Genomic DNA, 53,667 nt, shown 5'->3' with positions numbered 1-53,667 from the left:
GAGTACGAGAAGTTGCGAATCGCCGCGTGAAATAGACGGTCAGACACCTGTCCGGAAAACGCGAGGCCCCTCAGTCATGGCCGCCATCGCGTCCCCGGTCGCGGTGGTCACCGCCATGGACGGCCGGCGCCCGCACGGCACCACGGTCAGCGCCTTCGCGTCCTTGTCCATGACGCCTCCCATGGTGCTGGTGTCGCTGGGCGAACGCTCACAACTGCTGACAATCATCCGCCGTACCGGCCGCTTCGGCCTCAACATCCTGGGCACGCAGCACCCCGGCCTGCCACACACAGCCGGCTCGTGGACGCTTCACAGGTGGCGGCCTTACTGTCACGCACAACCAGCAGGTGGCACAGACGAGCCAAAGGCGAGCAGTCATGAACGAAGAACTCCACGACCACGACAGAGGTCTCTCCTTCGACCTCCCCACGCTTCACCGCCGCAAGATGATCCGGCTGCTGGCCGGCGTGAGTCTGGTCCCGGTGGTGGGCTGCAGCAGTGAGGAGCCGGACACCGCCGGCTCCTCGCCCTCCTCGGCCTCGTCTTCCGCGGCCTCCTCGGGGACATCCGAGGGGAGTTGCGAGACCATCCCGGGTGAGACGGCCGGGCCGTACCCCGGCGACGGGTCCAACGGCGTGAACGTCCTCAAGGAAAGCGGCGTCGTCCGCTCGGACATCACCTCCAGCTTCGGCTCCGCGAGCGGCACCGCCGAGGGCGTGGCGCTGACCATCACCCTCACCGTCACCGAGGCCGCCTCCGGCTGCGGTACGCCGAAAGAAGGCGCGGCCGTCTACCTCTGGCAGTGCGACCGGGACGGCAACTACTCGCTGTACTCCGAGGGCGTCACCGAGGAGAACTACCTGCGCGGCGTGCAGGAGACCGACTCCCAGGGCCAGGTCACGTTCACCAGCGTCTTCCCGGGCTGCTATCCGGGCCGCTGGCCGCACATCCACTTCGAGGTGTACGGCAGCCTGGACGACGCCACCAACGCCACGTCCATCACGGCGACTTCACAGCTCGCCTTTCCGAAGGACGTCTGCGACACGGTGTACGCGAGCGACGGCTACGAGCAGAGTGTGCAGAACCTGGGCCAGCTCTCCCTGGAGAGCGACATGATCTTCAGCGACGGCTACGACCAGCAGATGGCCACGGTCGAAGGCAGCGTCGACAAGGGCTACACAGCCACGCTTACGGTGCCGGTCTGACCGCCACCGCGTGAGCCGAGCCCCCGACGTCACCCGACGTCGCAGGCCGGATGTGCCCCGCATCGCCCACGTACAAAAGCGGCGACCGGCCTGCCGATGCAGGTCCGGTCGCCGCCCGATGCCGTCCGACGAAAGGCGTCAGTACGAACTGCGCCTCATACGGCGCAACAGCACGAAGCCGGAGATCACGAGCACCGCTCCGGCCGCGGCCGGCCACAGCTGGGTACCCGTTTCGGCCAGAGAGCCGGAACCACCCTGCGGTTCGGTCTGTGCACCGGCCGCCTGATCGTTCCCGCCTGCGTCCGACGCCTGGTCCGAGTAGTCGCCTTCACCACCGCTGCCGCTGTCGTCCGAGCCCTCCGCCGGTGACACGTCCTGATCGCCCTGGGCGGGCGAGGGCGTCGTGTAGACCTCGGGGTCCGGGCGGTTGGTGGGCGCGGATCCGACCTCCGGTTCGGCGTCCGGCGCCTTCGTGGCTGGCTCCGGCGTGTCCTTGTCCCCGGCGTTGTCCCCGGCGTTGCCGGCATCCGCTCCGCCGTTGTCGCCATTGCCGGCGTCCGCCTCGTCGTTCCCGGCGTTGCCGCCGTTCTCACCGGACGCGTCGTCAGGATTCTCCGTCGGCTTGTCCTGCGGCTCCTCACCGGCGCCCGCACCCGCGTCACCGCCCACGCCGCACTTCTGGCCGGCGTTGATGCAGTCGACCATCTCCCCCATCAAGTCCTCGTCGAAAACGTTGATGAAGTCGCCGTGGTCCGTGACCGGCTTGTGCACCTGCTCGGGGAAGGAGTCCACCGCGAACAACGGAACCGTACGACCGCCGTCGTTCAGGCTCGGCGCGTCGACGTCGTAGACGATGCGCTGCACCAGCTGCGGGATCGCCTGGAAACCGTTGGCGCAGTTGCCGTTGGCGTCGGCGAACGCTACGTGGGTGCGGTGGTTCGCGCTGTCGATGTTCCGGCCGTCCCAGCAGCTCTGGAACTTGAAGGTGCGCACCACGTCACTGCCCTGGGGACAGAGCGGGTACTTGTCCTTCAGCTGCCGGTCCTCGAACCCGGTGCAGCTCCACGAGGCGTTGGCATTGGCGGTGCCGTTGACGAACGCCTTGGCGTCACCGGTGATGATGCGCAGCAGTCGCGGCATCTCCGTGACCTTGCTCTGCGGATTGCCCACAAAGGTCATCGTCACCTTCTTGGGCGTGACGATCTCACCGACGTTGCCCTCGATGCCGCCACCCGGCGCGTTCGCGTCCTGCTCCTGCACACCGTTCTGCAGACGCAACACCGGCCAGAAATACGAAGACTTGTCGCCCTGGTCCACGCACGTCGTGTCGCCGTTCGCCAAGTCCTCGTCGCTCGCGAAGGCGTCGTTGGCCTGGTTGCCGACGTAGTCGTGGAAGTGGTGGGCGCCGTTGGTGACGCCGGGGGCCACGATCACGTTGTCCGAGTTGAACAGGCCGTTGGCGTTCACGCCACAGCTGGTGGTGAAGGTGCCGCGGGAGGCATTGCCCTGCTGCTGCGGCTTTGCCACGTTGGGCTGCACGGTCTTGATGTCGGTGAAGTCCGCGGCCACGGGCCCGTTCCCGGCCTGACCGCCATTGTCTCCCTGCTGTTCGCCCTGGTCCTGGCCGTCCTGGCCCTCACCCTGTTCGTCCTGATTGGCGTCGCCCTCGTTCTGGCCGTCGCCCGCCTGGTCGCCGTTCTCGCCGTTGCCGGCCTCGTTACCGGTAGCGCGCAACGTACAGGCGGCAAGAGATTCAAGACCCTGCGGGCGCTCCCCCACACGCCCGATGGCGATCGCGATCCGCTCGATCGTCGCGGTCCGCTTGTCCTTCAGCGGATTCATGATCGCGTTGTCGGCGAAGCCTGCGTCCTGCTGCTGGGCCTGCGCCGAGTTCTGCAGTCGCTGGTAGGCCTCGGCGATCTGCTTGTCCAGGAGGGCGAGTTCCTTGTCGACCTCCGCCCTCGCCTGGTCCGGCACCGCCGTCAACTTGGTGCCGACGTCCGGGCAGTCGATCGTGGCGGCACCCGAAGCCAGAACCTGGTCGGCCTGGCTTTGACCCGGCTGCTGACCCGAGCCGCTCTCGGTGGCCGTGGCATAAACGTTCGCCGCTACCAGCGCACCTCCTCCCAGCATCAGCGCGACCGCCGCAAAGGTCGTGCGTCGTGCGCCTGTTGGGCGTCTTCGCGTGTTGCGTCTCACGGGAGTACTCCTACGGTTCGGCGGAGGCCGGGCATGGACAATCCCCTGCCCCCATACGGAGCCGAGCCCCGCTGCGTTCAAACGCCCCACAAATTCATAGAGACCTCTCACGAATCAGCCCGAGACGGCGTCGCAGCCATCGAGGTCGGTCCGCTCCTTGCTCCACCATGAAGGCATGACGGATTCGACGGACACCCCGGACAGCCCGCCCGCCCCCGACGACGTGGTGAACTCGCAGCAGGCCGCGGCCTGGAACGGTTACGAGGGTCGGCACTGGGCCGACCACCAGGACCGTTACGACGGCCTGAACGACGGGGCCAACACCCCGCTCCTCGACGCGGCGGCCCTCACGCCGACCGACCGCGTTCTCGACATCGGCTGCGGCAACGGCCGCGTCACCCGCCTGGCCGGCGACCGCGCCGCGTACGCCCTGGGCATCGATCTGTCGGCGCCCATGCTGGAGCAGGCCCGGGCGAGCGCCGCCGCCGAATCCCTCGGCCATGTGGAGTTCGTACGGGGCGACGCGCAGGTGTACGGCTTCGAGAAGGCCTCGTTCGACGTCGCCGTCAGCCGCTTCGGCATCATGTTCTTCGCCGATCCGGTCGCGGGGTTCGGCAACATCGGACGTGCCCTGCGCCCGGGCGGGCGGCTGGCCTTCGTCTGTCCGCAGGAGTTCGCGCGCATGGACCAGTCCACGGTCTTCGCGGCGATCGGAGAGCACGTACGGCTGCCGGATCTGTCCCAGTCCACCGGCCCGAGCCCGCTCGCCTTCGCCGACCCCGACAACACCCGACGGGTACTGGCCGGCGCCGGCTTCGACGACGTGGCCGTCGAGGACGTCGAAGCGCCGCAGTACTGGGGCAAGGACGCCGACGACGCGGCCGGGTTCCTCTTCGGTTTCGGGCCGCTGCGGCACTGGCTGCGCGAGGCGGACGCCGATTCCGCTACGGAGGAGCGTGCCCGGCGGGCCGCGGTGGAGGCCTTTGGCGCCTATCAGGACGACAGTGGCGTACGGCTGACGGGCCGTTACTGGCTGGTCACCGCCGTGAACCCGTGAGGCTCCGGGGTACCCGGTTTCACGCGCCGCGGTCGGTGAAGGGGCCGCCCGTGGTGAAGGCCCGCTCGGCGAAGCGTTCGCCGATGCGGCGGTGGGTGGCGGCGTCCGGGTGGAGTTCGTCGGGCAGGGGCAGTTCGGCGAAGTCGGTCTCGCCGTAGAGGTCGCGGCCGTCGAGGTAGTGCAGGTGGGGGTCGTCGGCCGACCGCTCGCGCACGATGCGGGACAGCTCCTCCCGGATGACGCCCAGCGTCAGTTTTCCGTTGGCTCGCTCGGCAGGGTCGCCGGTGGCCAGAAAGCGCAGCTCTCCGGCGGCGAGCGCGCTGAAGTCGAAGGCGCCGGGGCCGGGGGTGTCCTCGTGGATGGGGCACAGGATGGGCGAGACGACCAGCAGCGGTGCGGTGGGGTGGCCTTCGCGGATGGTGTCGAGGAAGCCGTGCACGGCGGGGGTGAAGGCGCGCAGGCGCATCAGGTCGAGGTTGACCAGGTTGATGCCGAGCTTGAGGCTGATCAGGTCGGCGGGGGTGTCCCGTATCGCGCGGGCGGTGAAGGGGTCGAGCAGGGCGCCGCCGCCCAGGCCGAGGTTGATCAGTTCCACGCCGCCGAGGGAGGCGGCGAGCGCGGGCCAGGTGGTGGTGGGGCTCGCGGCGTCGGAGCCGTGGCTGATCGAACTGCCGTGGTGCAGCCACACCTTGCGGCCCCGGTCCGCTATGGGCTCGACAGGAGCGTCGGTGCGCAGGACGACCAGTTCGGTGGTCTCGTTGTGCGGCAGCCAGATCTCGATGTCCTTGATGCCCTCGGGCAGGTCGGTGAAGCTCAGGGTGCCGGGCGGGCCGGGCTGGTGCTCGGCGGTTCCGATGGTCAGGTCGATCGTCACGGTGTTGCCGCCGGACACAGTGGCCTGGCTGGTCAGACGGCCGTCGACGAGCAGGTCGTACACACCGTCCGGGCGGGGCGGGGCACCTACGTAGGTCCGTTTGGTGGGCAGCGTGTCCAGTTCGACGGCGGTGGCGCGGGTGCGGAAGAGCAGTCGTACACCGGAGGGCTGGGACTCCACCATGGCGAGTTGTGCGTCGGTGCACTGGGCGCGGGCCCGGGCGGGCAGGCGGTGCGGCAGTACGCCGTGGGTGGTGGGCTCCAGGTCGAGGGCGCCGCGGAGGAGGTCCGAAGTGATGGGCGTGGTGGTCCAGTTGTGGTGGGTGTGCATGGCCTCCGCCTGTTGATCGGCATGGTCAGGTTGCTCGGATGTGCCGCGTGGCGTTCCGTCTCCGCCCGGTACTTCAGGGCCCGGGCCAGTTCCGCAGCAGCGCGTCGAGGGCGTCCAGGATCCGTGACCAGGATTCCTGTGAGTCGGGGGCGCTGTGGCTGAAGCCACCGCCCAGTTCCAGGCTGACGTAGCCGTGGAAGACGCTGCCCAACAGCCGGACCGCGTGGGTCTGGTCCGGCTCCGTCAGGTCGTAGCCGCGCAGGATCGCCCGCGTCATCTGCGCGTGTCTGCCGCCGGCGCTGGCAGCCGCCGCCTGAGGGTCGAGCCTGAACTGGGCCGCGGCGTAACGGCCGGGGTGCTCCCTGGCGTAGTCGCGGTAGACGTTCGCGAAGGCCGCGAGGGCGTCCTTGCCGGCCCGCCCGGCCAGGGCGTCGGCGGCCCGGTCGGCGAGTTCTTCCAAGGCGAGCAGGGCGATCCTGGTCTTGAGGTCCTGGGAGTTCTTCAGGTGCGAGTACAGGCTCGCGACCTTGACGTCGAACCGCCTGGCAAGCGCCGAGACGGTCACCTGGTCGAAGCCGACCTCGTCGGCCAGTTCGGCCCCCGCCCGGGTCAGGCGTTCCGCTGTCAGTCCTACGCGTGCCATGCCCCTCCTCCCGTTCGGCATAACCAATCATGCAGCTGCCTAATACCTTTAGGCAAATTACGCAGCTGCCGCGGCGCCGTCCGCTGAGGGCGGCCGGGCCGACCAGGCCCCCGGACGATGGCTGGTTGCGTACCCTCAGGGCCTGCGTGAAAGGCTCACCTACTTCCTTAGGTATCCGTAGTGATTCGTCGTCCGATGGCGTCGGGTATTCGATGCGGGTGTCGCATGGGGGTGCGAGGGTCGATTGCGTGACCTTTTGGTGGGGGTGTCGTTGATCGGATGACAGCACTGTGGGCGGGAGGGGGATGTCGGTGAGCCGGAAGCTGCCGCTCGGCGAGGGGGAGGCCGCCCGCACCGCCTGCGCCCGTGGTGTGCTGCGTACGGGGGTGGAGGAGAGGACCGGCGAGCTGCTGTCGGCCGGCGTGCTGGCCGAGCGGGTGGGCTGGGCTGCCGGTCTGGTGTCCGGCATGGTCGCCGATCTGCTGGCCGGGCACTGGAACACCCCCGACGTGGATGCGCTCGCCTCCGGCGTGGACGCGGGCGGGCAGAAGCTGCCGCCGAACGCCTGGATGGCGCTGCGCCGCCTGGGCTGGACCGTCACCCCGGGCGCCAAGGTCAACGACCGCATCCTGCGCATGGCACAGGAACAGGCCGGACGCACCCTGCGCTCCGCGAAGTGGCGGGCCGACCTGACCGCCGGCGTCCTCAAGACGTGGCCCGCGGATCCGAAGAAGCGCACCGCCGACGAGTGGGATGCCGTCCGCGAGGCGGTGCCCGGCGGGCAGCACCTGCCATCCAGCCTCATCACCTCCCGCACCCGGCAGGTCGCCGCTTTCCGGAAGAAGCACGACCGGATGCCGGTGGACGTGTTCGAGCTGGAGAGTGAGCCCCGGATTGCCCGGATGCTGTTGCTGTCCGCGTGTGACGGCCAGCAGGCCGGCATCGAGCGCGCCGATGAGCCGGGCCGGGCACTGCTACGCCTGCAGCTGCCCACCCGCCCCGACCCGCGCTCCTACGCGCACTGGACGTGGGTAGCCTGCCCCATCACTCTGCCCCCGACGATCCCCGCGAACGCGGTACTGCACCTGCCCGCCCTGCGCATCCACCAGGGCGCCGTACATGCCGATCTCGCCTACACGCACGCCGTCCCGAAGACGCAGCGCACCGGCCACACGGTCGCCCTCGGGGTGGACTGGGGCCTGAACACCCTGCTCAGTGCGGGCGCCGCCCGGCTGAACGGCGACGGCACGATCACCACGCTCGGCAGTGGCGGGATGTTCCGTGCGTCCGGCGTCCTGTCGAAGCAGCACCGCCTGCGCCGCCAGTCCGAATTCCTGCACGCCAGGGCCGACCGGTACGAACGCCTCATCGGCGAACGCGAGGGACATGCTCTCGCGGACAAGCGTCAGATTCTCACCGACGAGATCCGGCATGTGTCCGACCGCCGCTCGAACCTGAACGACGCCCTGGCGTGGGCCGCCGCCCGGTGGGCGGTGGACCAGGCGATCGCCGCCGGGGCCACGGCCATCTACGTCGAGGACCTCCGCTCGCTGGAGGCCCGGGGCATGGGCCGCAGCCACAACACCCGCCTGTCGCAGACGGTGCGCGGGCAGATCGTGGACCGGATGCGGCACCTGGCCGCCGAGGCCGGTATCGCCGTGGTGGGTGTCCCGGCCCGCAACACCTCCAGGCACTGCCCGCAGTGCCTGGTGCCGCTGCGGCACCGCAAGGCCCCCGACCGGCCGACCGTTGCGGGCTGGAAATGGGCCCTCTGCCCCTCCTGCGGCTGGCAGGGCGACCGGGACCAGGGCGCCTGGCGGCGTATTGCCGCACGCGGCCTCACCCACCAGACCAAGACGGTCACCGACCGCGCCAGCGGCACCATGGTGATCCGCTCGGTGATCGACAGGCTCGAAGCCAAGGCGGTCATCACACCGGCCGCCGCCCAGACCGGCCGGGACAGGTCCAAGACCGGACCGACCCCCCATCAAGCAGCATGTCCGACGCCCAGGCGACGCCGGACACCCTCCCCCACCAGGCCGCAAGACCTGGCGGGCCAGCGTCCGGAGGGACACGCTCACACGGTCCGGAGACTGCCTCGTGCGGCTCTCCGGAACCAGGGCGTGACGACGATCAGCACACCCACCACCGGCCGACACCGGCCACGCGGAGCAGCCTTGGGCGCGGGATTCCACCTCCATGCTCACGCTTCCCCGCCACGGTGGGCAGAACCCCCGTGCCGGACACTGCGTCTGACATGGGATACCTAAGCTGATCAGAGACGCTCAGCGCACACAGGCGGCCGGACGACAACCTGCACCGGTCGCCCCATGACATCGGCACGAGAAGAGGCGGCGGCATGCGCATCGGACTGCTCGGTACAGGACCGTGGGCCGAGATGGCCCATGCCCCCGCCTTGAGCGGGCACCGCGAACTGGACTTCGTTGGCGTGTGGGGCAGGCGCATGGACGCGGCCGAGGCGCTGGCCGAACGGCACGGGACACGCGCGTACGAGGACGTCGACGCCCTGCTCGCCGAGGTGGACGCCGTCGCGATCGCTCTGCCTCCCTCCGTTCAGGCCCCGCTCGCGGCGCGCGCGGCGCGGGCGAACTGCCATCTGCTGCTCGACAAGCCCCTCGCGGCAGGCGTCGAAGAGGGGCGGGCGGTCGTCGAGGCGGTCGGGGAGGCCGGTGTCGCCTCGGTCGTCTTCTTCACGGCCCGTTTCCAGACCACCACTGAGGCCTGGATCACCGAACAGGCCGCCCTGGACGGGTGGTTCACGGGACGCGCGGAGTGGCTCGGTTCGTTGTTCACCAGCGACAGCCCGTTCGCCGACTCGCCGTGGCGACGCGAGAAGGGCGGCCTGTGGGACGTCGGCCCGCATGCCCTGTCCGTACTGCTGCCGGTTCTCGGCGACGTCGAGCGGGTGGCGGCCGCCGCACGCGGCCCGAAGGACACCGTCCATCTGATCCTTCAGCACATCGGCGGGGCGTCGAGCACCCTGACTCTCAGCCTCACCGCTCCGCCTGCGGCCGCCGGCGCCACGGTCGAACTGCGCGGCAAGGCGGGAGCGACCGTCCTGCCCGCGTCCACCGAAGGGCCGGTCCCCGCTCTCGTCCGGGCCGCCGACGCCCTCCTCGCCGCTGCCCGCACCGGCAGTCCGCATGCGTGCGACGCCGCTTTCGGCCTGCGGGTGACGGAGATCCTGGTTGCGGCCGAGGCCCAGCTGACAGAGCCGCACTGACGGGATTCCCCGTTTCCCATAAGGCTGCCTTATGAGGTCATAGGCCGGACCCTCGTACCAAGTAAGGCTTGCCTTAGTTTAGGGTTGCCGACGAGTTGCCTGTTCACCACTCGAAGGGAACCTGATCATGCCCCGCCCCCTGCGGGTAGCCATTGTCGGAGCCGGCCCCGCCGGGATCTACGCCGCCGACGCGCTGCTGAAGTCCGAAGTGGCCGCCGAACCCGGCGTGTCCATCGATCTCTTCGAGCGGATGCCCGCCCCGTTCGGCCTGATCCGTTACGGCGTGGCCCCTGACCATCCCCGCATCAAGGGCATCGTCAAGGCCCTTCACCAGGTGCTCGACAAGCCGCAGGTCCGCCTGTTCGGCAACGTCGACTACCCGCGCGACATCAGCCTGGACGATCTGCGCACCTTCTACGACGCCGTGGTCTTCTCCACCGGCGCGACGGCCGACCGGGCGCTCGACATACCCGGCATCCACCTCGACGGCTCGTACGGCGCGGCGGACTTCGTCTCCTGGTACGACGGTCACCCGGACGTCCCGCGGACCTGGCCGCTCGAGGCGGAGAAGGTCGCCGTACTCGGCGTCGGCAATGTGGCGCTGGACGTGGCGCGCATCCTGGCCAAGACGGCCGAGGAACTGCTGCCGACCGAGATCCCGCCGAACGTCCACGAGGGTCTGAAGGCCAACCAGGCTCGCGAGATCCATGTCTTCGGCCGCCGTGGCCCGGCGCAGGCGAAGTTCAGCCCGATGGAGCTGCGGGAGCTGGACCACTCCCCCAACATCGAGGTGATCGTCGACCCCGAGGACATCGACTACGACGAGGGCTCGATCGAGACCCGGCGCGGCAACAAGCAGGCCGACATGGTCGCCAAGACGCTGGAGAACTGGGCGATCCGCGATGTCGGCGACCGGCCGCACAAGCTGTTCCTGCACTTCTTCGAGTCACCGACCGAGATCCTCGGCGAGGACGGCAGCGTGGTCGGCCTGCGCACCGAGCGCACCGTCCTCGACGGCACCGGCAACGTCAAGGGCACCGGCGAGTTCAAGGACTGGGACGTCACCGCGGTCTACCGCGCGGTGGGTTACCTCTCCGACAAGCTGCCCAAGCTGCCCTGGGACGTCGAGTCGGGCACGGTGCCGGACAACGGCGGCCGGGTGATCGAGGAAACCGGCGCGCACCTGCAGTCGACGTACGTCACGGGCTGGATCCGGCGCGGTCCCGTGGGCCTGATCGGTCACACCAAGGGCGATGCCAACGAGACGGTCGCCAACCTGCTGGACGACCACGCGAACGGCCGCCTGCACACGCCCACTTCGCCCGCCCCGGAGGCCGTGGACGCGTTCCTCGGCGAGCGGAACGTCCGCTTCACGACGTGGGAGGGCTGGTACCGGCTGGACGCCGCGGAGAAGGCGCTGGGTGAGCCCGAGAGCCGGGAGCGCGTGAAGATCGTCGAGCGTGAGGACATGCTCAGGGCGAGCGGCGCGTAGCGCTCAGGCCGCGCGGCCGGGCTGTGCCCCCTTTGGCGGGAGTATGGCCTGGCCGCGCGGTCGTTTGGGGTGCTCGGGGGTGGGTGCTGGGCGGTGGTGATGTCACGGGCACGGCCAAGCCCAAGTACGAGGTCACCAACTCCGTGCCCCCCATCGACTGTTCAACTGCCGCCTTCCGCGCCCGCGTTCACGTCACGTTGCGAGTGGGCGGGTGACGACGTTGATATTGAACGTGTGGGTCCCCAGGCCGCCTGCGATTCCCATGAACAGCAGGGCGAAGTGTTCCTGCCCGCGTGCGGTGGTGATGTCGCCGATGTCCAGCTGGGAGGCCGGAGGCCAGCCCAGGTCGTCGAGCAGTTGCGCGGTGGTCTTCTTGGCCGCGGCACTGTTGCCGGACAGGAAGACGGTGCTCGGGCCGTCCAGGCCACCGGGGTCGGTCATCGCGGACGCGTCCATGGTGCACAGCGTCTTGACCACCAAGGTGTCGGGGAACGCCTCTTGGATCTGCTCGCTCAGACTGCTGTTGGGGTGGGAAAGCTCAGTGAAGTCGTCGGAGAGCCCGACGCCGATGTCGACGAGTGTCTTCCCGGCCAGCGCCGGCGCTCCAATCGTGGCCAGTACGTCCAGGGATGCCGTCCCCGGAGTCGCGTTGACCACCACCTCCGCGTGTGTGGCCGCCTCGCCGAGACCGGCGACGGCGAAACCCAGATCCGTACGCTCCTTCGGTCGCCGCGACCCGAGTACGATCTCGTGCCCCGCCGCGGACCAGCCCGCTGCCAGTGCTCGGCCGACATTGCCCGTGCCCAAGATTCCGATACGCATGGTGTGACGCTAACCGCGCTCCTGGCCAAGCGGATCAGGCTGCGGGCCCAGGCGGGGTCGGTACCAAAGACGTAGGTCCGCAGCGCCCGATGTCACGCGAGGGGAACAACCGGCTCCGTCCGTACGTACCATCTCTACGCTGGGGCAACCCTAAGTTCCCTTAGCCCCGCTGCCAGGATCCGAGGAAGGTCGGCATCATGACGGAGAGCACGCCCACAACCACCGAACTGACTTCGCAGTACATGGCCCAGGTGGCCAACGACCTCGAAAACAACGCCAAGGAGCAGGAGCGCATCGGCGCAGAGATCAGCGCGCTGCAGGAGCAACTGCGCGCCCTCCAGCATGACCACACCGTGCTGGTGAACATGCAGCAGGCGCTCGGTGCGGGCGCAGCCACTCAGCCCGCGCCCGAAGACGCCGCCGCACCCTCCATTCCCCGGCAGAAGGGGCAGAAGACCACCACCGAGCCCGGCACCGGCAAGCAGTCCCAGGCGAAGAAGGCCGCCACCGCACAGGGAGGCAAGACGGCCAAGAAGTCAACGGCAAAGAAGCCCGCAGCCAAGGCTAAGACTGAGGCTGAGGCCACAAAGGTGGCCCAGCCCACCCTCGTCGAGCTCATCCGCCGCCATCTCACCGAGCAGAGCGAACCGCGCTCCGCAGCGGAGATCGCGACGGCGTTGGGCCAGGCCCACCCCGACCGCCGTATCAAGACCACCGTCGTGCGCACCACGCTCGAAGGACTCGTGGCCAAGAGCCAAGCCCACCGCACCAAGCAGGGCTCGTCCGTCTTCTACACCGCGCCGGAGGCGACGGCACCACCCCAGGCCGAACCGCAGCCCGAACACGCCGACCACTGAAGCCCGGGGCGCCGCACGTCAGGCGTTGGGGTCGAAGGCGATGCCAGCCGGCTTGGCTGCGGCGAGGTGGTTGTTGAAGTTGCCGTCCTTGAGGCCGAAGTTGGCGCTGCCGAAGTTGGCCTGGCTCAGCCTGTCGCGCACACCTGCGGGGTAGCCGTTCCAGCCGACCAGCGGGGGGTACTGCCAGCTGCCCTTGTGGTTCTCCGGCGGCTCGTCGTTCGCGGTCGCGGGGCGGAAGGCGTGGGTGCTGGCGCCGTCCTTGTGGTACACGATCTTGGGGTGGTTCCCGTCCCAGCGGATCTGGTCGCGGCCGTACACGCTGAAGCTGCCGTGGGCCGAAGTGGACACGTACATGGCCTGGTTGTTCTGCACCCACAGCACGGCGTGCTCCCAGTCGTGGCGGTGTCCGCCGAGACTGCTGCCGGCCACGGCCTGGTCCTTCTCGAAGTACAGGCCGTACATGATGGCGCACCAGCCGTTGTTGCACTTGTAGCGGGAGTACCCGTTGGTGTTGTCCAGGTCCGAGGCGTCGCGGCACTCGCCGTTGAGGGCTCCGGTCGGGTTGAGGCCGCCGTTGACGGTCCCGTCGGGGCCGATGGCGGGCGTGGAGTAGCAGCCGTCCGTGTCGTAGTCGTACGTCGGCTGGAACGTCTGCTCCAGTGCTTCCGCGTTGGCGGGCAAGGACCGCGGCGGGGCCGCGAGAGCACTGCCGGGGAAGGCGACGACCAGCGCAACGGCGCTGCCGAGTATGAGAGTTGCTCTGCGGATCCGTGAACTCGTCTTCAACGCGTCCTCCTGATCGACCACGGTGTGGGCCGCATGATGATGGCACGATTGACATGCCCGCAACAGACTCCCGGCACCTCGTTGACACCGTGATCTCTGAAAGGTGTTGAAACGATGAAGCGCCCACTAATACCTGGGAGTTGACGAGCTGAGTCGGCCGTCGCATCAGTTGCGTCGGTCAGGTCCGGCTGCCGGCCCCTTCCCGTACGTGCTCTGACGGATAGTCATGCCAAGGCAGGAGGAGGGGGGTTGTGAGAATGAGGAGGCCGGCGATCGCGATCGCGGTGCGGGGGCTCGTGATGCCTGCCAGTACGCCCCACAGGGCGGTCATGGCCGCGACGGTGGCGTTGTTGGTGACCGACCACGCGGCCAGGGTGCGGGCGACTCGGTCCGTCGGGGTGTGCTCGAGGCGGTAGGTGGCGTACACCGGGTTGAACACGCCCATGCAGGTGATCAGCCCCAGTTCGACGGCGATGACGAGCACCAGGCCGCCGGCGCCGGGGCCGATGAAGGCCAGCCCGAGCAACCAGCACGCGCGCAGCGTTCCGGCGGTGAGCATGACCTTGTGCCGTCCGAACCGCGCCACGAGTGGGCGGGCCAGTCGTGAGCCGATGAGGCCGCCCACGCAGGGCGCTCCGAACGCGAGGCCGTACTGCCAGGGCGCGAATCCCAGAGGACCCAGCATGAGAACGGCGAGCAGCGGCGAGGTTGCCATGATCAGGCTGCTGACCAGGATCGTGTTGAAGAACAGCGGGCGCAGCGCCGGGTGGGTCAGGATGTACCGCCACCCTTCGAGCAGGTCGCCGGCTCTCAGCCGCGGTGCATCGGTTCGTACAGGCCGCGGCTCCTTCCCGCCGATGGCGCGGATCCCGAGAGCCGAGAGCAGGTAGCTGACCGCGTCGGCCACCAGGGTCGTCACCGGGCCGAAGAGCCCGATCGCGGCCCCGCCCAGCGGCGGTCCGAGCGCCGTGGCGGTCCACATCGTGGACTCGAACCGCCCGTTCGCGACGAGCAGGTCCTCCGGCCGTACGAGCGCTTTGAGACATGCGCCGCTTGCCGCCCTGAAGGCGATGTCTGCTGCACCTACGACGACGGCCACGACCAGCAGTTGGGTGAAGCTGAGCAGGCCGAGCGCGAACGCGGCGGGGACGCTCATCAACGCCGCGAACCGGGTCAGGTCCATCGCGACCATCACCGGCCGCTTGCGGCGGAATTCCACCCACGGGCCGAGCGGCACCGCCACCGCCGCCCCCACCGCAAGCCCCGCTGCCGCCAGCGCCGACACCTCGGCCGGCCCGGCGTGCAGCACGAGGACCGCGATCAGGGGGAACGCGTCGAACGCGAGCCGCGTGCCGAACGTACTGGTCGCATACGCCGCCCAGAGCCACCCGAACTGCCGCCCCAGCGAGCGTCCCAGCCCCACCGCCATGTCCAGCGCACCCCCGCTGCCTCGCCGGAACAACCTCACCTTGATCAGCGAGATCCAAGCGAGCGGGAGGCCGGCCGGTCAAACAACCGCCCGACCGGGAAGCCACAACCGCACGTTGTGACCCGAGGTCCGTGCGCTACTGTCGATCGGCGTGGATCTCGATGCCGTACGCACCTTCGTCGCCGTCGCGGATGCGGGCCAGTTCCGGGAAGCCGCCGCCGGACTGTCTCTCACCCAGCAGGCCGTATCCAAGCGCGTCGCCGGGCTGGAGAAGGACCTCGGTGTGCGGCTGTTCACCCGTACCGCGCGCGGAGCCCAACTCACCGTCGACGGACGGGTGTTCCTGCCGCATGCCCGCGAGCTGCTGCGGGCCGAGGAGCGGGCGGCCGCATCCGTACGTCCTGGCCGTCGGGCGTTGCGCGTCGACGTGATCGGACGGGGGCTCGCGCCGGCAGGTCTGCTGCGCGACTTCCATCGTGCGCATCCGGAGGCCCAACTCGATGTCGTGACCCACTTCCTCGACGCCGACGCGGCCATCGACGCGGTCCGGGCGGGCACGATCGACGCATCGTTCCGCGCCGTCACGACGCCCGCGCGGCAACTCCCCGACGGCATCGTGGCCGTCCGCGTCCTCGACGAGCCGCTCCAACTCCTCACCGGACCGGCCCATGAGTTCGCCGACACCCGTGCGGTCACGCCCGCCGAGCTTGCCGGGCACCGGATCTGGATGCCCGGCATCGTCACCGGAACCGAATGGGCCGCCTACTACGACGAACTCGCCCTCGCTTTCGGGCTCACCATCGACGCGACCGGCCCCAACTTCGGCCTCGAGCCGCTCCTGGACATGATCGCCGACTCCCCGGCCCTGGCGACCTTCGTCGGCGAAGGCACCCGATTCGTCTGGCCCGCCGACTACGACCTGCGGCGCATACCGGTGCACGACCCGACACCGGTCTACCCGCACTCGCTGATCTGGCGCGGCGACAATCCGCATCCCCAACTGGCCGCTCTCCGCGCCTACTTGGAATCCGCACAGCCCGACCAACGCGACGCCGAGACGTGGACGCCGAAATGGGCCCAGCGCTGAACATCATCGCGTCAACCGAGCGGCAACAACGACGTGAGCCGCAACAGCCGGGCCAGGGCGGCAAGTTCAACAGTCGTCTCAGGAACCCAGACGTCTCCACGCCCGCTGCAGCAGGGTCCTGAGCAGAGCCGCCTCCTCGCCACCGAGAGCCGTCACGATGCTCTCCTGTTCCTGCTCCACCGCCGCCGTCCAGCGGCCAAGCGCCTCGTTGCCGCGCTCGGACGCGAAGACCAGTACGCGTCGCCGGTCCGCGTCGTCCACCCGGCGCAGGACGAGGTTGAGGGACACCATGCGGTCGACCACCTTGGTCAGGGTGGGGGCCGACAGCAGTGCGAACTCGGCGATCTCCGTCATCGCGTGGCCGGTGCCGTCGCCCAGGAACGACAGCACGCGCCACTCCTCGAGCGTCGCGCCCTCCGCCTTCAACGCCTCACCGAGCCTCGATACGACGCTCCGCTCCACAAGCGTGAGCGCCCGCGCGAAGTCGAGTTCGGATACGGCTGTCGCCGGGGTCGTCGTCATCGCCCTGCCAAAGCTTCGTCGGTGTCGTTGCGGTGCCATGGTGACCGATCGTCAGCGCACGGCGGACCGGCCGGTTCGCATGGAGTGATTCCACGATACAGTCATTTCCTTATCGCCGCGAAATATTCTCGTAGCAACCAATCGCTAGTGTGAGCGCCTATGATCGAGAAGGCGTCTGTCCGGCTCGGCACCCCGGCAGGCCCCCGGACCCGGGACACGCTGAATGTCGCCCTCGTGATCCCGCTCCAGGGCCCGGCCGGAATCTTCGGCCCGTCCTGCGAGTGCTGCGCCCGGCTCGCGGCCGAGGAGGTCAACGCCGAGTCGGGAGTGCTGGGCAAGGAGCTGCGGCTCGTACTCGTCGACGGCGGGGCGCCGCGCGAGCAGGTGGCCACCGAGATCGACGCACTGATCTCCGGCGGCGTCGTCGACGCGGTGGCCGGCTGGCACATCTCCGCCGTCCGGGAGGTCGTTGCCCCGCGCATCGACGGGCGGGTGCCGTACGTCTACACCGCGTTGTACGAGGGCGGCGAGCGGTCCCCCGGCGTATTCCTCACCGGTGAGACCCCGAACCGCCAACTGCGGCCCGCCTTGCGGTGGTTCGCCGGCGAACTCGGCATCCGGCGGTGGACGATCGTCGGCGACGACTACGTCTGGCCCCGTTCCTCCGCCCGCGCCGCCCACCGCTATCTGCGCGAACTCGGCGGCGAGGTCTGCGACGAGATGTACGTGCCGCTCGGCACCAAGGACTTCGGCCAGGTCCTGGCCAGGGTCGCGGCCAGCGACTGCGAGGCCGTCCTGATGCTGCTGATCGGTGACGACGCCGTGCTCTTCAACCGCGCGTTCACCGCCGCCGGGCTCGACCGTGATCACATCAGGTTCAGTTCGCTGATCGAGGAGAACGTGCTGCTGGCGACCGGACCGGAGAACACCCGGGGCCTGATGACTTCGGCCGGTTACTTCGAGGACCTGCCGACCGCGTACGGCCTTGACTTCGCCGCCGCGTACTTCCGCCGGTTCGGGCCCCGGGCGCCGGTGCTCAACAGCCTCGGCGAATCCTGCTACGAGGGCGTGCGCATGCTCACCGAACTGCTGCGCCGCGCGGGCACCATGGACATGGACCGCATCCAGGCGACCGCCGAGGGTCTCGAGTACGAGACTCCGCGCGGCACCGTGCAGATCCGGGACCGCCATCTGAAGCAGCGGGTGTTCCTCGCCGCGGCCGACGGGCTGCAGTGGGATGTGCTCCAGCAGCTGCCGTAGCTGCCCCCTCCCCGTGGCGGACCATTCTTTTACACGCACGTAACGCGCCGCCCCCTTGCTCAATTGCTTCGGTTGAAAATACTTTTTTCTCGAAGCTTTTGGAGGCTGGTCGTCCATGGCCACGTATCAATACCGCTGCCCGGGCTGCGGCACCTTCGACGTGATCCGTCCGATGGGCAGCGCCCTCTCCGAAGAACCCTGCGACGCGTGCGGAGACCAGGCCCGCAGGGTCTTCACCGCCCCGATGCTCACCCGCACCCCCGCTCCCCTGTCCCGCGCCCTGCACGCCCAGGAGGCCGGCGCCCACGAACCGCGCGTCGTCAGCGAGGTGCCCCCGGCCCGCCGCAGTCCGGCTGCGCCCGCCGACCCCCGGCACGCCCTGCTGCCCAAGCCCTGATTCCCCCTGTTCTGGAGGCCGTTCATGCCCGAAGTCGTCTTCAGCGTCGACCAAGCCATGTCCATGCGAGACCAGAAGGTCCCCGGCCACAATCGCTGGCACCCCGACATCCCGCCGGCCGTCACCGTGAAGCCGGGCTCGGATTTCCGCATCGAATGCCGGGACTGGACCGACAACCAGATCGGCAACAACGACTCGGCCAACGACGTCCGCGACGTCGACCTCACCCACGCCCACATGCTCAGCGGCCCCATCGCGGTGGAGGGCGCCGAGCCCGGTGACCTGCTCGTCGTCGACATCCTCGACCTGGGGCCCGTACCGCAGTCGGAAGGAGAAGGTTCCGGGCAAGGCTGGGGCTACACCGGCGTCTTCGCCAAGAACAACGGCGGCGGCTTCCTCACCGACCGCTTCCCCGACTCGTACAAGGCCGTCTGGGACTTCCACGGCCAGCAGGCCACCTCCCGGCACATCCCCGGCGTCCGCTACACCGGCATCACCCACCCCGGCCTCTTCGGCACCGCGCCCTCCGCCGAGTTGCTGGCCCGCTGGAACGCCCGCGAGCAGGCCCTCATCGACACCGACCCGCACCGGGTTCCGGCGCTCGCACTGCCTCCGCTCGCCGACAACGCGCTGGTCGGCACGGCGGAGGGCGAGACCGCCTCCCGTATCGCCGCCGAAGGCGCCCGTACGGTCCCGGCCCGGGAGAACGGCGGCAACCACGACATCAAGAACTTCACCCGCGGCTCACGGGTCTTCTACCCCGTCCTCGTGCCCGGCGCCCTGCTCTCCGGCGGCGACCTGCACTTCAGCCAGGGCGACGGCGAGATCACCTTCTGCGGCGCCATCGAGATGGGCGGCTTCATCGACCTGCACGTCGACCTGATCAAGGGTGGCATGGAGAAGTACGGGGTGACGACGAACCCGATCTTCATGCCCGGCAACGTCGCGCCGCAGTACACCGAGTTCATCTCGTTCGTCGGTATCTCCGTCGACCACGAAACCGACACCAACCACTACCTCGACGCGACGATGGCGTACCGCAACGCATGCCTCAACGCCGTCGAGTACCTCATGTCCTTCGGCTACAGCGGCGAGCAGGCCTACCTTCTGCTCGGCTCGGCCCCGATCGAGGGCCGGCTCAGCGGCGTCGTGGACATCCCGAACGCGTGCAGCACCCTCTACCTCCCCACGGCGATCTTCGACTTCGACATCCGGCCGACGGCCGAGGGCCCGAGAAAAGCCGACCGCGGCCAGTGCGCCGTCACCTCCTGAACGTCCCGAAAGGCAGCCCCATGAGTGACCATCTCACCTTCCAGCTGGGCGACTTCACCACCCAGGGCGGCGCCACATTGCGCGGCGCGCACCTCGCCTACACCACGTACGGCGAACTCAACGCGGACAAGTCCAACGTGATCGTCTACCCCACCTGGTACTCCGGCCGCCACTGGGACAACGAGTGGCTCATCGGCCCCGGCATGGCCCTCGACCCGGCCGAGTACTTCATCATCGTCCCGAACATGCTCGGCAACGGCCTGTCCACCTCGCCGAGCAACACACCGCCGCCGTACGACCGCGCCCGCTTCCCGGACATCACGGTGTACGACCAGATCGAGGCCCAACACAAGCTGGTCACCGAGGAGTTCGGCATCGAGAAGATCCAGCTCGTGACCGGCTGGTCGATGGGCGCCGGGCAGACCTTCCAGTGGGCCGTCAGCTACCCGGAGATGGTCGAGAGGATCGCCCCCTTCTGCGGCTCCCCGCGCACCAGCCTCCACAACAAGGTCTTCCTGGAAGGCGTCAAGGCCGCGCTGACCGCCGACGCGGTCTTCAACGGCGGCTGGTACGACGCGGACAAGTGGCCGACCACCGGACTGCGCGCGCTCGCCCGGGTGTACGCGGGATGGGGCTTCTCGCAGGCGTTCTACTGGGAGAAGGAGTACGAGAAGCTCGGCTACACCTCCCTGGAGGACTTCCTCGTCGGCTTCTGGGAGGGCTTCTTCCTCGACGGTCGCGACCCCAACAACCTCCTCACCATGCTCTGGACCTGGCAGAACGGCGACGTCGGACTCACCCCCGGCTTCGACGGGGACACGGAGGCGGCGCTCGGCTCCATCAAGGCGACCACGCTCGACATGCCCGCCGAGAAGGACCTCTACTTCCCGCCGGAGGACGAGGCCTGGGCCGTCAGCCACATCGCTGGCGCCGAACTCCGTGTGATCCCCGGCATCTGGGGCCACTTCGCCGGCGGCGGCAGCAGTCCCAAGGACACCGAGTTCATCGACACGGGTATCAAGGAACTGCTGGCCAAGCCGGGCGGATTGACGTAGCCATGAGCATCGGACCCATCAGACTGCCGCACGAGGTCAGCGCCTCGATCGTCGCCTCCGCCACCGTCTTCCTGCTGATGAGCCCGCTCAACATGCCGACCTGGGCGATCTTCATCACCTGGGCCGGAACGTTCCTGCAGGGCGGTCCGAGCATCGCCAACGCCCTCTCCATGATCACCGCCACCACGACAGGGGCGGGGTTCGCGGTGGTGGCCGTACTGCTCAACCGGGAGACGGGCACGATGTTCGGCACCGGGTCGTTCGCCCAGACTCTGGCGCTCGGCGTGGTGATCTTCTTCGTCAACGGCACCCTGCTGGCGACCGGTCGGCTGAAGCCGTTCGCTCTCATCCCGGCGATGTTCTTCGGCTTCGCGTCGACCTTCGCCACGTACTTCGGCGGATTCGGCTATGACGCGGGGAATCTGGGCGCCGCGTTCGTCAGCGCCGCCGCGATGTGCGCCCTCGGCCCGCTCGCGGCCACCCTCGGACTACGGCTGATGTTCGCCCCACCAGCCACGGCACCCGAGCCCGGGGTACGCGAGACCGGGGAGGTGACACCTTCGGCCAGCGAAGCGCGCGCCTGAGCACGGGGCCCGCCATGAGCCGCGCTGCGTGACTGACGGGCCCCTCCTCGGTCTCATCGGCGAGCCGACCGAGCCGAGCCCGAGGAGGAGGCGGGCGTCGCCCTCACGCCACGATCAGTGGCCGCAGCGTCCGGTGGGCGATCTCCAGACCGGTCTTGACCTTCAAGGTCAAGGGTCCGGCCAACGGAACGGCCGACGATTGCCGTGTCCCGGAAGTCGTCACAGCGGACCTGTGTACAAGCCGTCAGCCGGCCCCCGAGTCGTCGGCCAGCATCCGGGCGACGCCCTGAGCGCTGAAAACGTCCCGAATGGCCAGGGCGATGGCGCCGTGGATCCCGGAGTCGCCGCCGAGCTGGGTCGTCGTGATGGTCAGCTTGCGGGTGGCCAGAGGAAGGGCGCGTTGGTAGACCACGGCACGGACCCCGGACAGGAGGTCGTCGCGGAGCTCACTCAGCGGGCCACCCAGTACCAGAGTGCGCGGGTTGAACATGTACACCAGCATGGCCACCACCTCGCCGAGTTCGGTGGCGGCCTCACGCAGGGTGCGCACGGCGTGCGGGTCGTTGTTCGCGACGCGTTGCGCCAGCACGTGCGTGCCGTACAACGGATCCTCGTCGGTCGACTCGGGGATGCCGAGGCGCTGCAGCACGGCCCGGTGGGAGGCGAGCGCTCTGACGCAACCGATGTTGCCGCAGGTGCACAGGACGTCGCTGCCGCCGACGGCACGAAGGTGGCCGACATCGCCGGCGGCTCCGTCCGCGCCGCGGTACACCTCGCCGTCGGCGGTGACGATTCCGGCCCCGATGCCGGTTGCGATCTTGATACACAGCAGCGGGGTGTCCATCTCCTCCTGGCAGGCCTCGCCGAGAGCCATGAGGTTGGCGTCGTTGTCCACCACGGCGGGTGCGCGGAAGCGCTTGCGCAGATACTCCGCCACCGGATAGCCGTCCCAGCCGGGCATCCCCATCGGCCGCACCGCGCAGCCGCGCTGGAAGTCCACCGGGGCGGGCAGGCCCATCACCACTTCGCGGACTCGGTCCGGATTGCGCTCGAACCTCGCGTGCAGGCTCAGCAGCCGCTGGGTCACCGCCTCCAGCACCACCTCCGGCCCGGCGTCGAGCCGGACGTCCACGGTCTCCTGCGCGATCACGCGCCCCGTGAGATCGGCGATCGCGACCTGTGACGTCAGGAGGTCGACGTCCGCCACAGCGATGGTTCCCGCCCGCGGGCTGAGCGTCAGCACCTTCGGCGGGCGCCCGCGCACCGACTCTCTGGACTCGAGCTCCTGCAGAATGCCGAGCCCGACGAGATGGTCGACCTGCTGACCGACCGTCGACCGGGCCAGACCGCTGCGCCGCGCGATCTCCGCACGGCTGGTCGCCTCACCCGCCACCACGAGATCCAGCACTTTGCGCAACCCGACGGGCACCGCCGGGAGCAGGGCCGGATCGGCTATGTACCCGTCTCCTTTATGCACGCTCTTGATCCTAATGCCGTCGTGATGCGCTCTTCATCCGGCCATTCAGCCGTTTTTAGTCAATGAAGAAAATTAAAAGCGGCATCTTGCTCCGCCCGCACGAACTAAAAGATCGTGATGCGAGACGCGGTATCGCAGCCACTGATGACGACCCCGACGGCGAGGGCATATATCAGTAAGGCCACTCAGAGTCAATGAATTCCGGCCTCTCAACGAGACACACCCTATGCGCGCCGACGGAGTTTCGGCATGCCTCCACTCCGTTCGCGCCGATGACGTCCGGACCGAAGAGAGAGTCGAAAAGCAGGCACTGACCTGCTCCTTTCTTTGCGCGAGCAGCCGAATGCCCAAGGTACGCCCGCCGCACGCCCGGCCACCTGACGAACCATCAGACTTAGCTATCACGATTCGGTAACCGGATCGCTTCCGTTCTACTCAGCGGACCGCAGCCCTCGTCCGACGCCCCCGCACGGCCCTTGAATATCCGGCAACCAAGCGGCGAAATGTCGCGGCATTCGAGAGGAATCCTGGCCATGACCAAGCCGACGCATCGGATCGGCATCCTCGGCAGCGGCAACATCTTCGGCCGGTATGTCACCGGACTGGCCCGCTATCCGGAGCTGGAGATCGTGCGGGTGGCCGACATCGACGTCGCCCGCGCCAAGCAGGCCGCCGCCGATCACAACATCCCCGCCTGGGGCGACGACGCGGAGCTGTACGCCGACGAGTCGGTGGACATCGTCGTCAACCTCACACCGCCGGTGCACCACGCGCGCACCATCACCACCGCCCTGGAGGCCGGCAAGCACGTCTACGTCGAGAAGCCCCTGGCGACGACAGTCGAAGACGGCCGGGCTGTCCTCGACACAGCCGCCAGGAGCGGGCGCGTGCTCGGCTCGGCGCCGGACACCTTCCTCGGCAGCGCGAGCCAGACGGCCCGCAAGGCCGTCGACGCCGGGCTCATCGGCACACCGGTCGGCGCCTCCGCTTTCATCAGCCACAGCAAGGCCGAGACGTGGCACCCGGATCCGCGCTTCCTGTTCCAGCCGGGCGGTGGCCCGGTGATGGACATGGGACCGTACTACTTCGCCGTTCTCGTCAACTGCTTGGGCCCGATCCAGAGCATCACCGCCGCGAGCCGGATCGGTGCCCCGGTCAGAACGGTGACCGCACCCGGCCGCGCCGTCGACTCCATCGAGGTCACCGTCCCCACCCACGCCTCCGCGGTGCTCACCTTCGCCTCGGGAGCCATCGGCACGGCCCTGATGAGTTTCGACATCTGGGACACCGACCTGCCCCGCATGGAGATCTACGGCACCGAGGGCACGCTGTCGCTGCCCAACCCCAACAACTTCGACGGCGACGTGCGGCTGCGGCGGCACGGCGACACCGAGTGGACGGTGCTGGAGCCGGCGGTCGGCCTCTTCGGTGCCGTCGACACCCGCGAGCAGCACCGCCGCGGCCTCGGTGTCCGTGACCTGGCGGACGCGATCGAGGGCGGCCCGCACCGCGCCAACGCCTCCTTCGCCTTCCACGTGCTCGAAGCGCTGTGCGCCGTCGAGGACGCCTCCCAGCAGGGCCGACTCGTGCAGCTCCAGAGCACCTGCGAACGCCCCCAGCCCCGTTACTCCGCCTGACCCCCTCCTCAAGCCCCAGGGAAGGACGTACATGACCATCAACCCCGACAAGATCGCGATCAACCCCCTGCAGTGGATCGCCACCGACGACGGTTGGATCGACCCCGCGCTGGCGCCCTCCCTCACTCAGCGGCTCAAGGTCATCCACGAGGCAGGCATCCGCGCGGTGCACGCCGAAGTGCCCGCGGACATGACGGCCGCCGAGTACGGTCAACTCCTTTCCGATCACGGGCTGTTGCCCGCGCCGGGCTATATCTCCGGCCCGCTGCCCGAGGACGAGGAGAGCCTGCGAGAGCTGCTCGACAAGACGGACCGGATCAGCTCACAGATGGCCGAACTGGGCCTGCCCACGGTCTTCGTGGCCACCGGCATGAACAAGCAGGCGCCCCGCGTACACCGGCCGGCGGTCGGCACGGAGTCGACTCCCGAGCGGCTGGAGCGAGTTCGCGACGTGTTCGCGCGGATGGGCGAGACCACCCGGGCCAACGGTGTCACCGCCGCCTTCCACCCCCACATCGGCACCTGGGCCGAGACCGAGGCCGAGACCCGGTTCATCCTCGACACCGTCCCCGCGGACGTCCTCTCCTTCGGGCCGGACATCGGCCACCTCGGCTGGGCCGGCGCCGACGTCATCGGCCTCATCCGCGACTACGGGCCCCGCGTGGCGAGCATGCACGTCAAGGACTTCCACGCCGATATCGCCGAGCGCGGCAAGGCCGAGGGCTGGACCTACCAGCAGACGGTCCTGGCCGGCCTGTGGGCCGAGCCCGGTCACGCCTCGGTCGACATCCCGGGGATCCTGGCGGCGCTGCCCGACAGCTTCGACGGCTGGCTGGTCATCGAGGTCGACCGGGGCGCGCAGCCGACCCCCGAGGAGAGTGTCCGGCTCTGCGGCGAATGGGCCGCCCAGCAGCCGTACTGACGGTCCGGCACCGCCGAAGAGCACGAGAACACCTTCCAGCCGGAGCACCGGATGGCACACGAACAGCGTCAAGACATAAAGAGGTACGACATGCGCAGAATCGCGCTGACAGGGGCAGCTCTGACCCTGGTGTCCGTGACGGCGTGCAGCGGCGGCTCCGGCAACGTGCCCGCCGCTTCCGACGGGACACTCACGCTCGCGATCGGAAACGCGGCCACACCCTGGGACCTGGCGACAGCGGTTCTGGGCGACAACATCCAGTACTACGAGCCGGTGTTCGACTCGTTGGTCCGCCTGGACACGAACGCCGATCCGAAGCCGAACCTGGCGACGTCGTGGTCCTACGACAAGACCCGCACCGTTCTGACGATGAAGCTCAGGAGCGGTGTGAAGTTCACCGACGGCACCGCCCTGGACGCCGCCGCGGTGCAGGCCAACCTCCTGCACACCAAGGAGGGTTCCAATGAGGCGGCCGGCAAGCTGAAGGCGATCACCTCGGTCGATGTCGTGGACTCGTCCACGGTCGCCATCCGTCTGTCGGCTCCAGATCCACAGTTGCTGGCGAGCCTTGGCGATCCATCCGGGATGATCGCCAGTCCGAAGCACCTGGACGGGAAGGGCGGACCGGTCGGTTCGGGCCCGTACGTCCTGGACAAGTCGGCGACGACCAACGGCAGCACGTACACCTTCACCCGCAACGCCGACTACTGGAACAAGAAGGCCTACCCCTTCACCAAGATCGTCATCAAGAACATCAGCGATCCGACCGCGCGCCTCAACGCGCTGCTGGCGGGGCAGGTGGACTGGGCCCGGATCAATCCGCAGACGGCACGTCAGGTCAAGGGCCGGGGCCTTGAGGTGAAGGCACACCCGGACAGTGTCGAAGGCCTCTACATCTGGGACCGCGCCGGGAAGATCGTGCCGGCCCTGGGCAAGGTGAAGGTCCGGCAGGCTCTGAACTACGCCTTCGACCGCGAGTCGATCGTCAAGAAGGTCAACCTGGGCTATGCCACGGCGACTTCGCAGATGGCCACTGAGGGAAGCAGCTGGTACGACAAGTCGCTGGAGAAGAACTATCCGTACGACCCGGCGAAGGCGAGGAAGCTGCTCGCCGAGGCGGGATATCCGAACGGTTTCACCGTGACCATGCCCGACGTCTCGTCGGTCGCGCCCGGTCAACAGGCCGTCATGACGCAGTCGTTGCAGGACATCGGCATCAAGGTCAAGGTGGACAAGCTTCCGTTCACCGAGCTGTTCTCCGCGCTCCAGTCGGGGAAGTATGCGATGTCCTGGTTCAAGCTCGCCTCGGGGCAGCCGTGGGACTTCATCCAGAGCGAACTCACCAAGGACGCCGCCTGGAACCCCGCCAAGGACTTCGACCCCACCCTCAACTCGCTGATCGGCAAGGCCCAGAAGGCGACCGGCGGTGCCCAGACCGACGCGTTCCGCGAGATCAACGCGTATCTGCAGACGAACGCGTTCAACGCCCCGTGGGACGTCCTGGACGCCGTGCAGGGGAACTCGAAGAAGATCAAGGTGACGCCCCGGTCGTACGTGTCGGCCGTGCCGATCCGCAACATGGCCCCCGCGTCCTGACCAGGGAATGGCGATGCTGACATTTCTCGTTCGCCGCGTCCTGGCCGGCCTGGTGCTCCTCTATGTGCTCGCGACGGCGGCGTTCGCGATGATGAGCCTCACTGGGGCCGATGCCGCGCGCAATATCGCAGGCCAGATGGCCACGCAGGAGCAAGTGACGGCCAAATCCCAGGAGTTGGGTCTGGACCGGCCCTGGCTCTCGCAGTACAGCGACTGGCTCGGCCATGCCGTGCGCGGTGACTTCGGAGCGTCCTGGTTCAGTGGTGAGTCGGTCACCTCCAGCCTGATCCTGAAGGTGCCGGTGACCCTGTCGGTCGTGGCCACCGGCTTGATCCTGGCCACCGTGTTCAGCGTCGTGCTCGGCGTCGCCGCCGCCGTCCGCCGCGGGTGGCTCGACCGGCTGGTCCAGCTGACGGCGATCACGGGGTACGCGGTGCCCGGCTTCCTGATGGCGCTGCTCCTGTCCGCGACTGTCGCGGTCGAACTGGGCTGGCTGCCGGCGACCGGATACGTACCGCTGACGACGTCCCTGTCCGGCTGGTTCCGGTCGATCACCCTGCCGGCGGTCTCGCTCTCCATCGGTGCGATCGCGGCGACGGCCCAGCAGGTACGCGGCTCAGTGATCGACGTGCTGCGCCAGGACTTCGTACGGACACTGCGCAGCCGAGGGCTGAGCGAGCGCCGCGTGCTGTTCCGGCATGTGCTGCGCAACGCGGCGCCGCCCGCCCTGACGGTGCTGTCGCTGCAGTTCATCGGCCTGGTCGGCGGCGCCGTCATCATCGAGAAGGTCTTCGGGCTCCCGGGGGTCGGTTCGGCTGCGGTCGAGGCGACGGTCAACGGCGACACCCCGCTGGTCATGGGGGTCGTGGTCTACCTGGTGTTCATCGTCGTGGCGGTCAACCTCCTGGTCGACTTCGCCTACGGCTGGCTCAACCCGAAAGTGCGCGTGCGATGACTGTCCCTGGTACGGAAGACATGCCCGACAAGCCGACCACGGCAACTGCCACCGCCGGTCCGCTCCCCCGCCGCAGCCACCTCCTGCGTCGGCTGCTGCGCAACCCCGTGGCCGTCGGGTGCCTGGTGGTCCTGGCGCTCGTCGTCCTGGCGAGCGTCTGCGCCCCTCTGCTCACGTCGAACAGTCCCACCCGGTCGTCGCTGAACGACGCGTTCGCCCCGCCCGGCGGCAGCCATCCGCTCGGCGCCGACAGCGTCGGCCGGGACATCCTCGCCCAACTCCTTCACGGAGGCCGGGTCAGCCTCCTTGGCGGGTTCATCGCGGTCGCCGTCGCCCTGCTGATCGGCGTTCCGGCCGGGCTGCTGAGCGGCTACTACCGCGGGCGGCTCGACGCCGTCCTCAGTTGGCTGGCCAACCTGGTGATGGCCGCACCGGCGATCATGGTGCTGCTGGTCGCGATCGCGGCGATCGGCCCGAACGCCAACGCGGCGATGGCGGTGCTCGGCGTCATCCTCGCACCGGGCGTCTTCCGCCTCGTACGGGCCTCGGTGACGTCGGTGCGCGAGGAGCTCTACGTGGACGCGGCCCGGGTCTCGGGCCTCGGCGACCTGCGCATCGTGCGCCGGCACATCCTGCCGGTGGTGCAGGCGCCCACGATCATCCAGTCGGCGCAGATGTTCGGCGTCGCCGTCGTCATCCAGGCGGGCATCGAGTTCCTCGGCCTCGGCTCACCGAGTCAGGCCAGCTGGGGAGCGATGCTCAACGACGCGTTCGCCAACCTCTACACCAGGCCCACTCTCCTGCTGGCGCCCGGTCTCGCCATCGTCATCACGGTCGCCTCGCTCGGCCTGCTCGCCAACGCCCTGCGCGACGCGCTGCTGGAGAGCGGGAGCGCGGCGCCCGTACGACGAAGGAAGACACCGCGGGTGACCGCGCCCAGTCCCGAGGAAGAGACCGACACCGCCGAGGGCGACGACCTCCTGACCGTGCGGAACCTGCGGGTGACGTACCCCGGCCCCGCCGGCGAATCCACCGTGGTCGACGGCGTGTCGCTGAGCGTGCGCCGCGGCGAGGTCGTCGGACTGGTCGGCGAGTCCGGGTCGGGCAAGAGCCAGACGGCCTTCTCCGTCCTCGGTCTGCTGCCGCCGGAGGCCCGGCGCGAGGCCGACCGGATCTCCTTCGACGGCCAGGACCTGCGACGCCTCGGCCGCAAGGGCATGAACTCCCTGCGGGGCAGCCGGATCGCGTACGTCCCCCAGGAGCCGATGTCGAACCTCGACCCGTCATTCAGGATCGGTACACAGCTCGTCGACCCCATGCGTCTGCACCTGAAGATCTCCGCAGCGGAGGCACGCAAACGGGCCCTCGCTCTGCTGGAGCGCGTCGGCATCGCCGAGCCGGAGCGCGTGTACGACTCGTATCCGCATCAGATCTCCGGCGGCATGGCGCAGCGGGTGCTGATCGCGGGTGCGGTGTCGTGCGACCCCGATCTACTGATCGCGGACGAGCCGACCACCGCTCTGGATGTCACCGTGCAGGCCGAAGTGCTGGATCTGCTGCGGGAGTTGCAGCAGGAGCGGCGGATGAGCCTGGTCCTGGTGACCCACAACTTCGGTGTGGTCGCCGACATCTGCGACCGCGTCGTGGTGATGCAGACCGGCCGGGTCGTCGAGTCGGCTCCGGTACGGGAGCTGTTCGCCGACCCGCAACACCCGTACACCCGGATGCTGTTGGCGTCGACGCTGGAGGACGCCCCGCCGCGTACGCCTCTGCCGGATGTGCCGTCCGCCCCCGCGACCCTGCAGGAGAAGGTATGACCGCGCCACCCGCTTCCGAGTCACCCGTCGCCGCACCGAGTGGCAACATGCTGGAGATCGACGGCGTGGTCGTGGACTACCCGGCCAAGGGCTGGCGCAAGCCGCCGTTCCGAGCCCTGCGCCGCGTCTCCCTCGACATCAGGCCGGGCGAGACCGTCGGTCTGGTCGGCGAGTCCGGGTCCGGGAAGACGACGCTCGGGCGCGCGGTGCTGGGTCTGGCCCCCGTGACGGAGGGCGAGATCCGCTACGCGGGCCGGGCGATCTCGAACCTGGGCGGGCGGGAGCGGCGTGCGCTCAGCGACGAGATCCAGGTGGTCTTCCAGGATCCGTACACCTCGCTCAATCCCGCGATGACGGTCAACGACATCCTCACCGAGCCGCTGCTGGTCGCCGGCACCTCTCGCAAGGCCGCCGACGCCCGCGTCCGCGCACTGCTCGACGACGTCCGGCTGCCGGCCGACGCCGCCGGGCGGCTGCCCCGCGAGTTCTCGGGCGGGCAGCGCCAGCGCATCGCGATCGCGCGGGCGCTGTGCCGCAATCCCCGGCTGATCGTCTGCGACGAACCGGTCAGCGCGCTGGACCTGTCCACCCAGTCCCGGGTCCTTGACCTGTTCATCGAGATCCAACAGCGCACGGGGGTGGCGTACTTGTTCATCACCCATGACCTGTCGGTCGTACGGTGTGTCAGCCACCGGGTGGCGGTGATGTACCGCGGGGAGATCGTGGAGTCCGGCGACGCCGCCACGGTGACGGCGCAGCCGCGGAACCTCTACACGAAGCGGCTGATGCTCGCGGCCCCCGTCCCCGATCCGGACCGGCAGCGGGAACGCCGTGAGCAGCGGCGGAGTCTCACGTCGGCGCAGGGAGGCTGACGGTGCCCACCGCATACGGATTCACCCGGTACGGCGGTCCGGAGGTACAGCGGTTCCTCGGTCTGCCCAAGCCCGTCCCCGGACCGGGTGAGCTCCTCGTCGAGGTGTACGCGGCGGGGGTGAACCCGGTGGACTGGAAGGTCCGGGAGGGCATGCACCGCACCTTTCTCCCTCTCGAGATGCCCGCCGTGCTCGGCCGCGAGGTCGCGGGCGTAGTCGAGCAACTCGGCCAAGGCGTTGACGAGTTCGCCCTCGGGGACCCGGTCTTCGGCACCAGCGCCAGGGGCTGCGGCGGCTACGCACGGTTCGCGCTCCTGACCGCCGCCCAGACTGCGCCCAAGCCCGCCGCGCTCTCCTTCACCGACGCGGCGGCGCTGCCGGTGGCGGCCGGAACCGCATACGACGCCGTGGGCCAACTCGGCCTGGTCGCCGGCGAGTCACTGCTGATTCTGGGCGTCGGCGGCGGTGTCGGCGTCGCGGCGGCGCAGTTCGCGCGCGAGGCCGGGTTGTCGGTCGTCGGGAGCGCCCGTGCGGCCAAACGCGAGTTCGTCGAGTCGCTGGGCGCGACGGCGATCCCGTACGACAGCGACGACTTCGCCGGGCAGCGGGCGGCGGTCCTGCCGGACGGGGCCGACGCGGTACTCGATCTCGTGGGCGGCGACGCGCTGTACGACGTGGCCGACGTGCTCTCCCCCGGCTGCCGGGTGCTCACGGTCGCCGATCCCGGCACGGCCGCCCGGTTCGGCGCCCGTCCGCTGTCCCGGAAGAGCTCGGCGAAGACGCTCACCGAGCTGGCGTCACGCGCCACGGAAAGCCGCCTCGACCCTCACGTCCGCAGGGCGTTCCCCTTCGAGGAGGCGGAGGCCGCGCTGCGTGAGGTCGAGTCCGGGCACGCATGGGGCAAGGTCGTACTGGAGATGCGCCGCGCGTGAGGGCGTGGTCCGGCTCGGGGATCAACGGCCCGCGCGGATCAGCCCCGTCAGGTACCGCCAGAGCGATGAGCGCTGCCGGGCGGACGGGTCCGGCACCACCGCTCCGGCCGTCTCCGGTTCGGGAGTGGCCGCCGCCGGTTGCTCGGTCGGCGAGGCGAGTTCGTACCGTACGGGCAGGGAGCGCAGGCCGCGCATGAACGGGGAGGAGCGCCAAGGGAGTTGGTCGGCCGGGAGGGCCAGATCGAGGTCGGAGAACCGCTCGAACAGGCGGCTGACGCCCACCGCCGCCACGGTCGAGGCCAGCTCTCGGGCCGGGCACTGGCGCCGCCCTGCGCCCCATGACAGGTGGGCCCGGGTGCTGATGGTGGTGCTCCCCGCCACGTGCTCGGCGAAAAGAGGATCGGCGTGCGCGGCGGCCGAGGAGACCCACACGGGGTCGCCCGCGTGGATCGTGTAGTTCCCGATCGGGGTGTCCTTGGCGGCGAACCGCGGCACGAAGTTCACCAGTGGCGGCTTGCGCATGACCGCCCGGTTCATGGCCTCCCTGACCATCCCGGCGGACAGGCTGGCCCGTACACCGCCCTCGCCCGAGACGACTTCGACCACGGTGTTGGAGACGAGGATGCCGACGTGGTCGGACGTCATACCGAGCAGCATGAACAGCTCGCGGGCCAGTTCGTCGAGCGAGAGATCCGGGTGCGCGGCCAGCAGGTACGAGGGGAAGTCGTCGCCCGGTTCCTTGAGCTTCGCCGCCGCGAGTTCGGCCAGCGTCTCCAGCAGCCGCTCCAGGGCGGGTTCGGCGTCCGGGCCCGCGTCCAGTACGCGCCACATGTCCATCAGGGCGTCGTCGCCCTGCGAGCCGGGGAAGCCCAGCAGATGACTGGCCACCATCAGCGGCAGCGGTCGCGAGAACTGCGCGGACAGGTCCGCGACACCCGTGCTGCCGCCCTGGGCGATGAGGGTGATCAGTTCGTCGGCGTACGCGGTGACGGCCGTCCTGAGGCGCTTGGCCTGCGGGTGGCGCGGGTCCTGGAACGGCTTGAGCGCCGCGTCCCATGCGGTCCGCAGCGTCCGGTATCCCGAACCGCCCTGGATCAGTACGTGGTTGACCTCGAGGGAGGGCCCGAGCGGCCAGTCGGCGGGAACCCTGCCCTCGGAGCGGGCCCGCCAGTTCTCCAGGCCCTTCGGCCAGGCGTCGTCGTCCTGGAGCACCTGGAGGGACTCGCGGTATCCGAGCACCAGCCAGGCGGGCACACCGAGCAGGTCGACGGGTGCGACGGGGCCGTGCTGCTGTCTCAGCCGTTCGTAGACGAGGGCGGGGCGCGTCTCGTAGTCCCGGGTCAGCAGGGGCTGCGGGTTCAACGCCTCGAGCCGTGTGTCGTCCAGGTCCACTGATCCGCCGTCGCCGAATTGGGATTCCATCGTCTTGCGGCCCTCCGACACTCCCCGTAGCGGTACGCAACCGTTCGGTTTTGTTACTGACCGGTGGGGACCATACCTTAGGCCGGCCAGGGGGAGTTGTCCGGGTGCGGTATCTACGTGAGCATCGAAGCAGCCTCGCCGAGGAGGACGTATGACCACCCTTGCCGATCCCGTTCCCGGCGGGCGTCCGGGCGATGTCGAGCGGGCCACCGCCCTGAGCGCGGAGCTGACCGGGCGGGGCGTGCACGGCATCGTCCTGGCCTACGTCGACACCGCGGGCATCGGCCGGGTGAAGACGATTCCGACGGCCCGGCTCGCTTCTGCCGCGGAGTGGGGTGTCGGTATGTCGCCGGTGTTCGACACGTTCCTGGCGAACGACTCCATCGTCTCCACCGACGTACTCGGCTCACCGGACGGTGATCTTCGCCTCTACCCCGACCTCGATCACCTGGTCGTCCTGTCCGGGCAGCCCGGCTGGGCATGGGCCCCGGTCGACCGGGTCACCCAGGAAGGCGAGCGGCATCCGGGGTGCGGTCGCACTTTTCTGCGCCGGCTCGTCGCCGATGCCGCCGAGCGGCACGGGATCTCGTTCAAGACGAGCATCGAGATCGAGTGGGCGGTCGGACAGGGCTCGGCCCCCGGCGATGCCTTCGTGCCCGCGGTCCAGGGCCCGGCCTATGGCGCCACCCGGCAGGTCGAACTGAGCGACTGCACCGCCGAGTTGCTGGCCGCGCTGGCAGCACAGGGCGTGGATGTCGATCAGCTTCATCCCGAGTACGCGGCCGGTCAGTTCGAGATCTCAGTGGGTGCGCTCGACCCGGTGGCCGCGGCCGACCGGAGCATGCTGGTACGGCAGACCATCCGGGCGGTGTCACAGCGGCACGGCCTCAGGGTCTCGTTCGCGCCGGCCGTCTTCGCCGAGGGCGTCGGCAACGGCGGCCACGTCCATCTCTCCGCCTGGCGCGAGGGGAGGAACCTGCACTCCGGCGGCGAGGGCCGGTACGGCATGACGGCCGAGGCGGAGTCGTTCGCCGCCGGGCTGCTCGCGCACCTGCCGGCGCTGACGGCCGTGACCGCGCCGAGCCCGGCCAGCTATCTGCGGCTCAAGCCCTCGCAGTGGGCCGGGGTGTTCACCGCCTGGGGCCGCGAGACCCGCGAATCCGCGGTGCGCGTCATCACCGGCACGGCCGGCCATCGCGACCAGTCGGCGAACCTGGAGGTGAAGCCCGTCGACCTCGCAGCCAACCCGTATCTCGCGCTCGGTTGCCTGATCGCCGCCGGACTCGACGGCCTGGAGTCGTCCGCGTCCCTGCCCGACGAGATCACCGGAGATCCGGCGCGGTTCAGCGCCGAGGAAGCGGCGACCCGAGGCGTACGCCGACTGCCGGCGTCGTTGGACGAGGCCGTCGAGGAGTTCCGCAAGGACGAGCTGCTCCGCGCCGCACTCGGGCCAGTCCTCGCCGACGCCGTGATCGCCGTACGCCTCGGCGAGATCGCGGCCGTGGCCGGGCTGGACGCCGGGCAGGTGGCGGCGGCGTACCGCTGGAAGTACTGACATGCGGGTGGGACCCGTCCACGAGACGCTCGCCGCGCTGCGGTTGGTGGACCACCACTGCCATGGTGTCACCGCCGCCGACCTTGACCGCGAGGGCTTCGAGTCGCTGATCACCGAAGGCGGGGTGTGGCCCGGGATCTCACCGTTCGACAGCTCTGTGGGCGTGGCCGTCCGCCGCCACTGCGCTCCCCTGCTGGACCTGCCGCGCCACGCGCCGCCCGAGGAGTACCTAACCCGGCGGGCCGAACTGGGCGGGCGCGAGGTAAACCGGCGCTTTCTCGCCGCCGCGGGCACGGACGTCTTCTGTGTGGACACCGGGTACGCCCCCGATCGCCTCACCACGCCGCGGGAGCTGGCCGAACTCGTCGGCGGGGCCGCGTACGAGGTCGTTCGGCTGGAGAGCGTCGCCGAGGCAGTGGTGGCGAAGGGGGTCGAGCCGGACGCGTACGCGGACGTCTTCCGGGCGGCGGCGCGGGATGCCGTACGACGGCAGGGCGTCGTCGCGGTGAAGTCGGTGGCCGCCTACCGCACCGGCTTCGACCTGGACCCGGTTCGTCCCTCGGACCCGGAGGTCACCGAGGCGGCCCGGCGGTGGCTCGCCCGCGGCGGCCGACTCGACGACCCGGTTCTCGTACGGCACTTGCTGTGGACCGCCGTGGACCTCGGACTGCCGCTCCAACTGCACACCGGCTTCGGGGACAGCGACATCCGGATGCACCGGGTGGATCCGAGCCTGCTGACCGACTGGCTGCACCTGACCTCGGGCACCATTCCGGTGCTGCTCCTGCACTGCTGGCCCTATCAGCGCCAGGCCGCCTTTCTGGCGACGGTCTTCGAGCGGGTGTACCTCGATGTCGGCCTCACCCTGCACTACGTCGGCCCCGCACGGGCCCGGGCGATCCTGGAGGAAGCGCTCGAGATCACCCCGTTCCGCAAACTGCTCTACAGTTCTGACGCCTATGGAGTCGCGGAGTTCTACCAGCTCGGCGCGCTCGCCTTCCGGCACGGCCTGGCGGGGCTGCTCCAAAACCGGGTGAACGCCGACGAGTTGAGCCTGCCCGACGCGCTCCGGATCAGCAGGTGGATGGGGCGCGACAATGCCTGCCGCGTGTACGGGCTTCCGCTATCCCACGGAGAGGTCCGGGCCTGAGGCGGACGGCTCAGGCCCGTGCGGGTTCCGCAGCGGTACGACGCCCACGCAGCGGCCGTCGTGGTCCAGCAGCCTGGCGGGACTCACGTACGGCATCACGGTCAAGAAGGTCACCAGCGCCGAGGACGCGGTGACCGCCGTGACCGACTCGGTGAAGAACATGTCCGGCTACTACGCCGCCGCCACCCATCCCAGGACGACCTTCGACAGTTCCTCGGGCAGTTGCTCCAGAACCGGGACATGGCCGCCGGACAGGACGCGGGTCTCGCAGCCGAGGGCGGCGGCGAACTTCTCCAGGGAGAGCAGGGAGTAGTGGTCACCCGGGGCACAGACCGCAAGGGTCCGGGCGGTGATGTGGGGCAGACGTTCGTCCATCACATAGCGCCGCACCGCCTCATGACCCTCCTCCACCCGGTCGAGGACGGTCAGCGCGTCGACCATGAACCGGTTGAGCGCGGCCTCCTCTCCTTCCTGGTAGAAGCCTCGGCGCCGGTTCCACAGCTCCACCAGGTGCGAGCCGTCGGGTTTCGGGTCGACGTGGTCGACGGGCTTGCGCGTGGCTGCCGTACGCCGTTTCTCGTCGTCGACGAAGGAGGTCGCGGACAGCAGGAGGCTCGCGACCCGGTCCTGGTGCCGGGCCGCGAGCTCCACCGCGATCACCCCGCCCGTGTGATGGCCCACGAGATGGAAGCGGTCCAGCTCCAGCGCCTCGATCAGGGCGTCGGCGGCGTCCGCGAACCGTTCGATCGTGTGCGGCCCCTCGGGTTTCGCGGAGGCCCCGAAGCCCAGGGTGTCCATGGCGATCGCCCGGTGTTCGGCGCCCACCAAGGGCAGCACGTCGAGGTACTCGGTCCAGGAGCGCGGGGTCTGGTGGAGCATCAGTACGGGCTCGCCCGTGCCGCATTCGGCATAGTGCAACTGCCCGAAGGGGCTGGGCACATAGCCCTTGCGCAGGGTGGGCGTCATCGGTGACCTGCCTTCGCTGCCCGCTCCCCCGCCGCCGCCAGGTCGAGGGCGATGTCGGTGATCATGTCTTCCTGGCCGCCGACCATTCCCCGCCGTCCGACCTCCACGAGGATGGCGCGAGTGTCCAGGCCATAGCGGGCGGCGGCGGTCTCGGCGTGGCGCAGGAAGCTGGAGTACACCCCGGCGTAGCCCAGGCTGAGGGTTTCGCGGTCGACGCGAACGGGGCGGTCCTGGAGCGGGCGTACGAGGTCGTCGGCGGCGTCCATCAGCGGGAACAGGTCACAGCCGTGCTGCCAGCCCATCAGGTCGGCGACCGCGATGAACGCCTCCAGCGGACAGTTGCCGGCCCCGGCGCCCTGCCCGGCCAGCGAGGCGTCGACGCGGGTGCAGCCGTGCTCGACGGCGACCACGCTGTTCGCCACCCCCAGGGCCAGGTTGTGGTGGGCGTGGATGCCGAGTTCGGTGCCAGGGTCGAGGACGTCGCGGTAGGCGCGGAAGCGGTCGCGTACGCCGTCCATGGTGAGCCGACCGCCGGAGTCGGTGACGTACACGCAGTGCGCGCCGTAGGACTCCATCAGCTTGGCCTGGCGGGCGAGCTCGGCGGGCTCCGCCATGTGGGACATCATCAGGAACCCGGCGACATCCATGTCCAACTCCCGTGCGGCGGCGATGTGTTGGGCGGCGATGTCGGCCTCGGTGCAGTGCGTGGCGATGCGGACCGAGCGGATACCGAGGGCGTGGGCCTGTTTGAGGTCGTGGACGGTACCGATGCCGGGCAGCAGCAAGGTGGTGGGAGTCGCCTGCCGTACCGCGTCGGTGACCGCTTCGATCCATTCCCAGTCCGTGTGGGCGCCGACGCCGTAGGTGATGCTGGAGCCCGCGAGGCCGTCGCCGTGCGCGATCTCGATCGCGGCGACGCCTGCCACGTCCAGGGCGGCGGCGATGGTGCGGGCCTGCTCGACGGTGTAGCGGTGCCGGATGGCGTGCATGCCGTCCCGCAGGGTGACGTCCTGGAGGTACAGGGCCGGGGTCATCGTGCGGTCGCCTCTCGGGTGCGATGGGCGGCCAGGCGTTCCGCGGTGCGCAGCGCGGCCGAGGTCATGATGTCGAGGTTGCCGGCGTAGGCGGGCAGGTAGTGGGCGGCGCCCTCAACCTCCAGGAACACCGAGGCCTTCACCGGCGCGGGGCCGACGGGCACCAGCGCGCGCAGGGGGTCGTCGGCGGCGACCTGCTCGAACTGCACCTTCTGTTTGAGGCGGTAGCCGGGCACGTACGCCTGCACCCGTCCGACCATGGCTTCGATCGAGGCGGTGACGGCCTGCTCGTCGCACTCGGAGACGAGGCAGTGCACCGTGTCCCGCATGATCAGCGGTGGTTCGGCGGGGTTGAGGACGATGATCGCCTTGCCGCGGGCCGCGCCGCCCACTTTCTCGATGGCGGAGGCGGTGGTCTCGGTGAACTCGTCGATGTTGGCCCGCGTGCCCGGTCCCGCCGAGCGGGAGGCGATGGAGGCGACGATCTCCCCGTAGTGCACGGGGGTGACGGCCGAGACCGCGGCCACGATCGGGATGGTGGCCTGCCCGCCGCAGGTGACCATGTTGACGTTCGGGCTGTCCAGGTGGGCGTCCGCGTTGACCGGCGGCACCACGAACGGGCCGATAGCGGCCGGCGTGAGGTCGACCACCGTGCGCCCGAGACCGCGCAGCACCTCGTCATGGCGGCGGTGAGCGCCGGCCGAGGTGGCGTCGAAGACGATCCGCACGTCTGCGAACTCATCCATGGTGACCAGACCGTCCACGCCCTTGTGGGTTGTGGCGACCTTCAGGCGGCGGGCGCGCGCCAGGCCGTCTGAGTCCGGGTCGATCCCGGCCATCGCCGCCATCTCCAGGCTCTCCGACAGCCGCAGCACCTTGATCATGAGGTCGGTGCCGATGTTCCCGGAGCCGATCACGGCCACCTTGGTACGGATACTCACGACCTGTCTCCCTCCGTCGCGAACTCGACCGCCACCCGGCCCAGTTGACTGATACGTGCCTCAAAGCGGTCGCCCGGGGCCGCGACCGCCATCGGCCCCAGCGCCCCGGTCAGCACCACATCCCCGGCCCGCAGCGGATCACCCATGCCCGCCAGCGTCGAGGCCAGCCAGACCGCCGCGTTCAGCGGGCCGCCCAGGCAGTCGGCACCGGTCCCCTCGGAGACCGGCTCGCCGCCGCGGGTCATCGTCATCCGCACACCGCGCAGGTCCAGACCCGTCAGCGGCACCGGCGTACCGCCGAGCACGAACAGGCCGCTGGAGGCGTTGTCCGCGACGGTGTCCACGATGCTGATGTCCCAGCCGGCGATCCGGCTGTCCACGATCTCCAGCGCGGGCAGCGCGAAGTCGGTCGCCCGCAGCACATCGGCCACCGTGCACTCGCGGTGCGGCAGATCCGCGCCCAGGACCAGGGCCACCTCCGCCTCCACTTTCGGCTGCAGCAGCCGTCCAGCCGCCACCCGGCCGCCCTCCGGGACCGCCATGTCCGCGAACAGCGCGCCGAAGTCCGGCTGATCCACGCCCAGTTGGGCCTGCACGGCCGGTGACGTCAGCCCGATCTTCCGGCCCACGACCCGCCGCCCGGCGGCCACGCCACGCTCGACGTTCACCCGCTGCACGGCGTACGCGGTCTCGACATCGCCCTCGGTGAGAAGTGAACGCACGGGCGGGCAGGCGGTACCCGTGCGAACCGCTTCGACCAGAGTGTCCGCGGCCTTGATCACCTCGGGGGCGGTCATGAGCTCGCCCCGGACGCCCCGGACAGCAGAGGCGACTCGGCGTCGACGGGACCCACCCCGTTCGCACCGCCCGGTGTCCCCAGCGGTTCCGCCCGGCCGGGCAACAGCACCTCGAAGAACTGCTTGTTGTCCTCGCGGTGTTCGGGTTCGGCGCGCCGGTCGATGATGATCGCCTGCTCGGGGCAGGCGACCTCGCAGGCCCCGCAGTCGATGCACTCCGTGGGGTTGATGTAGAGCTTGCGGGCGCCTTCGTAGATGCAGTCGACGGGGCATTCCTCGACGCAGGACCGGTCCATGATGTCGACACAGGCCGACCCGATGACGTACGCCATCTCAACTCTCCTTCTCGGTGGAGTGCCCGGGGAACAGCTGGGCCTCCGGGTCGATGACGGTGGCGGCGTTGTTCACGGCGGTGGCGACCTCGCCGAAGCCGACGGCGATGAGGCGCACCTTGCCCGGGTAGTCGGTGATGTCGCCCGCGGCGAACACGCGGGGGACGTTGGTGGCCATCCGGGTGTCCACGGCGATGCGCCGGGCTTGGAGCGTCAGGCCCCAGTCCTTGAGCGGGCCGAGGTCGGCGGTGAAGCCCAGTGCGGCGACGACGGTCTGGGCCGGGAGGAGCCTAGTGGACTTGTCGACACGGTGCCGGATCTCCGCCTGCTCCAGGTGCGAGGAGCCGTGCAGCGCGCTCACCTCGGAGTCCACGATGATCTCGATGCCGAGGGCGCGGACCTTCTCCACAGTCGCGGCATGGGCCCGGAACCGGCTGGTGCGGTGGACGAGTGTGACGGACCGGGCGACCGGGGCGAGCAGCGCCGCCCAGTCGAAGGCGCTGTCGCCGCCGCCGACGACCACCACGTCCTGGTCGGCGTGGTCGGCCGGGCTGGGTACGAAGTAGACCTGGCCGCGGCCCAGGTAGGCGTCGCCGGCCGGCAGGGGCCTCGGGGTGAACGTGCCCACTCCCCCGGTGATCACGACGGCTCCGGCGTGGACCGTGGTCCCCTGGTCGCTGCGTACGACGGGATGTCCGTTCGCGTCGTGGGAGAGCTCGACCGCTCGATGACCGAGCAGGTAGACGGGCTCGTACGGTTCGGCCTGGGCGACCAGGTTGTCCACCAGGTCGCGGCCGCGCACGGACGGGAACCCGGCGATGTCGAAGATGGGCTTCTCCGGGTATATGGCGCTGATCTGGCCGCCGCACTGGGGCAGGACGTCCATGACCGCGACCCGCAGTCCACGGAAGCCCGCGTAGTAGGTGCCGTAGAGGCCCGCGGGCCCGGCGCCGATGATCAGGACGTCCGTCTCGATCCGGCGCGAGAAGTCCGTGCTCACCGGCACGTCGGAAAGAACGCTCATGGCCAGGGAGCGTATGGACGGCCGCGATCCCGCCCAATGAGTCCGTTCCGGTGAGCAGGACGCCTTGCTTATGCTCACCCGGGCGGCGCTGGGATGGTCGGCATCCGATGATGCCCCGCCAGCGGAGGATGCACATGCGTACGGACAGAGAACCACGGCTCGGAGTCAGACTCAGCACCATGACCGCCGCCTGTGCGGCACTGATCCTCACCACCACTGCCTGCACGGCAGGTTCGACGGACTCGACGGGGGTGTCGTCGGCGGGGAAGCCGACCGTACGGGTCGCCCTCGGCGTGGACGCCTCGTACGCGCCGTTCTATCTGGCCATGGAACGGGGCATGTTCGAGAAGGCGGGCGTCAACGTCGAGCTCGTGAAGACCGAGGGCGGTCCCGCGGCGGCCGAGGCCGTGTCCGCGGGCACCGCGCAGATCTCGGCCAACGCCGACTCCACCGCCCTGCCGCTGATGGCGTCCAATCCCGATCTGCGGTCCTTGGGCGTCTTCCAGTCCTCCGACCGCTACCTCAAGGTCGTCCTGCGCGACGGCATCGACTCCCCGAAACAGATCAAGACGATGGCGTCGATCGGCGGGCTCGGCCTGTACGCGACGCACCAGTATCTGCGCCACAACGGCATCGATCCGAAGTCGGTGAAGATCCCGCAGAGTTCGCCGCCGGAGATCCCCGGCATGCTGCAGCGGGGCTCGATCGACGCGTACATCCTGTTCGAGCCGTGGGCGGCGAAGGGCGACGCGGAGGGCGGTCATATCGCCGGGCGCATCGGCGACTTCGGGGTGAAGTACGTGCAGTGGCTGCTGGCCGACCAGAAGTGGCTCAAGGACAACGAGGAAGTCGCCGGCAAGATCTTCAAGGTGGTGGCCGCCGCGGACAAGCTCGTCACCGACGACCCGGCCGCAGCGGCGAAGGCCTCCAACCAGCAGGTCAAACTCCCGGCGGCGGAGACGGAGAAGGTGCTGCCGGAGATCACCTTCGCCGCCCGCGGCATCAACGACGCCGATGTCACCGAGTCGAAGAAGATCGTCGACTTTCTCCTCGACCAGAAACTGATCAAGAAGTCGCCGGACCTCGGGACTTCTCTGCTGAAGGGCTGGTACGAGCAGCACGCCGAGTGAGTCCGACCTGCCCTGTGACGCAGGGAGCGCCGTCGTCCTTGAGGACCGAGACGTCGAGCGTCACCCGCACTCCCTCGTCGCAGGGCTCGGTCGTGCGTACCGTCGCGGTCCAGGTGAGCTTCTCCCCGGCCACGGCGGTCGCCCGGTTGCGCCAGCTGACCGACTCCAGGCGGGCTCCGGGCCCGGCCCACTCCAGTGCGTACCGGCTGAGCGTCTCGCCGTGCAGCGTGGACTGGACGACCACGTCCGGGAAGCCCTCGGAGGCGGCGAACTCGGCGTCGTAGTGGATGCGGTGGGAGTTCCACGACACGGCGCTGAACCGGAACAGCTGCACCCTGCTGTGCGCGTACACGCGGGGCGGGCAGATCTGCCCGGCGACGAGGGCCGATGTCATGCGGCGGCCCCGCTCTGCTCGTCGTCCTTCTCGGCGCTCTTCTCTCCTGGGACGCCGTCCAGGACGACGATCGTCTCGTCCACGGTCATCAGGTCCTCTCCGTCCTCCGAGGTGAAACGGGTGGTGACGCCGAGCAGCACGAACTCGCCCGAACGGCCGCGCCGTTGGCCGGCCGAGATGACCGCGCGGGCGGCGGTGACGCGGGTGCCCGCGACCGGTGGGCGGCCCAGTCGGACCGACTGACCGCCGTGCACCTGGCGTACCGGCAGGCCCTGGGTGCAGGGCGATTCGCGCAGAGAGAGCCCGTCCGGGCGCAGTTCGTCCTCGACCGGGCCGTCCTCCCAGCTCAGTGTTCCGGCGAGGAACAGGGTGGGGGCGACGACCGGTTCCCCGGCCGCCTCCTGGGCGCGGGCCCGGCGGATGTAGTCCATATCGTTGAGTGCGGCGGCGTACCGGCAGAAGTCCTTCACGCCGAGCACACCGCAGTCCTCGCTCTCCCACTGTCCGATCAGCTTCCGGGCGCGGGAGAGCACCTCGTCCAATGCCGCGCTCACCGCAGCGACCGGCTGATCCCCAGGGCCGCGGTGCGCAGCGCCGTGGCGTGCCCGGACGGGTCCATGCGGTAGGTGGGCGCGGTGATGGACAGTGCGCCGACAAGCGTGGACTGGCTGCCGAAGACCGGCACGGCCATGCTCGTGTAGCCCAGGCGGATCTCCTCGGCCTCGGTCGCTATGCCCTCCGCCCGGATCCGCTCCAGCTGGGCACGCAGCCGGCCCGGCGAGGTGACCGTGTGCCGGGTGAACGGCTTCAGCCCACTCCTGATCACCTCGGCGAAGAGCGCACCCGGGGAGAAGGCCAGGATCGCCTTGCCGGTGGCCGTGCAGTACAGCGGCAGCCGGCCCGCCACCCGGGACTCCTCGTTCAGTCCGCGGTGCGGGAAGATCTTCTCCAGGTACACCACGTCGAGGCTGTCGTGGATGGCGAAGTGGATGGTCTCCTGGGTGGCGAGCAGGAGGTCCTCCATGTAGGGCTGGGCCACCTCGCGCAGGATGCGCTGCCGGTGCACGCGCTGGCCCATCTCGAACAGCCGCAGCCCGAGCCGGTAGTCGCAGCCCGTCCGCTCCAGCAGCCCCCAGACGACCAGCTCCTGGGCGAGCCGGTGCACGGTGGCCTTGGCCACGCCCGTACGGCGCACCAGTTCGGCGAGCGAGAGGGCGTTGTCCTCGGCGGTGAACGCCTCCAGAATCGGTCTGACCTTGCCCAGGACGGAGTTCATCGGGTCGGGGCAGGGAGCTGGGTCGGCTGGGCGGGGGATGGCGGACCCGACGGGTCGGATGCCGGTGGAGCCGACCGAATCGATGTCGGCGTGGCCGACCGAGGTGACGGTCATGGGGAGAACCTCCCGATCAATCCGTTGCCTTCCGGAGAATGCGTGCGTGGCTGGATCCGGACCCTCAACGGAACCACGCCTGCCTTGATCATGACTATGGGTGAGGTGTTAATTCGCGGTGACCGCGGACGCGGCTACCGAGAGTCCGCAGGTGGGGCGGTGTTCCGGGAGTCCGCTACCGCGCCTCGGCGAGGAACGCCAGGCTGAGCGGGTTGTAGAGGTCGGCCTTCTCGTGCTGCGGCCAGTGCCCGCACTCGTTGAAGACCTCCAGGCGGGCGCCGGAGATGGCGGCCGCGATGGCCTCGGCCTCGGGGACGTCCCCGAGCGGGTTCTTGTTGCCCCAGACGACCAGGGTCGGGGCCTTGATACGGGCCATCCGGTCGGGCCGGAGAAGATTGCGCTCGCGCGTCCCGGGCTCCTGAAGGGCCAGCAGGTTGTGCAGGTTCCGCTGGAAGTCGGGGTGGTGGTAGATCCCGTACCGGACCTGCGTCAGCTCCTCGCCGAGGTCCTCGTCCCATTCCGCCCACAGCAGCTTCAGCCGCTCCCGGGTGAAGGACACGTCGTCCTCCAGGGCGGCGGCCCGCGTCGAGGTCTTCAGCCGCTCCATCACCTTCGGGTTGACCTTCGTGCCGCCCATGCACAGCAGTTGCAGCGAGGCGACCCGGTCGGGGTACTCGCTCGCCGCCCAGGACGAGACCCAGCCGCCCAGCGACTCGCCGACCAAGTGCGCGCGTTCGGCGCCGACCGCGTCCAGGTAGGACATCAAGTGCTCGACATACGCGGGGATTTCGCCCGGGCGGTCCGGTTTGCCGGTGTAGCCGTGGCCGAGCATGTCGATGGCGTGGCAGCGGTAGCGCTCGGCGTGCGCCGGGATGTTGCGTACGAACGCCTCAAGGTGGCCGGTCGTGCCGTGCAGGAACACCACGTGCTCGCCGTCCTCGGGACCGGCCTGCAGGGCGCGGGTCTTGAAGCCGCCGGTCTCCACGTACGCGTGCCGGTAGTCGACGCCGGTCAGTTCGGTCCAGATACTCATGGCTGCCTTTCGGTGGTCTGTACGGGGTCGAGGACGGCGACGGCCATACCCGTCAGCCATTCGGGCATCGGCTCGTAGGCCAGCCGCCGGCCGGGGGCGTGGTCGAGGAGGGCCGCCATCAGCAGCCAAGTGCGCACTTCCTGGGCGCCGTTGCCCGCCGCCTTGTCCAGTTCTTCGGTGGAGTACTCGGTCATGCGGTGGGTCAGGCCGTGCTCCACCAGGGAGAGGAACTCGTCGTCGAACTCGGGGTTGAGGGCGGCTTCGGCGGCCCGGATGATCTCGCGGCGCCGGGCGTCGTAGTCCTGCCAGTTCTCCCGGCCGTTCAGCCAGGCGCCGACCATGAACTCCTCGTCGTCGCCGTGCGGATCGCGCCAGTCGGGCCAGGGCAGCCGGTGCGAGAGTCCGCCGGAGCCGATCACCGCGACGCGGCGGTCGCCGGGAAAGGCGAGCACGGCGTCCCTGATGGCGCTGCCCAGCTGCTCGCAGCGCGCGAGGGTGGGCAGCGGAGGGGCGAAGACGTTCACGACGAGCGGGACGATCTCCACGTCCAGTCCGTCGAGCAGGTACTGGATGGCGTGCGACTGGCCGTGGTCGATCTGCAGCCGGGCCGAGTACGCGGGGTCGAAACGGCCGCCTTCCACAAGGGAGTTGGCTATGTGGCGGGCGAGCGGCACATCCACCGGCTGCGGCCCTTTCGGGGTGCCGGACTCACCGCTCGCGATGCACTCGCCGACGCCCAGGGTGAAGGAAGGGATGAGGTCCAGCCAGAAACCCCGGAAGTGGTTGGAGCCGACAAGGATCACCGTGTCGGGGCGGGCCGCCGCGAGCTCGTCGCGCGCCGCCTTCAGCGCGTCCCGGAACCGTTCCGCGCGGTCCTTGTGGAGGGTCTCCTCCCAGTGGGTGTTCATCAGCGTGCTGTGCGAGGCACCGACGCCCAGGACGATCTCGGTCATGCTTCCACCTCGGTCCGGGAGCGGGTCACGGTGTCGACGGCCGTACGGATCAGATGGCGCGTCAGCTTCTCCATGGCCTGTACGTCGACGGTGTTCATGCCCTTCGCGAAGTCGATCTCGAAGGGGGCCTCGGTGACCCTCGGCATGCCGACGCGGACGGTGGGGATGCCGCGACCGCGCAGGATGTTGGCGTCAGTGGCGCCGCTGTTGCCGCGAATGAAGTCGTGTTCGCGTCCCTCCAGGGCCTCCCAACTTGCTTGTGCGGTACGGGAGATCCAGCTGTCGGGGTCGGTCCGTGTGCCGGGGATGGCCAGGACCATCTCGGCGGTCACGTCGGTTTTCGGCAGCTTGTCGAGGGCTGCGAGGAACTCCCGCTTGGCCTGCATGGGGGTGGTGTCCGGGCTGATGCGGAGGTCCACCATGAGCGTGCAGGCGGCCGGGGTCACGGCTGCCATGCGCGGCCAGCCGCCGCGTACCGACGACACGATGCCCTGCGGTGCGACCGTGCCGGCGGTGTGGCGGTCGGCGTACTCGACGAACCACTCCTCCAGGTACCGGGCGACCTCCCCGGCGCGGGCGATGGCGTTGTCGTACGGGAGCCGGTGGCGCGAGCCGACGTAGGTGTGCGTGCCGCGGACGGTGACCTCGAACCAGACGAGGCCGACCTCGTCCCAGGAGATGGCCCAGCCGGGCTTGGCGATGACCGCGTAGTCGGCCCACACGCCCTGCTCCAGCAGGAACGAACAGCCCACGCCCTGACCGGTGTTGTACCGGATGCCGACCGGACGCGCGTTGGTGGGCATACCGCCCGCGCCGAACGCGGCGACCAGATCGCCGGTGAGCGGGATCCCGGCCCGGGCGATCGCCTCGGCGGCCATCATCACGCAGGCGGCGTGACCCTTGGGGTTGGACGCCCCGAGTCCGGTCACCAACTCCCCGTCGACGACGGCCTTCGGGCGCATGTCGTCCCTCAACTCCGGACCGATCCAAGGGAGATCCTCGCTCTCCTCGCCCACGGTCAGGGTGTCGATCGGGGCATAGAGCATGAGGTCGGGGCCGGTGCCGTCGCCTTCGACACGCGCCCAGGCGTTGGCCTGACGGTCGTCGAGCGGCTGCACCTCGGCCCGGCATCCGGCGTGCGAAAGAGTGGCGGCGATGTGCTGAGCAAGGGGCCCTTCGTCGCCGGTCGGGCTCGAGATGTCGACGAGTCCGACGACGAGTTCGCGCAGCCGGTCGGGGGTGACGTGCCGCCAGGCTTCGGTGACCCAGGCGCTTCGCCGGTCGTCCAGCCCGGCCAGGCCCGCCGGTTGACCGCCGGTCACTGGTTGATCCTGTGGACCTGGGTCATGGTGGTGCGCTCGAAGCGCTTCTTGGCCGGCGGAAGCGCGAGGGCGAGCGCGGCTCCGGCCAGCAGGGTGAGCAGGGTACGGCCCATGGGTCAGCCCTTCTTTCCGTTGACGGGTCCGGCGGCGCCGACCGCGGCGAGCTTCTTGGCGTACTCCTCCTCGCTGAGGTTCCGCCAGGCGGTCAGCGAGATGTCGGGGCGGTAGAGCTTCTCCGGGGGCGCGTCGGTGACGTCGACCATCCAGGCGTCCTGGCCGGAGAACTGTCCGTGGAACAGCCAGCGGATAGCGCCCAGGTACTTGGCGTAGAACCCGAGGGTCTTCCAGCCCTCGGTGAAGTTGACCATCACGCCGACGTAGCGGTGGTGGTCGGCGTCGACGGGGACGTAGAACTCGTAGTGGATGAAGTTGGGGTAGGCGATGCGCAGCACGCCCGGCATCGACAGGGACGCGAAACCCGGGAATTCCTGGGCCTCGATGGTCGGGTCGACCTTGTCCGCCTTGCCGGTGTTGCCGAGGTTGAAGGTCTCCTTGGGCGGTTGCTGCTTCCACCAGCGCTTGTTGGACCAGCGGCCGACGCCCGGGAAGTCGGCCTCCCAGTGGACCTCGTCCTGCACCCGGAAGATCCAGCGCCCCTGGGGGACGATCCTGGTGATGTTCCAGGTGGGCATGGCCTTGAACAGCCGCCACAGCGCGGTGCGGTGCAGGTACTTGGCGTGACCCTCGTCGAAGCCGTTCTCGCAGGCGAACCGCCAGTTGCCGCCGCGGGGTTCGATGCGGCCGCCCATGACGAAGCCGTTGGAGACGAGCTCTTCGGGAAGCTGCTCGTCGATCGGGGGCGGTTCCTCGTCGGCGACGGGGATGTACACCCACACCATGCCGAGGCGTTCCTCGACCGGGTACGTCTTCACCTCGACCTTGCCGGTCAGCCGGCAGTCGGGGCCGTCGGTGATGACCGCGCAGAGCTTGCCGGTGGGCAGGTCGAAGGTCCAGCCGTGGTATGGGCAGCTGACCGTGCCCGGGAACTGCTGGTTGCCCTCGGACAGCGGCACGCCGCGGTGCGGGCAGCGGTTGTGCAGCGCGTACGCCTTGCCGGCGTCCCGGATCAGCGTGATCTTCTCGCCGCAGAGCGTGAAGGGGAGCGGTTTGCCGGTGATGTGGCTGGACCAGGTGACCGGGTACCAGTAACCGCGGAAGCCGGCCGTCGCCGCGTCGTAGTGGGGCCACGTCGACCAGTCCTGCCGGCCGGGCTGCCGACCTGGCTGCCCAGCGGGTCTGCGGCTGCTTCGGCCGGTGCCCTTGGAGGCGAGCGAGTCCTCACCCGTCGTCATCGTGCGTGACCTCCTGCTGCCGTCGGAACATGGCTTTGAGCATCGGGGGGCGCACGGGATCCGCCTACGGACCCGTTCCGCTGAGCAGACCGCGATCCATGCCCGCCACCGTGCCGCGTTCTACGGTTTGTCAATTCTCGGGCCGCACCCGATGACCAACCCACCGAGGCACTCATGGAGACACAGGCCGCGCTGCGCGGATGGTTCACCGAACAGACGAAGGGATCGTGATGACGAAGGCCATCGAGGCCGACCGGCCGCCGTCCGGCGCGTCACCCGTCAACGGAAGCCGCGGCGCAGCCGTGTCCGTCGACAAAGTGGACATCCGGTTCGGCTCCTTCCACGCCGTACGCGGCATCTCACTGGACATCGCCGCCGGTGAATTCCTCTGTCTGCTCGGTCCGAGCGGCTGCGGCAAATCCACCCTGCTGTCCGCGCTGGCCGGGTTCGTACGGCCGCACCAGGGCGGCCTCACCGTCGACGGCGTCACGATCGGCGGCCCCGATCCCGACCTCGGCATGGTCTTCCAGAGCAGCGAGGCGCTCTTCGACTGGCTGACCGTGCGCCAGAACGTGGCGTTCGGTCCTCGTATGCGCGGCAAGTCCCGTGCCGAGCAGGCCAAGTTGGCCGACGAGTACCTCGCCCTGGTCGGGCTGCGGCACTGCGCCGACCGTTTCCCGGACCAACTGTCCGGCGGCATGCGCCAGCGGGTGCAGATCGCCCGCGTGCTGGCCAACGAACCGCGGGTCGTGCTGATGGACGAGCCGTTCGGCGCGCTCGACGCGCAGACCCGGCAGGTGATGCAGGAGGAGATGGGCCGGATCTGGCGGGCCTCGGGCTGCACCGTCGTCTTCGTCACCCACGACATCGACGAGGCGATCCTGCTGGCCGACCGCGTCGCCGTGATGACGGCGGGACCGGCGGCCTCGGTCAAGTCCGTCTACCCCGTCGACCTGCCCAGGCCGCGCGACGAGACCGACCCCGCGGCCATCGAACTGCGCCGCGCCCTGCGGGACGACATCGGCGAAGAGGTACGCAAGGCCCTGCGCGACCAGGGCCTCGACCCGGAGGTGGACGCATGACGGTCGTCACGGCGAAACCCGCCGCCGAGCCCCGGGTCGAGCGGCGTGCGTTGCGGGACACCGCTCGAGGACTGCGCGGGATCCTCGTGTCCGTGGTGTCCGTCCTCGTCGGCATCGGAATCTGGCAGCTGCTGGCGATGCAGTACGGCGCCTCCCTGGTCGCCTCCCCGAGCGCGACCATGGACGCGGCGGGCGAACTCGCGGGCGACGGAACGCTCACCAACTCGGTCATCGCCTCCAGCCGCCGCATCCTGATCGGCTGGGGACTCGGTCTGCTCGTGGGCGTACCGGTCGGCCTGCTCATCGGGCAGATCAAGCTCGTACGCCAACTCCTCGACCCGTACATCGAGTTCTTCCGCTTCATCCCGCCAGTCGCGTTCGTGACGCTGGCGGTGGTCTGGCTGGGCATCGGCGAGTCGTCGAAGGTCGTGCTGATCTTCTACACGGCGGTCTTCATCGTCACGCTCAACACGAGCGCCGGTGTGATGGCCGTGAGCGAGTCGAAACTGCGCGCGGCGGCGAGTCTGGGCGCGAACCGTCGGCAGATCCTGCAGGGGATCGTGCTGCCGTCGACCGTGCCGTACATCGTCACCGGTGCGCGCCTCGCCATGGGCAACAGCTTCCTGACCATCGTCTCCGCCGAGATCGTCGCCGCCCAGGTCGGGCTCGGCTCTCTGATCTGGACGTCCCGCAACTACGGGCGCATCGACTGGGTCTTCGTCGGGATCATCACCTTGGGCATCCTGGGGTTCGTCTTCGACCGCGTGCTGCGGATCGTCGCCTCCCGGGTCCTGCGTCGATACGGAGTGAAGCTGTGAGCGGCGAGACCTCGCATGCCCTTGTCCTTGAAGAGTTCGGCACCCTGCCCCGGCTGGTGAAGCGGCCGGTGCCCGTACGGGAGCCTGGGCAGACCCTCGTGCGCGTACAGGCGGCGCAGGTGGCCCACCTCGATCTGAACGTCCTGGACGGCAAGTTCGGCATCCTGCCGGATCTGCCCGCGGTGCCGGGCACCACGGCGTGCGGAGTGGTCCTGGCCTCGGACACGCACGCCGAGGGCAGCCTGGTCAGGATCAACGGCAAGGGTCTTGGACTGCGCCGGGACGGGTGCTGGGCCGAGCACGCGGTCGTGCCCGACGCCGCCCCGGTCCCCGTGCCCGAGCGCACGGATCCCGCGCTGGCATGCAGCTTCTTCTCACCGGCGGGCACGGCCTGGGCCGCGGTGCACTCGGTCGCGGCGATACGGCCCGGAGAGCGGGTCATGGTGACCGGCGCGGCGGGCGCGGTCGGCGCGCTGACCGTTCAGGTCGCCGCGCGTGCCGGAGCCGAGGTGATCGGGGTGGTGGGCCGCCCGGCCAAGCTCGGCCATGTGCCGGCGCCCGGGAAGCCGGTCCTGGCGGCCGAGTTGTCGCCTCAGGCGGCGGGCGGACAGGTGGACGCGCTCATCGACACCGTCGGCGGGCCGGTGCTGCGGGACGCGCTCGGGCTCGTCCGTCCACGCGGGCGCGTCGCACTGGTCGGCTACACCGCCGGGCGCGAATTCGGCGTGGACCTCGCGGACTTCCTGCTCGCCGACGTGGCACTGCTGCCCGTCAATCTGATGTCACGGGGCAGGGAGGTCGCCGCGGACGCCGAGCGGATGCTGGGCGAACTGGCGTCAGGGGAGCTGACGTTGCCGATCGAACGGTACGGGCTCGAGGGGCTGGCGGAGGCCGTGGAGAGGCTGCGTACCGGGGAGGCGGTGGGAAAGGTGGCGCTGGACTTGTCCTGACACCGATCAGACAGGACTGTCCCACAGCACATGCAGGGTGGGGGGCTTACGGAAGACCAGACCGTGCGCAGTGGCGGGGCGGTCCGGGTCGAGGCGCAGGGCGGGGAGGCATTCGAGCAGGCGCTGGAGGGCGATGCGGGTCTCCAGGCGGGCGAGGTGCGCGGCAAGGCAGTAGTGCGGGCCGTGCGCGAAGGCCAGTTGGAGACGCACGTTCTCGCGTCGGACATCGAACCGGTCGGGGTCGGCGAAGACGGCAGGGTCGCGGTTGGCACCCGTCAGGGAGACGGTGACCAGGTCACCCCGACGGATCGCGGCCGGGCCGAGGACAATGTCAGCGGTGGCGTAGCGGTCCACGACCGCCGCACCGGGTTCCAGGCGCAGCGATTCCTCTATCGCGCCGTCCAGCAGGTCGGCGTCGGCCCGGACCAGTGCGAGTTGGTCCGGGTGTTGCAGCAGGTGCAGCAGCGCGTTGGTGATCATCGCCTCGGTGGTCTCGATGCCTCCGAACATCAGCACCGCGGCATTGGACGCCACCTCGGGCAGCGCCAACTGCCCGGCAGCGGAGACAAGGAGCGAAGAACCTCCGCGGCCGGCGACGGTTGCTTCCACGGCGGCCCGTAGTCGCGCGTACGCCGCGGCACCGGCGGGCTCCGCCTCATGTCCGGCGGTGATGGCCGAGACCGACCGCACTATGGAGTCGTACCAGGAGAGCACCGTGACCGGGGTGGTGCCGACCAGCCCGAGTGCCTCGGTCACGACGGCGACCGCGAGCGGGCCCGCGAAGGCACGCCGCAGTTCGACGGCGCCCCTCGGCTGCAGTGTGGTGATGAGCCGGTCGGTCTCCCGCTCGATGAACGAAGCGAAACCGTCATGCACCCTCCGAGGGCGGAAAGCAGAGGCGAAGGGCTCACGGTGGCGGGTGTGCTGGTCACCGTCCAGGGACAACATGCTCGGCCCGACGACCTGTGCGGTGGAGAACCGAGGGTCGTCGACGGTGAAGGCCTCGGCATCCCGCATCACGCTCAACGCGAGGTCGCGACGCGTCACCAACCAGCCGTCCAGCTCCGGCAGCCAGGACACGGGCTCATGCGCACGCAGCAACGCCAGTCGCGGGTGCGGATCCCGCGCGAGTCCGGCGAGTGTGGTCGCGGCACCGAGCGGGAAGGAGTCGACGACGTTCATCGCGAACCTTGGCCAGGCAGGGGGAAACCGATCACAGCCAAGGCTAACAACGTCTCTTCAGACAAGGCGGATTGGGCTCCGCGGTTCCAGGGCGCGCTGGGGCCTGTCTGACAATTCCCGTCGTCGCCCGGAGGCTGGGGGCACCTCCCGGCCGGAGGCTGGGGGAGGAAATTGTCAGACAGGCCCTACGCCGCCACGGCATCGAGGATGCTGTGCGCGCCGCTCTCGCTCGAGGTGACGCCTGCCGGCTTCAAGTCCGCCCGCTGGAGCAGTTTTTCGAACTCGCTGGTCGTGCGCTGCCGGGCGCCGGGACCCATGACGAGCATCTCGAGGTCGATCAGGGTGGCCGGGTTGGTTGGGTGCGTCGGGGAGGACGGCCTCGCACAGCAGGACATGGCCGCCGTCGTTCATCGCGGCCCGGCAGTTGGCCAGAATCCTGACGGCCTGCTCGTCGCCCCAGTCGTGGATGATGTTCGACAGGAGACAGGCGTCGCCACCCGGGGGCACGGCTTCGAAGAAGTCCCCTTCTTCGAGGGCTTCCTGGTCGGTGTCGGGCATGCACCAGGGGGCGAAGCGCCGCCGCAGCGGCAGGACGGTCTCGCGTGCCACGGCGCCGACGAGGTCGAGGTCGCCCAGATCCATCCGTGATCTAGCGAGGGGACCCTCGGCTTTAGCCGAGGGGGGAATCGCTTCTCTCAACTGCTCTGACCTCAGCTTTCTGTACGGATCCGCAGTGCCTGCTGGGCCACACGGCCTCACGGACTGTTATACATGTCAAACGTGTATAGTGATCGCGTGACTGTGACCCGGAAGGTTCGCCGATTCTCCGGCGGCGTGTACGACCTCGGGCTCCACGTGGTGTGGTGCCCGAAGTACCGCCGTCCGGTCCTCGGCGGCCGGGTCGCGGCCCGCCTGGACGAGCTGATCCGGGCCAAGGCCGACGAACGGGGGTGGGAGATCGTGGCGCTTGAGGTGATGCCCGACCACGTCCACCTGTTCGTCAAGCACGATGCGAAGTCGTCGGCGTCATATGTGGCCAACCAGTTCAAGGGCTTCACGTCCCGCGTGCTGCGCACGGAGTTCCCGCACCTCAAGAGCCAACTGCCCACCCTGTGGTCGTCGTCGTACTTCGCCGCCTCGGCCGGCGCGGTCTCGGCCCAGACGGTGCAGCGGTACATCGACACACAGTGGGAACGCCCCGGGAAGAAGAACCGGGAGGACGGCGCATGATTCGCGCGTACAAGTTCCTCCTGCGCCCCACCATCCGCCAGGAGCAGGCCCTGCGGGACATGCTGCGGGACCACTGCTCCCTGTACAACGGCGCCCTCCAGGAACGGCGGGACGCCTACCGGCACGCCTCGAAGACGACCGTGCGCTACGGCGACCAGTCGGTCCAGCTCCGTGAGATCCGGGCGTTCGATGCCGAGCGCCAGGGCCGCTGGTCGTTCTCCTCCCAGCAGGCCACCCTGCGCCGCCTGGACAAGGCCTTCGCCGCGTTCTTCCGCCGCGTCAAGCAC

54 protein-coding genes (1 of these 54 cut by a window edge) are annotated in these 53,667 nt (G+C 69.5%); 28 read left to right on the top strand and 26 right to left on the bottom strand.

Annotated elements, in window-relative coordinates; translation table 11 throughout:
* Positions 1 to 39: 39 nt before the first annotated feature.
* Entirely contained in the window at positions 40 to 171 is a 132-nt protein-coding gene (locus tag ACYVO6_RS38965; RefSeq protein ID WP_461069863.1) for a hypothetical protein, read from the bottom strand.
* Between ACYVO6_RS38965 and ACYVO6_RS38960 the strand changes: the two genes are divergently transcribed.
* Positions 116 to 502 (top strand): flavin reductase, encoded by a 387-nt coding sequence (locus ACYVO6_RS38960; RefSeq protein WP_461069861.1) that lies wholly within the window; start codon positions 116 to 118, stop codon positions 500 to 502. The two genes, ACYVO6_RS38965 and ACYVO6_RS38960, sit on opposite strands and share 56 nt — an antisense overlap.
* Entirely contained in the window at positions 447 to 1,205 is a 759-nt protein-coding gene (locus ACYVO6_RS38955) for an intradiol ring-cleavage dioxygenase (protein ID WP_461069859.1), read from the top strand. The genes ACYVO6_RS38960 and ACYVO6_RS38955 overlap by 56 nt, the downstream gene beginning before the upstream one ends.
* Positions 1,206 to 1,343: 138 nt before the next feature.
* Here ACYVO6_RS38955 and ACYVO6_RS38950 read toward each other — a convergent pair whose 3' ends face one another.
* Positions 1,344 to 3,338 carry a DUF1996 domain-containing protein gene (locus tag ACYVO6_RS38950; protein WP_461069835.1) on the bottom strand — a complete coding sequence of 665 codons (1,995 nt, stop codon included), beginning with the start codon at positions 3,336 to 3,338 and terminating at the stop codon, positions 1,344 to 1,346.
* Positions 3,339 to 3,579: 241 nt separating this feature from the next.
* Here ACYVO6_RS38950 and ACYVO6_RS38945 point away from each other — a divergent pair, with 241 nt between their 5' ends.
* Positions 3,580 to 4,461: a class I SAM-dependent methyltransferase gene (locus ACYVO6_RS38945; protein ID WP_461069833.1), complete on the top strand. Its 882-nt coding sequence runs from the start codon at positions 3,580 to 3,582 to the stop codon at positions 4,459 to 4,461.
* Between the two features lie 19 nt (positions 4,462 to 4,480).
* Here the strand turns inward: ACYVO6_RS38945 and ACYVO6_RS38940 are convergent, their stop codons facing one another.
* Entirely contained in the window at positions 4,481 to 5,665 is a 1,185-nt protein-coding gene (locus tag ACYVO6_RS38940; protein WP_461069831.1) for a GDSL-type esterase/lipase family protein, read from the bottom strand.
* 73 nt (positions 5,666 to 5,738) lie between these two features.
* Positions 5,739 to 6,308 carry a TetR/AcrR family transcriptional regulator gene (locus ACYVO6_RS38935; protein ID WP_461069829.1) on the bottom strand — a complete coding sequence of 190 codons (570 nt, stop codon included), beginning with the start codon at positions 6,306 to 6,308 and terminating at the stop codon, positions 5,739 to 5,741.
* Between the two features lie 311 nt (positions 6,309 to 6,619).
* On the opposite strand from ACYVO6_RS38935, the gene ACYVO6_RS38930 reads away from it, so the two are divergent.
* From ACYVO6_RS38930 to ACYVO6_RS38920, 3 genes are all read left to right on the top strand, one after another.
* The gene (locus ACYVO6_RS38930) at positions 6,620 to 8,578 is read left to right on the top strand and encodes a zinc ribbon domain-containing protein (protein ID WP_461069827.1); all 1,959 of its coding nucleotides are present in this window, start codon (positions 6,620 to 6,622) and stop codon (positions 8,576 to 8,578) included.
* A gap of 89 nt (positions 8,579 to 8,667) precedes the next feature.
* On the top strand, positions 8,668 to 9,552 hold the full coding sequence (locus tag ACYVO6_RS38925) for a Gfo/Idh/MocA family protein (RefSeq protein WP_461069825.1): 885 nt from the start codon (positions 8,668 to 8,670) through the stop codon (positions 9,550 to 9,552).
* A 127-nt stretch (positions 9,553 to 9,679) separates the two neighbouring features.
* Positions 9,680 to 11,044 carry an FAD-dependent oxidoreductase gene (locus tag ACYVO6_RS38920; RefSeq protein WP_461069823.1) on the top strand — a complete coding sequence of 455 codons (1,365 nt, stop codon included), beginning with the start codon at positions 9,680 to 9,682 and terminating at the stop codon, positions 11,042 to 11,044.
* 192 nt (positions 11,045 to 11,236) lie between these two features.
* Here ACYVO6_RS38920 and ACYVO6_RS38915 read toward each other — a convergent pair whose 3' ends face one another.
* Complete coding sequence (locus ACYVO6_RS38915; RefSeq protein WP_461069821.1) at positions 11,237 to 11,866, bottom strand: NADPH-dependent F420 reductase; 630 nt, start codon at positions 11,864 to 11,866, stop codon at positions 11,237 to 11,239.
* A gap of 197 nt (positions 11,867 to 12,063) precedes the next feature.
* Here ACYVO6_RS38915 and ACYVO6_RS38910 point away from each other — a divergent pair, with 197 nt between their 5' ends.
* Positions 12,064 to 12,723: a hypothetical protein gene (locus ACYVO6_RS38910; protein ID WP_461069819.1), complete on the top strand. Its 660-nt coding sequence runs from the start codon at positions 12,064 to 12,066 to the stop codon at positions 12,721 to 12,723.
* Between the two features lie 18 nt (positions 12,724 to 12,741).
* On the opposite strand, the gene ACYVO6_RS38905 is transcribed toward ACYVO6_RS38910, so the two are convergent.
* A complete protein-coding gene (locus ACYVO6_RS38905; protein WP_461069817.1) occupies positions 12,742 to 13,509 on the bottom strand; it encodes an NPP1 family protein in 768 nt (255 codons plus the stop codon).
* Positions 13,510 to 13,687: 178 nt separating this feature from the next.
* Entirely contained in the window at positions 13,688 to 14,938 is a 1,251-nt protein-coding gene (locus ACYVO6_RS38900; RefSeq protein WP_461069815.1) for an MFS transporter, read from the bottom strand.
* A gap of 151 nt (positions 14,939 to 15,089) precedes the next feature.
* Between ACYVO6_RS38900 and ACYVO6_RS38895 the strand changes: the two genes are divergently transcribed.
* On the top strand, positions 15,090 to 16,025 hold the full coding sequence (locus tag ACYVO6_RS38895) for a LysR family transcriptional regulator (RefSeq protein WP_461069813.1): 936 nt from the start codon (positions 15,090 to 15,092) through the stop codon (positions 16,023 to 16,025).
* 78 nt (positions 16,026 to 16,103) lie between these two features.
* On the opposite strand, the gene ACYVO6_RS38890 is transcribed toward ACYVO6_RS38895, so the two are convergent.
* Positions 16,104 to 16,547 carry a MarR family winged helix-turn-helix transcriptional regulator gene (locus ACYVO6_RS38890; protein WP_461069811.1) on the bottom strand — a complete coding sequence of 148 codons (444 nt, stop codon included), beginning with the start codon at positions 16,545 to 16,547 and terminating at the stop codon, positions 16,104 to 16,106.
* Positions 16,548 to 16,706: 159 nt separating this feature from the next.
* Between ACYVO6_RS38890 and ACYVO6_RS38885 the strand changes: the two genes are divergently transcribed.
* The 5 genes from ACYVO6_RS38885 to ACYVO6_RS38865 all read left to right on the top strand — a co-directional run bounded on the left by ACYVO6_RS38885 (position 16,707) and on the right by ACYVO6_RS38865 (position 21,115).
* Complete coding sequence (locus ACYVO6_RS38885) at positions 16,707 to 17,807, top strand: substrate-binding domain-containing protein (RefSeq protein ID WP_461069809.1); 1,101 nt, start codon at positions 16,707 to 16,709, stop codon at positions 17,805 to 17,807.
* 115 nt (positions 17,808 to 17,922) lie between these two features.
* Positions 17,923 to 18,204 carry an FmdB family zinc ribbon protein gene (locus tag ACYVO6_RS38880; protein ID WP_461069807.1) on the top strand — a complete coding sequence of 94 codons (282 nt, stop codon included), beginning with the start codon at positions 17,923 to 17,925 and terminating at the stop codon, positions 18,202 to 18,204.
* A gap of 24 nt (positions 18,205 to 18,228) precedes the next feature.
* Positions 18,229 to 19,476, top strand: coding sequence for a formamidase (fmdA, locus tag ACYVO6_RS38875; protein WP_461069805.1), 1,248 nt, complete (start codon positions 18,229 to 18,231; stop codon positions 19,474 to 19,476).
* A gap of 20 nt (positions 19,477 to 19,496) precedes the next feature.
* Positions 19,497 to 20,531, top strand: a complete 1,035-nt coding sequence (locus ACYVO6_RS38870; protein WP_461069803.1) for an alpha/beta fold hydrolase — start codon at positions 19,497 to 19,499, stop codon at positions 20,529 to 20,531.
* A gap of 2 nt (positions 20,532 to 20,533) precedes the next feature.
* Positions 20,534 to 21,115 carry a DUF1097 domain-containing protein gene (locus ACYVO6_RS38865; protein ID WP_461069801.1) on the top strand — a complete coding sequence of 194 codons (582 nt, stop codon included), beginning with the start codon at positions 20,534 to 20,536 and terminating at the stop codon, positions 21,113 to 21,115.
* Between the two features lie 244 nt (positions 21,116 to 21,359).
* On the opposite strand, the gene ACYVO6_RS38860 is transcribed toward ACYVO6_RS38865, so the two are convergent.
* A complete protein-coding gene (locus ACYVO6_RS38860) occupies positions 21,360 to 22,592 on the bottom strand; it encodes an ROK family transcriptional regulator (protein ID WP_461069799.1) in 1,233 nt (410 codons plus the stop codon).
* A 533-nt stretch (positions 22,593 to 23,125) separates the two neighbouring features.
* Between ACYVO6_RS38860 and ACYVO6_RS38855 the strand changes: the two genes are divergently transcribed.
* The 7 genes from ACYVO6_RS38855 (at position 23,126) to ACYVO6_RS38825 (ending at position 31,323) form a co-directional block, all read left to right on the top strand.
* The gene (locus ACYVO6_RS38855) at positions 23,126 to 24,229 is read left to right on the top strand and encodes a Gfo/Idh/MocA family protein (RefSeq protein WP_461069797.1); all 1,104 of its coding nucleotides are present in this window, start codon (positions 23,126 to 23,128) and stop codon (positions 24,227 to 24,229) included.
* A gap of 31 nt (positions 24,230 to 24,260) precedes the next feature.
* Positions 24,261 to 25,151, top strand: coding sequence for a sugar phosphate isomerase/epimerase family protein (locus tag ACYVO6_RS38850; protein WP_461069795.1), 891 nt, complete (start codon positions 24,261 to 24,263; stop codon positions 25,149 to 25,151).
* A 90-nt stretch (positions 25,152 to 25,241) separates the two neighbouring features.
* Entirely contained in the window at positions 25,242 to 26,747 is a 1,506-nt protein-coding gene (locus ACYVO6_RS38845) for an ABC transporter substrate-binding protein (protein ID WP_461069793.1), read from the top strand.
* Between the two features lie 13 nt (positions 26,748 to 26,760).
* Positions 26,761 to 27,702 carry an ABC transporter permease gene (locus ACYVO6_RS38840; RefSeq protein ID WP_461069791.1) on the top strand — a complete coding sequence of 314 codons (942 nt, stop codon included), beginning with the start codon at positions 26,761 to 26,763 and terminating at the stop codon, positions 27,700 to 27,702.
* 20 nt (positions 27,703 to 27,722) lie between these two features.
* Complete coding sequence (locus ACYVO6_RS38835; RefSeq protein WP_461069789.1) at positions 27,723 to 29,519, top strand: dipeptide/oligopeptide/nickel ABC transporter permease/ATP-binding protein; 1,797 nt, start codon at positions 27,723 to 27,725, stop codon at positions 29,517 to 29,519.
* Positions 29,516 to 30,391 (top strand): ABC transporter ATP-binding protein, encoded by an 876-nt coding sequence (locus tag ACYVO6_RS38830; RefSeq protein ID WP_461069787.1) that lies wholly within the window; start codon positions 29,516 to 29,518, stop codon positions 30,389 to 30,391. The genes ACYVO6_RS38835 and ACYVO6_RS38830 overlap by 4 nt, the downstream gene beginning before the upstream one ends.
* Positions 30,392 to 30,393: 2 nt before the next feature.
* Positions 30,394 to 31,323, top strand: a complete 930-nt coding sequence (locus tag ACYVO6_RS38825; RefSeq protein WP_461069785.1) for an NADP-dependent oxidoreductase — start codon at positions 30,394 to 30,396, stop codon at positions 31,321 to 31,323.
* A 21-nt stretch (positions 31,324 to 31,344) separates the two neighbouring features.
* On the opposite strand, the gene ACYVO6_RS38820 is transcribed toward ACYVO6_RS38825, so the two are convergent.
* Positions 31,345 to 32,745 (bottom strand): cytochrome P450, encoded by a 1,401-nt coding sequence (locus tag ACYVO6_RS38820; protein WP_461069783.1) that lies wholly within the window; start codon positions 32,743 to 32,745, stop codon positions 31,345 to 31,347.
* 151 nt (positions 32,746 to 32,896) lie between these two features.
* On the opposite strand from ACYVO6_RS38820, the gene ACYVO6_RS38815 reads away from it, so the two are divergent.
* The gene (locus tag ACYVO6_RS38815; protein WP_461069781.1) at positions 32,897 to 34,300 is read left to right on the top strand and encodes a glutamine synthetase family protein; all 1,404 of its coding nucleotides are present in this window, start codon (positions 32,897 to 32,899) and stop codon (positions 34,298 to 34,300) included.
* A 1-nt stretch (position 34,301) separates the two neighbouring features.
* Positions 34,302 to 35,450 carry an amidohydrolase family protein gene (locus ACYVO6_RS38810; RefSeq protein ID WP_461069779.1) on the top strand — a complete coding sequence of 383 codons (1,149 nt, stop codon included), beginning with the start codon at positions 34,302 to 34,304 and terminating at the stop codon, positions 35,448 to 35,450.
* Here the strand turns inward: ACYVO6_RS38810 and ACYVO6_RS38805 are convergent.
* The 7 genes from ACYVO6_RS38805 to ACYVO6_RS38775 are packed head-to-tail and all read right to left on the bottom strand — an operon-like array spanning position 35,424 to position 40,544.
* The gene (locus ACYVO6_RS38805) at positions 35,424 to 35,612 is read right to left on the bottom strand and encodes a hypothetical protein (protein WP_461069777.1); all 189 of its coding nucleotides are present in this window, start codon (positions 35,610 to 35,612) and stop codon (positions 35,424 to 35,426) included. The genes ACYVO6_RS38810 and ACYVO6_RS38805 overlap by 27 nt on opposite strands.
* A gap of 9 nt (positions 35,613 to 35,621) precedes the next feature.
* Positions 35,622 to 36,416: an alpha/beta fold hydrolase gene (locus ACYVO6_RS38800; RefSeq protein ID WP_461069775.1), complete on the bottom strand. Its 795-nt coding sequence runs from the start codon at positions 36,414 to 36,416 to the stop codon at positions 35,622 to 35,624.
* The gene (gene dmpG / locus ACYVO6_RS38795) at positions 36,413 to 37,450 is read right to left on the bottom strand and encodes a 4-hydroxy-2-oxovalerate aldolase (RefSeq protein ID WP_461069773.1); all 1,038 of its coding nucleotides are present in this window, start codon (positions 37,448 to 37,450) and stop codon (positions 36,413 to 36,415) included. The genes ACYVO6_RS38800 and dmpG overlap by 4 nt, the downstream gene beginning before the upstream one ends.
* Entirely contained in the window at positions 37,447 to 38,385 is a 939-nt protein-coding gene (locus ACYVO6_RS38790) for an acetaldehyde dehydrogenase (acetylating) (protein WP_461069857.1), read from the bottom strand. The genes dmpG and ACYVO6_RS38790 overlap by 4 nt, the downstream gene beginning before the upstream one ends.
* A 2-nt stretch (positions 38,386 to 38,387) precedes the next feature.
* Positions 38,388 to 39,188, bottom strand: coding sequence for a 2-keto-4-pentenoate hydratase (gene mhpD, locus ACYVO6_RS38785; protein WP_461069771.1), 801 nt, complete (start codon positions 39,186 to 39,188; stop codon positions 38,388 to 38,390).
* Positions 39,185 to 39,520: a ferredoxin gene (gene fdxA, locus ACYVO6_RS38780; protein ID WP_461069769.1), complete on the bottom strand. Its 336-nt coding sequence runs from the start codon at positions 39,518 to 39,520 to the stop codon at positions 39,185 to 39,187. Before fdxA ends, mhpD begins: the two co-directional genes overlap by 4 nt.
* A 1-nt stretch (position 39,521) precedes the next feature.
* Positions 39,522 to 40,544, bottom strand: coding sequence for an NAD(P)/FAD-dependent oxidoreductase (locus ACYVO6_RS38775; RefSeq protein WP_461069767.1), 1,023 nt, complete (start codon positions 40,542 to 40,544; stop codon positions 39,522 to 39,524).
* A 179-nt stretch (positions 40,545 to 40,723) separates the two neighbouring features.
* On the opposite strand from ACYVO6_RS38775, the gene ACYVO6_RS38770 reads away from it, so the two are divergent.
* Positions 40,724 to 41,674: an ABC transporter substrate-binding protein gene (locus ACYVO6_RS38770; RefSeq protein WP_461069765.1), complete on the top strand. Its 951-nt coding sequence runs from the start codon at positions 40,724 to 40,726 to the stop codon at positions 41,672 to 41,674.
* Here the strand turns inward: ACYVO6_RS38770 and ACYVO6_RS38765 are convergent.
* The 7 genes from ACYVO6_RS38765 to ACYVO6_RS38735 form a co-directional block, all read right to left on the bottom strand.
* Positions 41,610 to 42,068: a hotdog family protein gene (locus ACYVO6_RS38765; protein ID WP_461069763.1), complete on the bottom strand. Its 459-nt coding sequence runs from the start codon at positions 42,066 to 42,068 to the stop codon at positions 41,610 to 41,612. The two genes, ACYVO6_RS38770 and ACYVO6_RS38765, sit on opposite strands and share 65 nt — an antisense overlap.
* Positions 42,065 to 42,622, bottom strand: coding sequence for an FAS1-like dehydratase domain-containing protein (locus ACYVO6_RS38760; RefSeq protein WP_461069761.1), 558 nt, complete (start codon positions 42,620 to 42,622; stop codon positions 42,065 to 42,067). Before ACYVO6_RS38760 ends, ACYVO6_RS38765 begins: the two co-directional genes overlap by 4 nt.
* A complete protein-coding gene (locus tag ACYVO6_RS38755) occupies positions 42,619 to 43,458 on the bottom strand; it encodes an IclR family transcriptional regulator (protein WP_461069759.1) in 840 nt (279 codons plus the stop codon). The genes ACYVO6_RS38760 and ACYVO6_RS38755 overlap by 4 nt, the downstream gene beginning before the upstream one ends.
* A gap of 175 nt (positions 43,459 to 43,633) precedes the next feature.
* Positions 43,634 to 44,491 (bottom strand): alpha/beta fold hydrolase, encoded by an 858-nt coding sequence (locus tag ACYVO6_RS38750; protein ID WP_461069757.1) that lies wholly within the window; start codon positions 44,489 to 44,491, stop codon positions 43,634 to 43,636.
* On the bottom strand, positions 44,488 to 45,444 hold the full coding sequence (locus tag ACYVO6_RS38745; RefSeq protein WP_461069755.1) for a DODA-type extradiol aromatic ring-opening family dioxygenase: 957 nt from the start codon (positions 45,442 to 45,444) through the stop codon (positions 44,488 to 44,490). Before ACYVO6_RS38745 ends, ACYVO6_RS38750 begins: the two co-directional genes overlap by 4 nt.
* Complete coding sequence (locus ACYVO6_RS38740; protein ID WP_461069753.1) at positions 45,441 to 46,766, bottom strand: M20 family metallopeptidase; 1,326 nt, start codon at positions 46,764 to 46,766, stop codon at positions 45,441 to 45,443. The genes ACYVO6_RS38745 and ACYVO6_RS38740 overlap by 4 nt, the downstream gene beginning before the upstream one ends.
* Positions 46,767 to 46,882: 116 nt before the next feature.
* Positions 46,883 to 48,118, bottom strand: coding sequence for a Rieske 2Fe-2S domain-containing protein (locus ACYVO6_RS38735; protein ID WP_461069751.1), 1,236 nt, complete (start codon positions 48,116 to 48,118; stop codon positions 46,883 to 46,885).
* 230 nt (positions 48,119 to 48,348) lie between these two features.
* Here ACYVO6_RS38735 and ACYVO6_RS38730 point away from each other — a divergent pair, with 230 nt between their 5' ends.
* Genes ACYVO6_RS38730 through ACYVO6_RS38720 form a run of 3 tightly spaced genes read left to right on the top strand, consistent with a single transcriptional unit; the run spans position 48,349 to position 50,968 of the window.
* Positions 48,349 to 49,200 carry an ABC transporter ATP-binding protein gene (locus ACYVO6_RS38730; RefSeq protein WP_461069749.1) on the top strand — a complete coding sequence of 284 codons (852 nt, stop codon included), beginning with the start codon at positions 48,349 to 48,351 and terminating at the stop codon, positions 49,198 to 49,200.
* Positions 49,197 to 50,018, top strand: coding sequence for an ABC transporter permease (locus ACYVO6_RS38725; protein WP_461069747.1), 822 nt, complete (start codon positions 49,197 to 49,199; stop codon positions 50,016 to 50,018). Before ACYVO6_RS38730 ends, ACYVO6_RS38725 begins: the two co-directional genes overlap by 4 nt.
* Positions 50,015 to 50,968: a quinone oxidoreductase family protein gene (locus ACYVO6_RS38720; RefSeq protein ID WP_461069745.1), complete on the top strand. Its 954-nt coding sequence runs from the start codon at positions 50,015 to 50,017 to the stop codon at positions 50,966 to 50,968. The genes ACYVO6_RS38725 and ACYVO6_RS38720 overlap by 4 nt, the downstream gene beginning before the upstream one ends.
* A 6-nt stretch (positions 50,969 to 50,974) precedes the next feature.
* Here ACYVO6_RS38720 and ACYVO6_RS38715 read toward each other — a convergent pair whose 3' ends face one another.
* On the bottom strand, positions 50,975 to 52,150 hold the full coding sequence (locus ACYVO6_RS38715) for a cytochrome P450 (RefSeq protein ID WP_461069743.1): 1,176 nt from the start codon (positions 52,148 to 52,150) through the stop codon (positions 50,975 to 50,977).
* A gap of 174 nt (positions 52,151 to 52,324) precedes the next feature.
* Positions 52,325 to 52,708, bottom strand: a complete 384-nt coding sequence (locus tag ACYVO6_RS38710) for a methyltransferase (RefSeq protein WP_461069855.1) — start codon at positions 52,706 to 52,708, stop codon at positions 52,325 to 52,327.
* Between the two features lie 243 nt (positions 52,709 to 52,951).
* Here ACYVO6_RS38710 and tnpA point away from each other — a divergent pair, with 243 nt between their 5' ends.
* Both tnpA and ACYVO6_RS38700 read left to right on the top strand, forming a co-directional pair.
* The gene (gene tnpA / locus ACYVO6_RS38705) at positions 52,952 to 53,380 is read left to right on the top strand and encodes an IS200/IS605 family transposase (protein ID WP_461069853.1); all 429 of its coding nucleotides are present in this window, start codon (positions 52,952 to 52,954) and stop codon (positions 53,378 to 53,380) included.
* A protein-coding gene (locus ACYVO6_RS38700; RefSeq protein ID WP_461069741.1) for an RNA-guided endonuclease InsQ/TnpB family protein crosses the window boundary here: on the top strand, positions 53,377 to 53,667 show its 5' end (the start). Its footprint extends 918 nt past the window's final position; the window shows 291 of its 1,209 coding nt (coding positions 1–291); it begins with the start codon at positions 53,377 to 53,379; its stop codon lies off the right edge, out of view. The genes tnpA and ACYVO6_RS38700 overlap by 4 nt, the downstream gene beginning before the upstream one ends.

Source organism: Streptomyces pseudoechinosporeus, from assembly GCF_054783935.1.
Note: the sequence above shows the minus strand (reverse complement) of the source record. Positions and strands in the feature narration are given on the sequence as shown.

Coding starts and splice junctions, on each gene's coding strand:
- ACYVO6_RS38925 (WP_461069825.1), top strand. CDS start 8,668: ATGCGCATCGGACTGCTCGGTACAGGACCGTGGGCCGAGATGGCCCAT.
- ACYVO6_RS38900 (WP_461069815.1), bottom strand. CDS start 14,938: ATGGCGGTGGGGCTGGGACGCTCGCTGGGGCGGCAGTTCGGGTGGCTC.
- ACYVO6_RS38915 (WP_461069821.1), bottom strand. CDS start 11,866: ATGCGTATCGGAATCTTGGGCACGGGCAATGTCGGCCGAGCACTGGCA.
- ACYVO6_RS38745 (WP_461069755.1), bottom strand. CDS start 45,444: ATGACCGAGATCGTCCTGGGCGTCGGTGCCTCGCACAGCACGCTGATG.
- ACYVO6_RS38940 (WP_461069831.1), bottom strand. CDS start 5,665: ATGCACACCCACCACAACTGGACCACCACGCCCATCACTTCGGACCTC.
- ACYVO6_RS38755 (WP_461069759.1), bottom strand. CDS start 43,458: ATGACCGTCACCTCGGTCGGCCACGCCGACATCGATTCGGTCGGCTCC.
- ACYVO6_RS38885 (WP_461069809.1), top strand. CDS start 16,707: ATGATCGAGAAGGCGTCTGTCCGGCTCGGCACCCCGGCAGGCCCCCGG.
- mhpD (WP_461069771.1), bottom strand. CDS start 39,188: ATGACCGCCCCCGAGGTGATCAAGGCCGCGGACACTCTGGTCGAAGCG.
- ACYVO6_RS38920 (WP_461069823.1), top strand. CDS start 9,680: ATGCCCCGCCCCCTGCGGGTAGCCATTGTCGGAGCCGGCCCCGCCGGG.
- ACYVO6_RS38750 (WP_461069757.1), bottom strand. CDS start 44,491: ATGAGTATCTGGACCGAACTGACCGGCGTCGACTACCGGCACGCGTAC.
- ACYVO6_RS38955 (WP_461069859.1), top strand. CDS start 447: ATGATCCGGCTGCTGGCCGGCGTGAGTCTGGTCCCGGTGGTGGGCTGC.
- ACYVO6_RS38820 (WP_461069783.1), bottom strand. CDS start 32,745: ATGGAATCCCAATTCGGCGACGGCGGATCAGTGGACCTGGACGACACA.
- ACYVO6_RS38865 (WP_461069801.1), top strand. CDS start 20,534: ATGAGCATCGGACCCATCAGACTGCCGCACGAGGTCAGCGCCTCGATC.
- ACYVO6_RS38830 (WP_461069787.1), top strand. CDS start 29,516: ATGACCGCGCCACCCGCTTCCGAGTCACCCGTCGCCGCACCGAGTGGC.
- ACYVO6_RS38730 (WP_461069749.1), top strand. CDS start 48,349: ATGACGAAGGCCATCGAGGCCGACCGGCCGCCGTCCGGCGCGTCACCC.
- ACYVO6_RS38960 (WP_461069861.1), top strand. CDS start 116: ATGGACGGCCGGCGCCCGCACGGCACCACGGTCAGCGCCTTCGCGTCC.
- ACYVO6_RS38910 (WP_461069819.1), top strand. CDS start 12,064: ATGACGGAGAGCACGCCCACAACCACCGAACTGACTTCGCAGTACATG.
- dmpG (WP_461069773.1), bottom strand. CDS start 37,450: ATGACCCCGGCCCTGTACCTCCAGGACGTCACCCTGCGGGACGGCATG.
- ACYVO6_RS38880 (WP_461069807.1), top strand. CDS start 17,923: ATGGCCACGTATCAATACCGCTGCCCGGGCTGCGGCACCTTCGACGTG.
- ACYVO6_RS38935 (WP_461069829.1), bottom strand. CDS start 6,308: ATGGCACGCGTAGGACTGACAGCGGAACGCCTGACCCGGGCGGGGGCC.
- ACYVO6_RS38770 (WP_461069765.1), top strand. CDS start 40,724: ATGACCGCCGCCTGTGCGGCACTGATCCTCACCACCACTGCCTGCACG.
- ACYVO6_RS38870 (WP_461069803.1), top strand. CDS start 19,497: ATGAGTGACCATCTCACCTTCCAGCTGGGCGACTTCACCACCCAGGGC.
- ACYVO6_RS38850 (WP_461069795.1), top strand. CDS start 24,261: ATGACCATCAACCCCGACAAGATCGCGATCAACCCCCTGCAGTGGATC.
- ACYVO6_RS38715 (WP_461069743.1), bottom strand. CDS start 52,150: ATGAACGTCGTCGACTCCTTCCCGCTCGGTGCCGCGACCACACTCGCC.
- fdxA (WP_461069769.1), bottom strand. CDS start 39,520: ATGGCGTACGTCATCGGGTCGGCCTGTGTCGACATCATGGACCGGTCC.
- ACYVO6_RS38765 (WP_461069763.1), bottom strand. CDS start 42,068: ATGACATCGGCCCTCGTCGCCGGGCAGATCTGCCCGCCCCGCGTGTAC.
- ACYVO6_RS38855 (WP_461069797.1), top strand. CDS start 23,126: ATGACCAAGCCGACGCATCGGATCGGCATCCTCGGCAGCGGCAACATC.
- fmdA (WP_461069805.1), top strand. CDS start 18,229: ATGCCCGAAGTCGTCTTCAGCGTCGACCAAGCCATGTCCATGCGAGAC.
- ACYVO6_RS38710 (WP_461069855.1), bottom strand. CDS start 52,708: ATGCCCGACACCGACCAGGAAGCCCTCGAAGAAGGGGACTTCTTCGAA.
- ACYVO6_RS38805 (WP_461069777.1), bottom strand. CDS start 35,612: ATGTTCTTCACCGAGTCGGTCACGGCGGTCACCGCGTCCTCGGCGCTG.
- ACYVO6_RS38810 (WP_461069779.1), top strand. CDS start 34,302: ATGCGGGTGGGACCCGTCCACGAGACGCTCGCCGCGCTGCGGTTGGTG.
- ACYVO6_RS38725 (WP_461069747.1), top strand. CDS start 49,197: ATGACGGTCGTCACGGCGAAACCCGCCGCCGAGCCCCGGGTCGAGCGG.
- ACYVO6_RS38890 (WP_461069811.1), bottom strand. CDS start 16,547: ATGACGACGACCCCGGCGACAGCCGTATCCGAACTCGACTTCGCGCGG.
- ACYVO6_RS38735 (WP_461069751.1), bottom strand. CDS start 48,118: ATGACGACGGGTGAGGACTCGCTCGCCTCCAAGGGCACCGGCCGAAGC.
- ACYVO6_RS38840 (WP_461069791.1), top strand. CDS start 26,761: ATGCTGACATTTCTCGTTCGCCGCGTCCTGGCCGGCCTGGTGCTCCTC.
- ACYVO6_RS38800 (WP_461069775.1), bottom strand. CDS start 36,416: ATGACGCCCACCCTGCGCAAGGGCTATGTGCCCAGCCCCTTCGGGCAG.
- ACYVO6_RS38775 (WP_461069767.1), bottom strand. CDS start 40,544: ATGAGCGTTCTTTCCGACGTGCCGGTGAGCACGGACTTCTCGCGCCGG.
- ACYVO6_RS38835 (WP_461069789.1), top strand. CDS start 27,723: ATGCCCGACAAGCCGACCACGGCAACTGCCACCGCCGGTCCGCTCCCC.
- ACYVO6_RS38945 (WP_461069833.1), top strand. CDS start 3,580: ATGACGGATTCGACGGACACCCCGGACAGCCCGCCCGCCCCCGACGAC.
- ACYVO6_RS38965 (WP_461069863.1), bottom strand. CDS start 171: ATGGACAAGGACGCGAAGGCGCTGACCGTGGTGCCGTGCGGGCGCCGG.
- ACYVO6_RS38950 (WP_461069835.1), bottom strand. CDS start 3,338: ATGCTGGGAGGAGGTGCGCTGGTAGCGGCGAACGTTTATGCCACGGCC.
- ACYVO6_RS38845 (WP_461069793.1), top strand. CDS start 25,242: ATGCGCAGAATCGCGCTGACAGGGGCAGCTCTGACCCTGGTGTCCGTG.
- ACYVO6_RS38815 (WP_461069781.1), top strand. CDS start 32,897: ATGACCACCCTTGCCGATCCCGTTCCCGGCGGGCGTCCGGGCGATGTC.